Annotated in this window: 50 protein-coding genes (1 of these 50 only partly in view); 27 read left to right on the forward strand and 23 right to left on the reverse strand. The window is 68.1% G+C overall.

Features of this window, described 5'->3' with window-relative positions; all coding sequences use genetic code 11:
• Window positions 1-5 precede the first annotated feature (5 nt).
• Window positions 6-1,478, reverse strand: a complete 1,473-nt coding sequence (locus ACWIDZ_RS10630) for an amidohydrolase family protein (protein ID WP_453989595.1) — start codon at window positions 1,476-1,478, stop codon at window positions 6-8.
• A gap of 257 nt (window positions 1,479-1,735) precedes the next feature.
• On the opposite strand from ACWIDZ_RS10630, the gene rpsD reads away from it, so the two are divergent.
• From rpsD to ACWIDZ_RS10645, 3 genes are all read left to right on the forward strand, one after another.
• The gene (gene rpsD, locus ACWIDZ_RS10635; protein WP_003169687.1) at window positions 1,736-2,353 is read left to right on the forward strand and encodes a 30S ribosomal protein S4; all 618 of its coding nucleotides are present in this window, start codon (window positions 1,736-1,738) and stop codon (window positions 2,351-2,353) included.
• Between the two features lie 161 nt (window positions 2,354-2,514).
• Complete coding sequence (locus ACWIDZ_RS10640; RefSeq protein ID WP_291778166.1) at window positions 2,515-2,907, forward strand: hypothetical protein; 393 nt, start codon at window positions 2,515-2,517, stop codon at window positions 2,905-2,907.
• 113 nt (window positions 2,908-3,020) lie between these two features.
• A complete protein-coding gene (locus ACWIDZ_RS10645; protein WP_453989596.1) occupies window positions 3,021-5,393 on the forward strand; it encodes a bifunctional diguanylate cyclase/phosphodiesterase in 2,373 nt (790 codons plus the stop codon).
• Here ACWIDZ_RS10645 and ACWIDZ_RS10650 read toward each other — a convergent pair.
• Window positions 5,369-6,478: an NADH:flavin oxidoreductase/NADH oxidase gene (locus ACWIDZ_RS10650; RefSeq protein ID WP_453989597.1), complete on the reverse strand. Its 1,110-nt coding sequence runs from the start codon at window positions 6,476-6,478 to the stop codon at window positions 5,369-5,371. The genes ACWIDZ_RS10645 and ACWIDZ_RS10650 overlap by 25 nt on opposite strands.
• 146 nt (window positions 6,479-6,624) lie before the next feature.
• Here ACWIDZ_RS10650 and ACWIDZ_RS10655 point away from each other — a divergent pair, with 146 nt between their 5' ends.
• Complete coding sequence (locus ACWIDZ_RS10655) at window positions 6,625-6,753, forward strand: hypothetical protein (protein WP_003169681.1); 129 nt, start codon at window positions 6,625-6,627, stop codon at window positions 6,751-6,753.
• Window positions 6,753-7,133 carry a hypothetical protein gene (locus ACWIDZ_RS10660; protein WP_453989598.1) on the forward strand — a complete coding sequence of 127 codons (381 nt, stop codon included), beginning with the start codon at window positions 6,753-6,755 and terminating at the stop codon, window positions 7,131-7,133. Before ACWIDZ_RS10655 ends, ACWIDZ_RS10660 begins: the two co-directional genes overlap by 1 nt.
• A 19-nt stretch (window positions 7,134-7,152) precedes the next feature.
• On the opposite strand, the gene ACWIDZ_RS10665 is transcribed toward ACWIDZ_RS10660, so the two are convergent.
• From ACWIDZ_RS10665 to fliI, 3 genes are all read right to left on the reverse strand, one after another.
• Window positions 7,153-8,223, reverse strand: coding sequence for an endo-1,4-beta-xylanase (locus ACWIDZ_RS10665; protein ID WP_453989599.1), 1,071 nt, complete (start codon window positions 8,221-8,223; stop codon window positions 7,153-7,155).
• A 171-nt stretch (window positions 8,224-8,394) separates the two neighbouring features.
• Window positions 8,395-8,802: a flagellar export protein FliJ gene (locus tag ACWIDZ_RS10670; RefSeq protein ID WP_453989600.1), complete on the reverse strand. Its 408-nt coding sequence runs from the start codon at window positions 8,800-8,802 to the stop codon at window positions 8,395-8,397.
• A 16-nt stretch (window positions 8,803-8,818) separates the two neighbouring features.
• Complete coding sequence (fliI, locus tag ACWIDZ_RS10675) at window positions 8,819-10,162, reverse strand: flagellar protein export ATPase FliI (RefSeq protein WP_291778423.1); 1,344 nt, start codon at window positions 10,160-10,162, stop codon at window positions 8,819-8,821.
• 206 nt (window positions 10,163-10,368) lie between these two features.
• Between fliI and ACWIDZ_RS10680 the strand changes: the two genes are divergently transcribed.
• A complete protein-coding gene (locus ACWIDZ_RS10680; RefSeq protein WP_453989601.1) occupies window positions 10,369-11,868 on the forward strand; it encodes a methyl-accepting chemotaxis protein in 1,500 nt (499 codons plus the stop codon).
• A gap of 133 nt (window positions 11,869-12,001) precedes the next feature.
• On the opposite strand, the gene ACWIDZ_RS10685 is transcribed toward ACWIDZ_RS10680, so the two are convergent.
• Window positions 12,002-12,913 (reverse strand): EamA family transporter, encoded by a 912-nt coding sequence (locus ACWIDZ_RS10685; protein WP_453989602.1) that lies wholly within the window; start codon window positions 12,911-12,913, stop codon window positions 12,002-12,004.
• Window positions 12,914-12,998: 85 nt separating this feature from the next.
• Between ACWIDZ_RS10685 and ACWIDZ_RS10690 the strand changes: the two genes are divergently transcribed.
• The 5 genes from ACWIDZ_RS10690 (at window position 12,999) to ACWIDZ_RS10710 (ending at window position 17,453) form a co-directional block, all read left to right on the forward strand.
• Window positions 12,999-13,481, forward strand: a complete 483-nt coding sequence (locus ACWIDZ_RS10690) for an Lrp/AsnC family transcriptional regulator (RefSeq protein WP_453989603.1) — start codon at window positions 12,999-13,001, stop codon at window positions 13,479-13,481.
• 98 nt (window positions 13,482-13,579) lie between these two features.
• Window positions 13,580-14,569: a cysteine synthase A gene (cysK, locus tag ACWIDZ_RS10695; protein WP_453989604.1), complete on the forward strand. Its 990-nt coding sequence runs from the start codon at window positions 13,580-13,582 to the stop codon at window positions 14,567-14,569.
• 56 nt (window positions 14,570-14,625) lie between these two features.
• The gene (locus ACWIDZ_RS10700) at window positions 14,626-15,843 is read left to right on the forward strand and encodes a DUF2336 domain-containing protein (protein ID WP_453989605.1); all 1,218 of its coding nucleotides are present in this window, start codon (window positions 14,626-14,628) and stop codon (window positions 15,841-15,843) included.
• Between the two features lie 165 nt (window positions 15,844-16,008).
• Window positions 16,009-16,431, forward strand: coding sequence for a MucR family transcriptional regulator (locus tag ACWIDZ_RS10705; RefSeq protein ID WP_291778428.1), 423 nt, complete (start codon window positions 16,009-16,011; stop codon window positions 16,429-16,431).
• A gap of 161 nt (window positions 16,432-16,592) precedes the next feature.
• Window positions 16,593-17,453: a WecB/TagA/CpsF family glycosyltransferase gene (locus tag ACWIDZ_RS10710; RefSeq protein WP_453989606.1), complete on the forward strand. Its 861-nt coding sequence runs from the start codon at window positions 16,593-16,595 to the stop codon at window positions 17,451-17,453.
• A 224-nt stretch (window positions 17,454-17,677) separates the two neighbouring features.
• Here the strand turns inward: ACWIDZ_RS10710 and smc are convergent, their stop codons facing one another.
• The 4 genes from smc to ACWIDZ_RS10730 all read right to left on the reverse strand — a co-directional run bounded on the left by smc (window position 17,678) and on the right by ACWIDZ_RS10730 (window position 23,088).
• Window positions 17,678-21,118: a chromosome segregation protein SMC gene (gene smc, locus ACWIDZ_RS10715; RefSeq protein WP_453989607.1), complete on the reverse strand. Its 3,441-nt coding sequence runs from the start codon at window positions 21,116-21,118 to the stop codon at window positions 17,678-17,680.
• A gap of 10 nt (window positions 21,119-21,128) precedes the next feature.
• Window positions 21,129-21,785, reverse strand: a complete 657-nt coding sequence (locus tag ACWIDZ_RS10720; RefSeq protein WP_346487241.1) for a DsbA family protein — start codon at window positions 21,783-21,785, stop codon at window positions 21,129-21,131.
• A 4-nt stretch (window positions 21,786-21,789) separates the two neighbouring features.
• On the reverse strand, window positions 21,790-22,425 hold the full coding sequence (locus tag ACWIDZ_RS10725) for a thioredoxin domain-containing protein (protein WP_453989608.1): 636 nt from the start codon (window positions 22,423-22,425) through the stop codon (window positions 21,790-21,792).
• A 99-nt stretch (window positions 22,426-22,524) separates the two neighbouring features.
• Complete coding sequence (locus ACWIDZ_RS10730; protein ID WP_338578631.1) at window positions 22,525-23,088, reverse strand: DUF721 domain-containing protein; 564 nt, start codon at window positions 23,086-23,088, stop codon at window positions 22,525-22,527.
• 22 nt (window positions 23,089-23,110) lie between these two features.
• On the opposite strand from ACWIDZ_RS10730, the gene mutY reads away from it, so the two are divergent.
• Complete coding sequence (gene mutY / locus ACWIDZ_RS10735; RefSeq protein ID WP_346487242.1) at window positions 23,111-24,154, forward strand: A/G-specific adenine glycosylase; 1,044 nt, start codon at window positions 23,111-23,113, stop codon at window positions 24,152-24,154.
• A gap of 186 nt (window positions 24,155-24,340) precedes the next feature.
• Here mutY and ACWIDZ_RS10740 read toward each other — a convergent pair whose 3' ends face one another.
• The 3 genes from ACWIDZ_RS10740 to ACWIDZ_RS10750 form a co-directional block, all read right to left on the reverse strand.
• Window positions 24,341-26,488 carry an amylo-alpha-1,6-glucosidase gene (locus ACWIDZ_RS10740; protein WP_453989609.1) on the reverse strand — a complete coding sequence of 716 codons (2,148 nt, stop codon included), beginning with the start codon at window positions 26,486-26,488 and terminating at the stop codon, window positions 24,341-24,343.
• Between the two features lie 118 nt (window positions 26,489-26,606).
• Window positions 26,607-27,698, reverse strand: coding sequence for a glycosyltransferase family 4 protein (locus tag ACWIDZ_RS10745; protein ID WP_453989610.1), 1,092 nt, complete (start codon window positions 27,696-27,698; stop codon window positions 26,607-26,609).
• 131 nt (window positions 27,699-27,829) lie between these two features.
• Window positions 27,830-28,909, reverse strand: a complete 1,080-nt coding sequence (locus ACWIDZ_RS10750) for a DNA methyltransferase (protein ID WP_453989611.1) — start codon at window positions 28,907-28,909, stop codon at window positions 27,830-27,832.
• A 313-nt stretch (window positions 28,910-29,222) separates the two neighbouring features.
• On the opposite strand from ACWIDZ_RS10750, the gene murC reads away from it, so the two are divergent.
• The 6 genes from murC (at window position 29,223) to ftsA (ending at window position 35,396) form a co-directional block, all read left to right on the forward strand.
• Window positions 29,223-30,668: a UDP-N-acetylmuramate--L-alanine ligase gene (murC, locus tag ACWIDZ_RS10755; protein WP_453989612.1), complete on the forward strand. Its 1,446-nt coding sequence runs from the start codon at window positions 29,223-29,225 to the stop codon at window positions 30,666-30,668.
• Window positions 30,665-31,087, forward strand: a complete 423-nt coding sequence (locus ACWIDZ_RS10760; RefSeq protein WP_338576319.1) for a GFA family protein — start codon at window positions 30,665-30,667, stop codon at window positions 31,085-31,087. The genes murC and ACWIDZ_RS10760 overlap by 4 nt, the downstream gene beginning before the upstream one ends.
• The gene (gene murB, locus ACWIDZ_RS10765) at window positions 31,084-31,995 is read left to right on the forward strand and encodes a UDP-N-acetylmuramate dehydrogenase (RefSeq protein WP_453989613.1); all 912 of its coding nucleotides are present in this window, start codon (window positions 31,084-31,086) and stop codon (window positions 31,993-31,995) included. The genes ACWIDZ_RS10760 and murB overlap by 4 nt, the downstream gene beginning before the upstream one ends.
• Before the next feature lie 282 nt (window positions 31,996-32,277).
• A complete protein-coding gene (locus ACWIDZ_RS10770) occupies window positions 32,278-33,216 on the forward strand; it encodes a D-alanine--D-alanine ligase (protein WP_291778237.1) in 939 nt (312 codons plus the stop codon).
• Window positions 33,204-34,043 (forward strand): cell division protein FtsQ/DivIB, encoded by an 840-nt coding sequence (locus ACWIDZ_RS10775; RefSeq protein WP_128719659.1) that lies wholly within the window; start codon window positions 33,204-33,206, stop codon window positions 34,041-34,043. Before ACWIDZ_RS10770 ends, ACWIDZ_RS10775 begins: the two co-directional genes overlap by 13 nt.
• A 27-nt stretch (window positions 34,044-34,070) precedes the next feature.
• Window positions 34,071-35,396 carry a cell division protein FtsA gene (gene ftsA / locus ACWIDZ_RS10780; protein ID WP_453989614.1) on the forward strand — a complete coding sequence of 442 codons (1,326 nt, stop codon included), beginning with the start codon at window positions 34,071-34,073 and terminating at the stop codon, window positions 35,394-35,396.
• Window positions 35,397-35,614: 218 nt separating this feature from the next.
• Here ftsA and ACWIDZ_RS10785 read toward each other — a convergent pair whose 3' ends face one another.
• Together ACWIDZ_RS10785 and ACWIDZ_RS10790 are read right to left on the reverse strand one after the other, a co-directional pair.
• Complete coding sequence (locus tag ACWIDZ_RS10785; RefSeq protein WP_453989615.1) at window positions 35,615-38,695, reverse strand: TonB-dependent receptor plug domain-containing protein; 3,081 nt, start codon at window positions 38,693-38,695, stop codon at window positions 35,615-35,617.
• Between the two features lie 146 nt (window positions 38,696-38,841).
• Window positions 38,842-39,189 (reverse strand): hypothetical protein, encoded by a 348-nt coding sequence (locus ACWIDZ_RS10790; protein WP_453989616.1) that lies wholly within the window; start codon window positions 39,187-39,189, stop codon window positions 38,842-38,844.
• On the opposite strand from ACWIDZ_RS10790, the gene ACWIDZ_RS10795 reads away from it, so the two are divergent.
• From ACWIDZ_RS10795 to lpxC, 3 genes are all read left to right on the forward strand, one after another.
• Window positions 39,188-40,993: an alpha/beta hydrolase family protein gene (locus ACWIDZ_RS10795; RefSeq protein WP_312218036.1), complete on the forward strand. Its 1,806-nt coding sequence runs from the start codon at window positions 39,188-39,190 to the stop codon at window positions 40,991-40,993. The genes ACWIDZ_RS10790 and ACWIDZ_RS10795 overlap by 2 nt on opposite strands.
• Window positions 40,994-41,232: 239 nt before the next feature.
• On the forward strand, window positions 41,233-42,828 hold the full coding sequence (gene ftsZ, locus ACWIDZ_RS10800; protein WP_343831015.1) for a cell division protein FtsZ: 1,596 nt from the start codon (window positions 41,233-41,235) through the stop codon (window positions 42,826-42,828).
• 204 nt (window positions 42,829-43,032) lie between these two features.
• Window positions 43,033-43,932, forward strand: a complete 900-nt coding sequence (gene lpxC / locus ACWIDZ_RS10805; protein ID WP_291778250.1) for a UDP-3-O-acyl-N-acetylglucosamine deacetylase — start codon at window positions 43,033-43,035, stop codon at window positions 43,930-43,932.
• Between the two features lie 176 nt (window positions 43,933-44,108).
• On the opposite strand, the gene pgeF is transcribed toward lpxC, so the two are convergent.
• From pgeF to lgt, 4 genes are read right to left on the reverse strand one after another with little or no spacing between them, the layout of a single operon-like run.
• The gene (pgeF, locus tag ACWIDZ_RS10810; protein ID WP_453989617.1) at window positions 44,109-44,879 is read right to left on the reverse strand and encodes a peptidoglycan editing factor PgeF; all 771 of its coding nucleotides are present in this window, start codon (window positions 44,877-44,879) and stop codon (window positions 44,109-44,111) included.
• Window positions 44,876-45,124, reverse strand: coding sequence for a helix-hairpin-helix domain-containing protein (locus ACWIDZ_RS10815; RefSeq protein WP_453989618.1), 249 nt, complete (start codon window positions 45,122-45,124; stop codon window positions 44,876-44,878). Before ACWIDZ_RS10815 ends, pgeF begins: the two co-directional genes overlap by 4 nt.
• 34 nt (window positions 45,125-45,158) lie before the next feature.
• On the reverse strand, window positions 45,159-46,232 hold the full coding sequence (locus ACWIDZ_RS10820; protein WP_453989619.1) for a class I SAM-dependent methyltransferase: 1,074 nt from the start codon (window positions 46,230-46,232) through the stop codon (window positions 45,159-45,161).
• A gap of 7 nt (window positions 46,233-46,239) precedes the next feature.
• On the reverse strand, window positions 46,240-47,112 hold the full coding sequence (gene lgt / locus ACWIDZ_RS10825; protein ID WP_312218029.1) for a prolipoprotein diacylglyceryl transferase: 873 nt from the start codon (window positions 47,110-47,112) through the stop codon (window positions 46,240-46,242).
• A 179-nt stretch (window positions 47,113-47,291) separates the two neighbouring features.
• Here lgt and ACWIDZ_RS10830 point away from each other — a divergent pair, with 179 nt between their 5' ends.
• From ACWIDZ_RS10830 to ACWIDZ_RS10840, 3 genes are all read left to right on the forward strand, one after another.
• Window positions 47,292-47,579: an accessory factor UbiK family protein gene (locus ACWIDZ_RS10830; RefSeq protein ID WP_453989620.1), complete on the forward strand. Its 288-nt coding sequence runs from the start codon at window positions 47,292-47,294 to the stop codon at window positions 47,577-47,579.
• Between the two features lie 79 nt (window positions 47,580-47,658).
• Window positions 47,659-48,162, forward strand: coding sequence for a type III secretion system chaperone family protein (locus ACWIDZ_RS10835; protein ID WP_004370784.1), 504 nt, complete (start codon window positions 47,659-47,661; stop codon window positions 48,160-48,162).
• Window positions 48,162-48,965 (forward strand): pyrroline-5-carboxylate reductase family protein, encoded by an 804-nt coding sequence (locus tag ACWIDZ_RS10840; RefSeq protein ID WP_453989621.1) that lies wholly within the window; start codon window positions 48,162-48,164, stop codon window positions 48,963-48,965. The genes ACWIDZ_RS10835 and ACWIDZ_RS10840 overlap by 1 nt, the downstream gene beginning before the upstream one ends.
• A gap of 12 nt (window positions 48,966-48,977) precedes the next feature.
• On the opposite strand, the gene ACWIDZ_RS10845 is transcribed toward ACWIDZ_RS10840, so the two are convergent.
• The 3 genes from ACWIDZ_RS10845 to ACWIDZ_RS10855 form a co-directional block, all read right to left on the reverse strand.
• Window positions 48,978-49,469 carry a hypothetical protein gene (locus ACWIDZ_RS10845; RefSeq protein WP_346487264.1) on the reverse strand — a complete coding sequence of 164 codons (492 nt, stop codon included), beginning with the start codon at window positions 49,467-49,469 and terminating at the stop codon, window positions 48,978-48,980.
• A 103-nt stretch (window positions 49,470-49,572) separates the two neighbouring features.
• Window positions 49,573-50,931 carry an ATP-binding protein gene (locus ACWIDZ_RS10850; protein WP_312218026.1) on the reverse strand — a complete coding sequence of 453 codons (1,359 nt, stop codon included), beginning with the start codon at window positions 50,929-50,931 and terminating at the stop codon, window positions 49,573-49,575.
• A gap of 23 nt (window positions 50,932-50,954) precedes the next feature.
• Complete coding sequence (locus tag ACWIDZ_RS10855; protein ID WP_291778434.1) at window positions 50,955-51,686, reverse strand: response regulator; 732 nt, start codon at window positions 51,684-51,686, stop codon at window positions 50,955-50,957.
• An 88-nt stretch (window positions 51,687-51,774) separates the two neighbouring features.
• Between ACWIDZ_RS10855 and ACWIDZ_RS10860 the strand changes: the two genes are divergently transcribed.
• Window positions 51,775-52,653, forward strand: coding sequence for a branched-chain amino acid aminotransferase (locus tag ACWIDZ_RS10860; RefSeq protein WP_338576294.1), 879 nt, complete (start codon window positions 51,775-51,777; stop codon window positions 52,651-52,653).
• 6 nt (window positions 52,654-52,659) lie between these two features.
• Here the strand turns inward: ACWIDZ_RS10860 and ACWIDZ_RS10865 are convergent, their stop codons facing one another.
• Window positions 52,660-53,598 (reverse strand): DUF4349 domain-containing protein, encoded by a 939-nt coding sequence (locus ACWIDZ_RS10865; protein ID WP_453989622.1) that lies wholly within the window; start codon window positions 53,596-53,598, stop codon window positions 52,660-52,662.
• Window positions 53,599-53,778: 180 nt separating this feature from the next.
• On the opposite strand from ACWIDZ_RS10865, the gene ACWIDZ_RS10870 reads away from it, so the two are divergent.
• Window positions 53,779-55,050 carry a NupC/NupG family nucleoside CNT transporter gene (locus ACWIDZ_RS10870; RefSeq protein WP_338576292.1) on the forward strand — a complete coding sequence of 424 codons (1,272 nt, stop codon included), beginning with the start codon at window positions 53,779-53,781 and terminating at the stop codon, window positions 55,048-55,050.
• Window positions 55,051-55,084: 34 nt separating this feature from the next.
• On the forward strand, window positions 55,085-55,159 hold the start of the coding sequence (locus tag ACWIDZ_RS10875; RefSeq protein WP_453989623.1) for a glutathione S-transferase family protein. It continues 543 nt past the right edge of the window; the window shows 75 of its 618 coding nt (coding positions 1-75); its start codon is at window positions 55,085-55,087; its stop codon lies off the right edge, out of view.

The following is a 55,159-nucleotide window of genomic DNA, read 5'->3' on the forward strand; positions in this document are numbered from 1 at the left end:
TCCATTTAGTCCGCCTGCTCGGTCATGAGGGCGGCCAGCAGCGCCTCGCCGTCCTCCAGGGCCCTGTTCTTCAGGGCGGCGGGGTCAAGGACCTGACCGTCCAGTATGACTTGACGCAGGCGTCGGGTGTCGCGGATGTCCTGCGACGGGTCGCCCTCCACGATCAGCAGGTCGGCGCGGCGTCCCACGGCGATGCGGCCGATGTCCTCGCGCTGCAGGATGTCCGCTGCGGTTCCGGTCGCCGACGACAACGCCTGGAGGGGACTCAGGCCCGCGCGGGTCATCAGCTCCATTTCCAGATGAAGACCGCCGCCAGGCAGGTTGTAGGCGCCGGCGGGGGTGTCGGAGCCTGCGCCTATGCGGCCGCCCAGTTGGGCCAGACGCACCATCACAGCTGCGCCGATGCGGGCGTCCAGTCTCGCCTTGCCGTTGCTCTCGGCATTGGCGTGGAAATGCTGATGGACGCCGCGCCATTGCTGATCCAGCCCGCCGCGGACCGACCCCTGCGCATCGCCCAACGGCAGATCGGCCAACACCGGATCGGGCGATTGCGTCTCGGCGGTGAAGTGGGAGACGGACAGGGTGGGGACCAGCGCCGTCTGCGCCGTCAGTAATGCGCGGGCCAGCTGATCGATCAGGGCTGGATCGAGAACGTCTGCATCCAGATCGCCGCCCAGACGACGGTAGGCCAGGGCCGCGCCGCTGGCGTGCTCCAGACTGTCCAGGCCCACGGTGGCGGCTTGAAGGAGATCGACCTCCGCGCCTCCGAGACCGCGCGTCGAGGCCATGCCCAGGTCGGCCATGGTCGGCAGGCCCAACGCCCTGGCGCGCTGAACAGCGGCGGCGAAGGCGTCGGGCGGCAACTGTTCGTACAGCTTGACCCAGTCGGCGCCTTCCGCCGCCAGGGCGTCCACGGCGGCGATCGCCTGCTCGGGCGTCTCCGCGATCAGCAGTTCGACGCCTTCCAGCGACGGACCGTCGGCCGGGCGCGCCGGCGACGGCCCGTCCGGCTCCGCCGCGGGGTAGAAGCGCTTGATGATGCTGTTCTCGCCGTCCAGCATCGGCCCGGCCCAGACCAGACGGGTCTGCGGCGCGGGCAGGGCCTTCAGGGTCCGGACCATCGCCAGATCGGTGTTGGCGGACCGCACCGTGGTCACGCCCGAAGCCAGGAACCAGCCATAGTAGTGGGGGCGCGGGTGGGCGTGCAGATCGATCAGGCCCGGCATGATGCTGCCTTCGCCCGCGTCGATGAAAACGGCGCCTGGAGGCGCGGGGCAATCGGCCGCCTTGCCGACGCAGGTGATGACGCCGTCGATCGCCACGACCCGGCCCTGAGGGATCGGCGCCGCGCCCGAGCCGTCGATGATCCGACCGGAGAGCACAAGGGCGTCGGGTCGGTCGGCCTCGCCGGCCTGCGCCGCCGTCGCCGTCAGAACGGCCAGGGCCGTCGCCGCCGTGCGCCAGAGCTTGCTCACCATGTCGTCTCCTCCCGAGCTGTTTCTTATGCTTGGGACAACTGCACGGGCGGAGGCTGCGGGCTCAAGTTTCCTTTCTGTCATGCTGGAGCCAAGGCCGCCGACATTGACTCCCGGCCTCGCCGCCTTCATAAGCCCGGCCTTCTCGCACCGGGTTTCGCCCGAGGCGCGATGTCTATTACGGACGATGCGTGGACCGCCGTTGAGATCGCCGCTCCAATAGGGGAGGGGCCGGGCCGCATCATGATGAAGAGTGACACATGTCCAAGCGCCATAGCGCCAAGTACAAACTCGACCGGGCCATGGGTGAAAACCTGTGGGGTCGCGCCAAGTCTCCCGTCAACAAGCGTTCCTACGGCCCCGGCCAGCACGGCCAGCGCCGCAAGTCCAAGGTCTCTGACTTCGGCCTGCAGCTGAAGGCCAAGCAGAAGCTGAAGGGCTACTACGGCAACATCACCGAGAAGCAATTCGCGGCGACCTACGCCGAAGCCGCCCGCCGCAAGGGCAACACCTCGGAAAACCTGATCGGCCTGCTGGAATCGCGTCTGGACGCCATCGTCTACCGCGCCAAGTTCGTGCCGACCGTCTGGGCCGCCCGTCAGTTCGTCTCGCACGGCCACGTGACCGTGGACGGCAAGAAGGTCGACATCGGTTCGTACCGCGTCAAGCCGGGCCAGGTCATCGAGGTCAAGGAAAAGTCGCGCAACATGGCTCTGGTGCTCGAAGCCCAGCAGTCGAGCGAGCGCGACCTGCCTGACTATCTGGAGCTGGGCGATCGTGGTTTCTCGGTCCGTTACGGCCGCGTGCCGGAACTGTCCGACGTTCCGTACCCGGTGAAGATGGAGCCGAACCTGGTCGTCGAATACTACTCCTCGTAAGTTCGACGGACCTGCCCGATCCGTCGGGCGCGGTTTCAGGATCAAGAAGAGGCTCCGGCTCGCCGGGGCCTCTTTTTTTATCCGACGCAGCGGCGGTTCCCTTTTGGGCCAAACCAAGGCATGTTGCGCCGGCTGTCAGGATCGAGCCGCGGGAGGCTGAAATGAGATATCGGATCGCTTTCTGCGCCGCTGTGGCGCTATCCGTCGTCCTGACCGGCTGCGCCCAGAAGCCGGGCTCGCTGGTGCGGACCGAAGGGATGCCGGGCCAGCTGGAGCCGATCCACGCCGCGGCTTTCACCCGCGACCTGGCCGTGTTCCGCGTCAGCTCCAACGGCTGCACCGACAAGAGCGACGTGAAGCCCTTCATCACCCGGCTCAAGGATTCGGCGGTCATCACCCTGCGTCGCCTGGACGAGGATCGCTGCACCCGTCCGATCAAGGGCGGGGTCCAGGTCGAATGGACCTTCCAGGAACTGGGCCTGCCGCCGGGCGCCAATGTCGTGGTCAACAACCCCTACATGATGGACGGCGCGGCCGTAGCCATCAGCCAGTGAGGGCGAAGGCCGTTAGGGCGGCCTTTTTCAACTTTCCTTTATCCATATCGAAACAGCCAGGGTTAACGCCTGGGAGTTAGAACGGCCGGCTCTTTTCCTCCCCGGCGTCTTCCATGCGTGTCCTGACCTGCCTTACCGACGAGCATCATCTGGGGCTCGTCGCCCTCGCTGCCCTGATTTGCCTGCTGGGCAGCTTCATCACCACAGGACTGTTGAAAAGGGTCAGGGAGAACGCAGGGATGGCTCGTCTGTCCTGGCTCTTCCTGGGCGCCGTCGCGGGCGGGGCGACGATCTGGTGCACCCACTTCGTGGCCATGATCGCCTACCGACCAGGCGTCGAGACGGCCTATGAGCCGCTGTTGACGGGGGTCTCCCTGGCGGTGGCGATTCTGGGCGTCGGCCTGGCGCTGGCGGCCGCCTCCATGCGCCGCCGGTTCTCCGTCGAGGCTGGCGGAATCCTGTTCGGCGCGGCCGTGGCGGCAATGCACTTTGTGGGAATGGCGGCCCTGTCGGTCGAGGGCGTGGTTCATTGGTCGGCCGTCTATCTGGCCGTATCCGTCGCCGGTTCGGTGCTGTTCGGCGCTCTGAGCTTCCATCTGGCGTCGGCCGACGACCGTTACGCTCGGTTGAAGGGCGGAGCGGCCATGGTGCTGGGCATCGTCTGCCTGCACTTCACCGCGATGGCGGCGATGACGGTCATCCCCCTGGCGCCGCTGGACGGCATGCTGACGGGCGAGGACGCGCGTGGCGTGCTGGCGCTGGGCGTGGCCGGGGTGGGCCTGCTGGTTCTGGGCGCCGGGGCCGCCAGCCACGCTCTGGACCGTGAGGCTCTGGCGCAGAACCGTGAACGCCTGCAGTACTTGCTCGAGACCGGCGTGGACGGCATGGCGATCGAGCGGGACGGCGTCATCGTCGCCGTCAACGAAGTGCTGGCGGAACTGACGGGCGCGGATCGCCAGGCCCTGATCGGCTCGGATCTGGAGGCCTGGGTGCAGGACGCCCGCCGTCTCGATGACGGGGCTGTGACCCAGACCGTGTTGATGGCGAAGGGACAGGAGATTCCCGTCGAACTATCGGCCCGTCGCGACCTCACCGCGCGCAGCCGCACCATGATCTACGCCGTACGCGACCTGCGCGCCCGCATGGCCCAGGAGCGCCGCATCGCCCATCTGGCGCGCAACGACAGCCTGACCGGTCTGCCGAACCGCGCCTCCTTCCTGGAGCGTCTGACCCGCCAGAAGCAGACCGCCGCCGAGGGGGAGGCCCTGGCCCTGTTCGCCCTGGACCTGGACCGGTTCAAGGAAGTCAATGATCTGTACGGTCACGCGGTTGGAGACCAGTTGCTGTGCGTCATCGCCGAGCGCATGAAGGGCGTTCTGCGCGAGGGCGAGTTCATCGCGCGCCAGGGCGGCGACGAATTCCTGGCCCTGGCCTCGGTCGCCGACCGCGACGAGGCTCGCGCTGTCGCCGAGCGCCTGCGTCAGGCCGTTGTTCAGACCGTGACCCTCGACCACGCCGACCTGTCCTGCGGCGCCAGCATCGGGGTGGCGCTGTGGCCTGAGGACGCCCACGACGTCTCTACCCTGATCAACAACGCCGACCTGGCCATGTATCGCGCCAAGGCCTCCCTGACCCAGGACGTCTGCTTCTATGAGGCGGACATGGACCAGGCGGTCCGTGCGCGCCGTCGTGTGACTCAGGCCCTGCGTGAGGCGCTCGAGAATGAGCGGTTCGAACTGCACTATCAGGTGCAGGCCTCGGTCAGCACCGGCAAGGCTACCGGCTATGAAGTTCTGCTGCGCTGGAAGGATCACGACGGCCGCTACATCTCGCCGGCCGATTTCATCCCTGTGGCCGAGGAGAACGGCCTGATCCTGCCGATCGGCGAATGGGTGCTGCGCCAGGCCTGCCGTCAGGCCGCCGCCTGGGCCGAGCCGCATCGCATCGCCGTGAACCTGTCGCCGGTCCAGTTGAGCCACGTCGACCTGCCTCGTCTGGTGCACCAGATCCTGCTGGAGACCGGCCTGGCGCCGTCGCGCCTGGAGCTGGAGATCACCGAGACGGCCATGATCACCGACATGGAGCGCACCACCCATGTGCTGCGCCAGCTGAAGGCCCTGGGCGTGAGCATCGCCATGGACGACTTCGGCACGGGCTATTCCTCCCTGTCGACGCTGAAGGCCTTCCCCTTCGACAAGATCAAGCTGGACCGCTCCTTCATGACCGAACTGGACGGCGAGGCGCCGCAGTCGCGGGCCATCATCCGCGCCGTCCTGACCATCGGCGAAAGTCTGTCGATCCCGGTCCTGGCCGAAGGCGTCGAAACCGCAGAGCAGTTGGCCTTCCTGCGCGCCCAAGGCTGCAATGAGGTGCAGGGCTACCTGCTGGGTCGGCCTCAGCCCGAGGCCGACGCCTTGTTGAACGGCGTGGTCAGGATCGCGGCGACGGAAACCGCCGAGCCTCAGGCCGAGCGCGCGGCGGCGTAGCCCGGCCAGTGCGTCGCGTCCGCCCGTTCGTACTGGACCGGCAGGGCCTCTTCCGCGCCCAGGGCGACGGCGGCGTGATGGCCCCAGTTCGGATCGTCCAGAACCGCGCGGGCGACGGCGATCAGGTCGGCCTTGCCTTCGGTCAGCACTGCTTCGGCCTGTTGCGGCGTGACGATCATGCCCACGGCCATGACGTTGGCCTCGGGGACCGCCGCCTTGACCGCCTCGGCGAAGGGAAGCTGATAGCCCGGCTGGTCGCCGGGGATGCGCGCGGTCGCGACGTTGCCGCCGCTGGTCAGGTGCAGGTAGTCATAGTCCATCTCGTGCAGGGCCTGACCGAAGACGGCCGCCTCGGCCGGGGTAATGCCGCCCTCGGTCCAGTCCGAACCGTTGAAGCGGACGCCCAGGGCCTTGGTCCGGGGCCAGGCGTCGCGCAGGGCCTGGGCGACGCGCAGCGGGAAGCGCATCCGGTTCTCCAGCGAGCCGCCGTATTCGTCCGTCCGTTCGTTCGACAACGGCGAGAGGAACTGGGTCAGCAGGTAGCCGTGGGCGGCGTGCAGCTCGACCAGGTCGAACCCGGCGCGGTCGGCGCGCTCGGCCGCATCGACGAAGGCGGCGACCACGCGGTCCATGCCCGTTTGATCCAATGCGGTCGGCGTGTGCCAGTCGTCGCGATAGGGCTGGGCCGAGGCGGAGAAGGTCTCCCACGCCTTGTCCGCCGGCGCCGGGCCGCCCCGGTCGATCCACGGCGGATTGGTCGAGGCCTTGCGTCCGGCGTGGGCCAGCTGAATCCCGATCGGCGTGTCCGAATAGGTGCGGATGTCGCGGATGATCCGGGCGAAGGCGGCTTCCTGCTCGTCGTTCCATAGGCCGGTGTCCGCCCAGGAGATGCGGCCCGCGGCCTCGACGCCCGTGGCTTCGATCACTGCCAGTCCGGCGCCGGACAGGGCCAGTCTGGCCACATGCTGGGCGTGCCAGGGCTGAGGGACGCCGTCCACGGCCGAATACTGGCACATGGGGGCGATGACGATGCGGTTCTTCAGCGTCAGCGGCCCGACGGCGCGCGGGGTGAACAGCAGGCTCATACGTGAATCTCTCGATGAACCCCGGGGAGGCGGGGCACAGTAGCTATGACTGTGGCGGTTGGGTTCAAGGCCTCCCTTTCCGATTATTCACGTGATCCCCAACCGCGAGACTGGCAGTTTGCCGCCAACCAACAAGGGGAACACCTATGCGTCGTCTCATCATCGCCCTCGCCGTCGCCGCGGTCGCCGCGCCCATGCTGTCGGGCTGCATCATCATCGCCACCGAGAAGCCGACCACCCGCGTCATCCACTCGGCCCCCGCCGAGGCGAACTGATGCGCCTGGCCGTCGTCGCCGCCGTCGCCCTGCTGCCGCTGCTGGGCGGTTGCGTCATCTATTCCAACGAGGGCGGAGAGAAGGTCTCGATCGTCACGGACCAGAGCGCGGCTCGGGACGAGCCGTTGGAAGCCGTCCGCAAGGTCGATTTCGACGGCCAGCGCCTGAACGTCGTCGTCGGCTCCAACGGCTGCACCGAGGCGTCCAGCTTCGAGGTGCGGATCAAGGACGGCGACCCCGCCGAACTGACCCTGGCCCGCCGTTCGCCTGACCTGTGCAAGGCCCTGGTCCCCGAGGGAAAGTCGGTCAGCTGGACCTATGACGAGCTGGGCCTGGAGCGCGGCCAGCCCGTGCGCGTGCTGAATCCGATCAGCCTGTAGGCCCGGCCCTGGAGAGGCGTCAGGCGCCGAACGCGCCTGACAGCACGCCGAACAGCGGGTTCGGCCGCCCTTCGTCGTTGAACAGCAGCGGACTGTCCTTGCCGTCGTCGTTCTCGGCGCGGCGCAGCCAGGAGTCGCTGTCGCGCACGCCCCAGACGGTGAAGGCGAACCGCTGGGCGGGGGGCAGGTCCATGAAGGCTTCCGCCAGTTCGGCCACGCGCGCCGTCTGCTGTTCGCGTCGCTGGGCGCCGGGACGCAGGTCGGGCATCCGGCCGCCGCGTTTCAGCGAGGCGTCCAGTTCGGAGACGTGGATGGGCAGGCCGAACTGGCGGGCCTCGTTCATGAAGCCGGCGATCCGGCCGTCGGGGATCTCGATGTCGAGGTGGGACTGGATGCCGATGCCCTGAACCGGGGCGCCCGCCTTCAGCAGCCGCTCGACCAGACGCAGGAAGGCGGCGCCCTTCTTGGGCGTGTTTTCCAGGTTGTAGTCGTTCAGGAACAGGGTCGCCTCGGGCGCGGCGATGCGGGCCTGTTCGAAGGCGCGGATGATATAGGCGTCGACGCCGCCCAGGCCCTGGCTCCACAAGCAGTCGCGATAGCCGCTGCCGTCATCCTCGACCGGTTCGTTGACCACGTCCCAGCCGACGATCTGGCTGCGCCAGCGCCCGGCGACCTCGGCGATATAGCGGTCGTGTTCGGCGATGAAGCGCGCCCGGTCGTCGACGATGGCGGTGAACCACGGATGATCCTGCGCATACCAGATCAGGGCGTGGCCGAAGAGGCGGACGCCCAGATCACGCGCGAAATAGGCGATGCGGTCCGGCGCGTCGAAGCGCAGGGAGCCGTCCTTCTGGAGGATGTATTCCATCTTCATCTCCCACTCGGGCGTGAGCTGGGAGAAGTGGGTGGAGACCAGACGGAACCAGTCCTGATCGGACAATTGGCCCGACATGGCGACGGTCCCGACAGGGAAGGACGCGATGGACTTCAGCGGGCGGATGGGACCGGTCGGCGACGGAACAGGCGCCTCGCCCGCGCCGCAGGACGCGAGCGCGAGGGTCGAAGTCAGCAGGGCGCGGCGGTCGATCACAGCGCTTCTCCCTCCCCTTCATGGGGAGGGTGGTCGCGAAGCGACCGGGTGGGGAGGGCCTGGTGATCCTGGCCTCGGCGCTTGAAGAGCCACGTCGCCCCCACCCGGCCTCGGCCTGACGGCCTCAGCCACCCTCCCCATGAAGGGGAGGGAGAGGCGCCGCTGCTGCTTTCAGCCACGGCGGCGCAGGCCCATTTCGTCATAGGCGGCGGCCTCGCGCTTGGCGGCGGCCATCAGCTTGTTCAGCCGGGTGGTCTCGGCGACGTGCTCGAACTTCTTCAGCTCCTCGAAGGCGCCGGTCAGGGCGTCGCGGGCGCCTTCTTCCTCGGCGGCGACGGCGGCGACCTCGGCCTCGGCGTCGGCGCGGCGCTGCTTCCAGCCGTTGAGATAGGCCTGCAGCATCATGCCTGACGACGGGTCGTGCCGCGCATTCTCACGCTCGACCTCGGCCTCGGCGTCCAGCACGGCGACACGCATTTCGGCCTCGGCCTTGCGGGCGCTGATTTCGGCCAGACGCTTCTGCAGCGTCTCGACCTCATAGTTGGAGATGCGGATCAGGGATTGGGCCCAGGCCGTCATGCGTCGTCTCCCGCGATCATTGGTCCACCATGCCTTGGTTCAGGATGGTTTCAAGTCTGTCGAAACTGTCGGCCAGGCGCGTCACGTCGTCCTTGTCCTGGGTCAAGAAGCCTTCCAGGGCCGGGTTCAGGGCGATGGCGCGGTCGACGATGGGGTCGGCCCCGGTGCGATAGGCGCCGATGCGGATCAGCTCTTCCATGTTGGAATAGGCGCTCAGGCACTGGCGCGCGCGGCGGTTCAGTTCGCGCTCGGGCGGGGACTGGTTGCCGGGCATGGTGCGGCTGACGGACTTCAGCACGTCGATGGCGGGGAAGCGGCCGCGCTCGGCGATCTTGCGGTCCATGACGATGTGGCCGTCCAGAATCCCGCGCACGGCGTCGGCGATCGGCTCGTCATGGTCGCCGCCGTCCACCAGCACGGTGAACAGGGCGGTGATCGGTCCCGCCTCGGTACCGTCCGGCCGGATCGGCCCCGGCCCGGCGCGCTCCAGCAGCTTGGGCAGTTCGGTGAAGACGGTGGGGGTGTAGCCCTTGGTCGTCGGCGGTTCGCCCGCCGCCAGGCCGATCTCGCGCTGGGCCATGGCGAAGCGGGTGACGCTGTCCATCAGGCACAGCACCTCCAGCCCCTGATCGCGGAAGAACTCGGCCACGGCCATGGTCATATAGGCGGCCTGACGCCGTTTCAGCGCCGGCTCGTCGCTGGTGGCGACTACGACGACGGCGCGCTTCAGCCCCTCTTCGCCCAGGGTCTCCTCGATGAACTCGCGAACCTCGCGGCCCCGCTCGCCGATCAGGCCGACCACCACGACGTCGCAGGTCGCCTGTCGCGCCAGCATGGACAGCAGCACCGACTTGCCCACGCCCGAACCGGCGAAGATGCCCAGGCGCTGCCCTCGGCTGGTGGTGGTGAAAACGTCCATCGCCCGAACGCCCAGATCCAGCCGCTCGCCCACCCGGCCGCGCGAATGGGCGGGCGGCGGCGGGGCGCGCAAGGGATAGGGGACGAGGCCCGGCGTCAACGGCCCCAGGCCGTCGATCGGTTCGCCGAAGGAATCGATGATGCGGCCCAGCCAGGCGGTGGTGGGGCGCACGCTGGCGGCTGTGTCGATGATCCTGATGTCGGCGCCGGGCGCCACGCCCTCGACCGGGCCGAAGGGCATCAGCAGGGCCTTGGCCTCGCGAAAGCCGACGACCTCGGCGGGCAGGGGCGGCTGGCCGCGCCGCTCGATCTCGGCCCGCGCCCCGACGGCCAGACGCGACAGGCCGCCGCGCGACTCGATCAGCAGGCCGCTGACGCCCGCCACCTTGCCGGTGACGACCAAAGGGTCGATCGCTTCGACGGCGGCGACGAGATTGCGCAAAGAAAGCCCCTGGACCGCAGGCGCGATGGGGCGATCCCAGGCGCGCGGCCGATGGGCGGACACTGCTGCATCATGGTTAATGAGCGATGAAGCCGGCCTGACGTTACAACCTATGCGCGCGAGAAAGGAAAAAGAAAGCTTCCGGCCGTAGACTTCCCTCAGACGTGCCTAGGGTCATCACCGCAATCAGAAGGGGAGCGGGTCGGATGTTCAGCAGAAATCGTCGGCGAAAACAGGCTGCGGATCTGGAGCGGCTTGAGGAACTGGACCGCCTGATGGCGGCGATCGGGCGGTCCCAGGCCGTGATCGAATTCAATCTGGACGGGACGATTCTCGGCGCCAACGACAATCTGCTTCAGACCATGGGCTACGCCTTGGACGAGATTCAGGGACGGCATCACCGGATGTTCATGGACCCCGATGAGGCGTCGACGCCCGACTACAGCGCCTTCTGGCGGGAACTGAACGAGGGCCGCTTCGTCGCCCGCAAGTTCCGCCGCATCGCCAAGGGCGGGCGGGAGGTCTGGCTCGAAGCCTCCTACAATCCCGTGCTGGACGAAGCCGGTCGGCCGCTGAAGGTGGTCAAGCTGGCGGTCGACATCACCGAGGCCGAACAGGCCTCGCAACGGGCGGAGCAGGCCCGCCTGGCGGCCGAGGGGGCGCAGGCTCGCCTTGTCGGCGCCCTGGCCGAACAGCTCTCCCGCCTTTCGGATGGCGATCTCCTGGCGGCCATCGAGCAGGAGATGGAAGGCGCCCACCAGGCGGTGAAGTCGGACTTCAACGGCGCCGTCGCCAGCCTGCGCACGGCGCTGGGGCAGGTGCTGGCGGCCGTGGCCACGCTGCGCGGCGGTTCCGACGAAATCAGCCAGGCCTCGGATGACCTGTCGCGCCGCACCGAACAGCAGGCCGCTTCGCTGGAGGAGACGGCGGCGGCCCTGGATCAGATCACCGTCACCGTGCAGCGGGCGGCCGAAGGCGCGCGCCAGGCGGCGACGGTCGCGTCCAAGGCTCACGCAGAGGCGGATCGGTCGAGCGACGTCATGCGCCGGGCCGTCGCCGCCATGGACGGCATCAGCCGCCGCTCGGCCGAGATCAGCGACATCGTCGGCGTGATCGACGAGATCGCCTTCCAGACCAACCTGCTGGCGCTGAACGCGGGGGTCGAGGCGGCGCGGGCGGGCGACAGCGGACGCGGCTTCGCCGTGGTCGCCTCGGAGGTGCGGGCCCTGGCCCAGCGCTCGGCCGAGGCCGCCAAGGAGATCAAGACCCTGATCGCCGCCTCGGGCGCCGAGGTGGCGCAAGGCGTGGAGCTGGTCGCCGAGACGGGCCGCGCCCTGACGACGATCGCGGAACAGGTCAATGAGATGGACGGCCTGGTCGCCGAGATCGCCGCCTCGGCCCAGGAGCAGGCCTCGGGCCTGGGGCAGGTCAATCAGGCGGTGAACCAGATGGACCAGGTGACGCAGCAGAACGCGGCCATGGTCGAGCAGACCACGGCGGCGGCCGCCAATCTCAAGACCGAGGCCGAACACCTGGCTGAACTTGTGGGGCGTTTCCGCACGGGCGCGGACGAGGGCGGGGCGCGCGAGCTGAAAGGTCGGGAGATGCCCGGCCGCGGCGGCCCGCCTCCGGCGCTGGAGGCCCAGCGCGCGCGCCTGCGCGCCGTGGCCAACGGTCCGGCGGTGGAGGAATGGACCGAGTTCTAGGCCCTAGAACAGCAGCTTCACCGCCGCTCGCATCAGCAGGGCCAGCACTGCGCCGAAGACCAGGCAGGCGATCAGGTTGGGAATCGGCCGTTGCAGCCGGGACAGCAGGAACTTCATCGAAACGCGTCTGTGGTCAGGCGGGGGCGGCGGGGTCCTGCAGCGGCTGAGCCTCGTCCGAGGGCGAGGTCAGCACCGCGCCGACCGAGGCGGTGATGATGGCGGCGATGGCCAGCCATTGCAGGGTGCTGAGATGCTCGCCCAGCACGAACAGCCCGGCCAGGGCGCCGATGGCCGGATCGCCGCTGACGGCCACGCCGAAGGTGCGCTTGGGAATGTGGCGCAGGGCGATCATGTCCAGCGTATAGGGCAGGGCGCTGGACACCAGGGCCACGACCAGGCCGAGCGCCAGGATCTTCGGATCGAACAGGGCCAGTCCTGCGCCGGCGAGGCCGAACGGCACGACCGTCACGGCCGCCATCGACATGCCCACGGCGACGGTCGCGCCGCTGGGCAGGTGGCTGACCCGCTTGCCGAAGACGATGTAGCCCGCCCAGAAGAGGCCCGCCGCCGCCGCATAGGCGCACCCGACGGGGTCCAGCGTCGCCACGGCGCCGTCGAGCGGCAGCAGCAGGCTCAGGCCCAGCACCGCAAAGCCCACCCAGACGAAATGGATCAGGCGGCGCGAGTTGAACAGGGCGACCGACAGCGGCCCCATGAACTCGATGGCCAGGGCCACGCCCAGCGGAATGGTGTTCAGCGCCATGTAGAAGCTGAGGTTCATCAACCCCATGACCCCGCCGTAGACCGCCAGGGCCCGCAGGTCGTTGCGGGTGAAGGCGGTGCGCCACGGCCGGAAGATCGCCAGCAGCACCAGGGCCGACAGGCCGACGCGCAGCGCTGCTGTCCCCGCCGGCCCGACCATCGGATACAGCGTCTTGGCGAAGGAGGTGCCGGCCGAAAGGGACACCATCCCGCCGACCAGGGCGAGATAGGGCAGGATAGCCGCGAGGCGCGGCGTGCGAAGGGCGAGCGTCAGGGAGGACATGGCGCGGAACCTAGCCAAAACCCGCCTGCGTTTCTCGCTGATTTCACCTGCCATGACGCAAGAAACAGGCGTATGATGCCTGATAATGCAAGAAAACGCCGACCTCGATTCCTTCGACCGTCGCCTGCTGGCCCTGGTCCGGCGCGACAATCTCCAACCCGCGCGTCTGTTGGCGGAAAAGGTCGGCCTGTCGGAATCGGCGGTGTCGCGGCGGTTGCGGCGGCTGCGCGACGACGGCGTCATCATCGCCGACGTCGCCGTGGTCGACCCGGCGCGCCTGGCGCGGACCCTGACCATGCACGTCCTGGTCGAGATGGAGCGCGAGGGCACTGCCGTTCTGGACGCCTTGATCGACAAGCTGACCGCACGGCCCGAGGTTCAGGCCGCCTGGTATGTGACGGGCGACACCGACCTGATTCTCTATGTCGTGGTGCCGACGATGGAGGCCTATGAGGTCTTCACCCGCGAGATGCTGAACGACGACGCCCGCGTGAGGGCTTTCAAGACCCTGATCTCGATCCGCGAAGTCCTGCCCTTCGACCCCGCCCGCCGCGCCCTGGCGCGATGAGTTCTGCTAAAGCCTGCGTCAGAATTCCTGCGCGGGTCTGCTTTGTTCGCGGCGTATAAGACTTATCTGTTGAGCCGACACCCGCACGGAGACCTCCTATGTCCGACGCTTCCAACGCCGCCTATGACGCCAGCCGCCACAAGAAGGCGGGGCGGGGCCGGGTCTATGACAGCATCGTCGACACCATCGGCGACACCCCCCTGGTGCGGCTGCCCAATCTGACGGCGGCGCTGAAGCCCAAGGCCACGGTGCTGGCCAAGCTGGAGTTCTTCAACCCGATCGCCTCGGTCAAGGACCGCATCGGCGTGGCCATGGTCGAGGCGCTGGAGCAACTGGGCAAGATCAAGCCGGGCGCGACCCTGATCGAGCCGACCAGCGGCAACACCGGCATCGCCCTGGCCTTCGTGGCGGCGTCCAAGGGCTACAAGCTGATCCTGGTCATGCCCGAGAGCATGTCGATCGAGCGGCGCAAGATGCTGGCCCTGCTGGGCGCGCGCCTGGAGCTGACGCCGGCCGAAAAGGGCATGAAGGGCGCCATCGCCCGCGCCGAGGAGCTGCTGACGGAAATCCCCGGCTCGGTCAGCCCGGCCCAGTTCGAGAACCTGGCCAATCCCGCTATCCACGAGGCCACGACGGCCGAGGAGATCTGGAACGATACGGCCGGGGCCGTCGACGTGGTCGTGTCCGGCGTCGGCACCGGCGGCACCATCACCGGCGTCGGCCATGCGTTGAAGGCGAAGAAGCCATCGGTGAAGATGATCGCGGTCGAGCCGACCGCCTCGCCCGTCCTGTCGGGCGGCGCGCCCGGCCCGCACAAGATTCAGGGCATCGGCGCGGGCTTCATCCCCGCCGTGGTCGACCGCGCGGTCATCGACGGCGTGGAGCAGGTCGCCAATGAGGAGGCCTTCGACATGGCCCGCCGCGTCGCGCGCGAGGACGGCGTACCTGTCGGCATCAGCTCGGGCGCAGCCCTGGCGGCGGCCTTCCGCCTGGCGGCGCAGGATGAATATGCCGGTCAGACCATCGTGACCATCATCCCCAGCTTCGCCGAGCGCTATCTGTCCACGGCCCTGTTCGAGGGACTGTGAAGCCGCTTGGGGCGCGACTGCACTGCTGGTTAACCGCTGACGCCTAGGGTGTCGTCATGGGCGACACCCAGGCCAGTTTGAACGAGACGAGCACGCCGCGCGGGCGCACGGCGCGGCAGGTGCTGCTGCGTCGGCTGGCCGATGTCGTCAGCCTGCCCGCCAGCCGGATCAACGCCTTCGAGCGGGCGGTGGTCGGCGATCTTCTGGTCGACGTGCTGCGTCCGGCGACGCTGGAGGAGCGGCGGCGCGTGGCCTTGCGGCTGGCCCCTCTCGGCGAATTGCCGGACGCCCTGAAACGCCTGCTGTTGCGCGACGAACCGCCGGTGGCGGCGCCGTTGCTGGAAGACTGCGCCGCCCTGTCGGACGCCGATCTGATCGGCTGCGCGCGGGACGCCACGATCCGGCACCGGCTGATGATGGCCGCCCGGCGCGACCTGTCGGAGGCTGTGACCGACACCCTGTTGAGCTGGGGCGAGGAGCCGGTCATCGCCGCCGTCCTGGCCAACCCCTCCGCCCGCCTGACCCAGACCAGCCTCGAGGGCGTGATCGCTCTCAGCCGTTCGTCGCGTGCGCTCTGCACGGCTCTGCTGAAGCGGCCGGAGCTGCGCCCCTCGGGGGCCTATGTGATGTTCTGGTGGTGCGGGCCGGACGACCGACGCGTCATCCTGCAGCGTTTCGCCGTCTCGCGCGACGTCATGCAGACCAGCGTCGAGGACGTCTTCGCCCTGGCGGCCGAGGAGGGCTGGGCCGACCCGGTGGCGCGCAAGGCGCTTCAATTCATTGAAAGACGTCAGCGAAATCGCGCGGCGATAGAGAAGAGCCCCTATGCTGACCTTGAGGCCGCCGTCGCTGCGGCGGCCGCCCACGGCCTGTCGCGCGACCTGGTCGGCGAGATCGGCCATCTTTCCGGGGTGAAGCCGCTGACGGCGGCCAAGATCATGGGCGATCCCGGCGGAGAGCCCGTGGCTATACTCTGCAAGGCGGCGGGACTGACGCGTTCTAGTCTTCAGACCCTGTGGCGATCCATGCGTCGACCCGAGACGACGGCGGACGGCGCCGTGCATCCGGACTGGAGCCGGGTGCAGCTGACCTATGAAATGCTGGCCGTCGATCGCGCCCAGACAGTGCTGCGTTACTGGAACTGGTCCCTGTCATCCGCTCTGACGCCGACCCTGCTGCGCGCCATTCGCGATGGTGAAGACCAGATGATCGACGAATACTCGGCGCCCGAGCGCGCGGCGGCGCTCGCCTTGGCGGATAACTTTGGTCGTTGAAATGGCCGTTCCTGATCTATGCTGAATTCGAGATCACACTTCGCTTCTTGAGCGAGAAATCGCCTCCGCATTGCTTTCAATACAAAACATAAGTATGAAACCGCTCGACGGCGGGTCGATTCAGATCAGTCGATTGAAAATGGGGCATGCAAGAGGCTGATGCAGATGGAAGAAAAACCCGAACTGCTCGAGATGACCGCTGACATCGTGTCGGCCTATGTCAGCAACAATTCCGTTTCGGCTGACGCCGTGCCGGGTCTGATCGCGCAGGTTCACGCGGCTCTTTCGGGCGTTTCGGTCGCTCCGGTCGAGCCCGAGCCCGAGCCCCAGGAACCGGCGGTGCCGGTTCGCAAGTCGATCACGCCGGACTTCCTGATCTGCCTGGAGGACGGTCGCAAGTTCAAGTCGCTGAAGCGTCACCTGCGCACCAAATACAACATGAGCCCCGAAGAATACCGCGCCAAGTGGGGTCTGCCGAAAGACTATCCCATGGTCGCCCCGAACTACGCCAAGGCGCGTTCGGAACTGGCCAAGCAGATGGGTCTGGGCCAGGGCGGCCGTAAGCCGGCCCGCGCCACGCGTAAGTAACCCGCTTACGCATCCGAGAGATGCAACGCCCGCTCTTCGATCGAAGGGCGGGCGTTTTGCTGTCAGACGCACAGCCTGGGACAGGGGCGTGACCTGAGGCGCGACGGCGGTTAACCCTGTCCGCACACCTGCCGTTGAAACGGCCGCGCTAGACAGACGGCATGTACCACGCGCCTTCCGGTTTCGATCCTTCCGGCCCTCCGCCCGATCGGCGGCGACGCATCCGCGCGACGTTTCGCCAGACGCGCCGTCCAGACGAGCGGATCACCCTGCTGGGCGAGCCGATCGATCTGGTTCGGCCCGAAGAGGTGCTGCTGCATCTGGAGCGCAGCGTGGACGCGGGCGTGCAGAGCGTCGTCGCCAACCACAATCTGCACAGCCTCTACCTGATCCGGCGTACGCCGGGGATGCGGCGCCTGTATGAGGCGGCTGATCTGATCGAACTGGACTCGACGCCGCTGATCCATTTCGCGCGTCTGCTGGGCCATCCCGCGCGGCCGCAGCACCGCTGCACCTATCTGGACTGGCGCGACCATTTCTGGAGCCTGGCCGACCGCAAGGGCTGGCGCGTCCTCTATGTCGGCGGCGCTGACGGCGTGGCGGAAGAGGCGGCGCGGCGACTGGCGACCCGCTATCCGGGCGCGATGGTGAAGGGGCTCAGCGGCTATTTCGACGCGACGCCCGGGTCCTTGGGCAATACGGCGGTTCTGGCGGCGGTCAGGGATTTCGCCCCGCACGTGCTGTTCGTCGGCATGGGGATGCCGCGCCAGGAGCTGTGGATCGCGGACAATCTGGCGTCTCTGCCGGCGGTTCCGATCCTGCCGGTCGGCGCCGCCTTCGACTATGAGGCCGGGGTTCAGAAGGCTGCGCCGCGCTGGATGGGACGGCTGGGCGTCGAATGGCTGTTCCGCCTGTTCGCCGATCCGAAACGGCTGTTTGCGCGCTACTGCATCGAGCCCTGGTTCCTGATTGGACCGGCGTTGGGCGACGTGCGCGCGGCCATGCGGCGCAGGAAGCGCTGAACCGCGCCCCTTGTCAGCCATCGCAATGGCCCTGGTTGAGGCGTTGTATTCTCGAGGCCTTTTCTTGGCTGGACCGGATCGACCGGCCGTCCTCTAGCCAGCCCGCATACTCCTGAGCGCGCCGAGCACGGCGCCGGCTGACAAGGAGACGACCGCGCCGATTTCAGACGATTCAGACGAATTGGACTCTGTTTTTTCCGTCCACGTCGACCCCGCGCCTCGGATCACGCCGTGACGATCTCTTCGGCCTGTTGCAGGTCGACGCTGACCAGTTGGCTCATGCCGCGCTCGGGCATGGTGACGCCGTAGAGGCGGTCCATCCGGCTCATGGTCACCGGATTGTGGGTGATGACGATGAAGCGGGTGTCGGTGCGGCTGCGCATCTCGTGCAGCATCCGGCAGAAGCGGTCGACGTTGGCGTCGTCCAGCGGCGCGTCCACCTCGTCCAACACGCAGACCGGCGCCGGATTGGCCAGGAAGACGCCGAAGATCAGCGCCGCCGCCGTCAGGGCCTGCTCGCCGCCGCTCATCAGGCTCATGACCGACAGCCGCTTGCCGGGCGGACAGGCGTAGATCTCCAGCCCCGCCTCCAGCGGATCGTCGCTCTCGACCAGCTTCAGCTCGGCCTGGCCGCCGCCGAACAGGGCCTCGAACAGGGTCTTGAAGTTGGTGTTGATGACATCGAAGGCGGCGATCAGCCGCTCGCGCCCCTCGGCGTTCAGTTCATCAATGCCGTCGCGCAGCTTGGCGATCGCCTGGGTCAGGTCGATGCGCTCGGTCTTCATGGCGCTGAGCCGGTCGCCGTATTCGGCCGCCTCTTCCTCGGCGCGCAAGTTGACGGCGCCCAGCGCCTCGCGCTCGCGCTCAAGACCGTAGAGCAGGCTTTCGGCCCCCGCCGCGTCCGGCGGGCGGGCGATGGCGTCGTCGGTCAGCTTCCGGCCCAGCTCCTCGGGCGACATCTGCGCCGTCTCGCGGATGTTGGCGGCGCTCTCGGCCAGCTTCTCGGCGGCGGCCTCGGCGCGGGCGGACAGGCCCGCCCTGCTTTCGCGGGCCTGAGAGGCGCTCGTTTCGGCGGCGCGGGCGGCGCGGTCAGCCTCCTGCGCGCCCGCCTCGGCCACGGCGACGGCGTCGGTCGCGGCCTGCTTGCGCTTCTCGGCCTCGGCCAGGGAGTCCATCAGGGCGTTGCGCTGCTCGGCGAAACCGGCGGGCGCGGCTTCGGCCTTGGTCAGGGCGACTTGCGCCTTCTCCGCATCGCGCTCCAGCGTCTTGAGGCGGGCGGCGCTGTCGCCGGATCGCGTGGCCCAACCCTCGCGGGCGCGGCTCAGACTGCCCAGCCGCTGTTCGCGCATGGCGCGGTCGCGGGCCTCCTCGTCGCGGATCGAGCGGGCCGCCTGCGCCGCCAGCCGGGCGCGTTCGGCCCCGCCGCGCGCCTCGGTCAGTTCCTGCCGCAGGCCGACCACCACGTCGGAGGACGACTCCACCGAACTGGCTTCGGCGAAGGCGGTTTCAGCCTCCTGCACCTCGGCATCCAGCCGGGCGACGGTCTCGTCCAGCGACTGGGCGCGGGCCTCCTTGCGGGCCTGATCGCGCATCAGGGATTCCAGCCGGTCGCGGGCGGAGACCACCTGTTTGTCCAGGGTGAAGGGGCGCAGGCGCGCGGACTTCACTGCTTCCTCGGCGGCGCGGAAGGCTTCGCCCGCCGCCTTCAGCGCGCCTTGCGCCGTCTCCAGTGCGGGCTTGCCGAGGTCGATCTCGGCTTCCAGTTCTGACAGGCGGGTGCGCTGGGCCAGACGCACGGCGGCGGGGCGGGGCGCCTCGGCCCGGCTGACGAAGCCGTCCCAGCGATAGAGGTCGCCCTCCACCGTCGTCAGGCGCGCGCCGCGCGGCAGGGCGCGGGCCAGTTCGGCGATCCGCTCACGCGGGGCCACGCCGCAGAAGGCCAGACGCGCCGCCAGCTGGTCCGGCGCCGTCACATGGGCGGACAGGGGCTCGACCCCTTGCGGCCAGTCCGGCGGCGCAGCGTCTGCGCCTGCCCAGTGCGCCGGGGCGCGGGCGTCCAGCGCGGCGTCCAGATCATCGCCCAGCGCCGCCGCCAGCGCCGCCTCATAGCCCTTGGCCGCCGACACCTTGTCCAGCGCCGGAGGGTGCTCGCGCTTGCCCGTGACCAGCAGTTGCGCCAGCCCGCGCGCCTCGGTCTGCAGGCGGCCCAGCCGGTCCTCGGCGGCGCGGGCGGCGGTGCGCGCCTCCTGCTCGGCGCGGGCGATGTCGCTGCGTTTGGCCTCGGCGGCGTCGACAGCCTCGCGCGCGGCGGCGAGGTCGGCCTGCGCCGTCTCCAGCGCCGTGCGCGCCGTCTCGATCTCCGGCGTTTCCAGCGGGCCGAGCGCCTCGCGTTCGCACCTAGCCTGTTCGTGCTGGCCTTTCACCCGCGCGAGCCGGGCCTCGGCGTCGCGCTTCCTCGCGCTTTCGGCGTTGGCGCGGGCCTCGACGGCGGCCAGCGTCCCGGCCAGCCGCTCGACCTCGGCGTCGGCGGCCTTGCGGGCGTCCTCGGCCTCCAGCAGGGCGCGTTCCAGTTCGGGGCCGCGCTCGGGAGCGGCGGCGATCTCGGCCTTCAGCTTTTCCAGTTCGCGGTCCAGCCGTTCCAGCTCGCGCCCGGCGTCGGCGGCCATGCCGTCCTCGCGCACGCGGTCGGCCTCGATGCGGGCGACTTCGGCCTTCAGGCGGTCGACCTCGGCGCGGGCGGCCTGTTCGGCCATGTCCAGCCGGTCGCGCTCGATGATGGCGCGGTTCAAAAGGGCGGTGGCGACCGCGTCTTCCTCGCGCGCGGGCTTCAGCCCTTCCTGAGCGTTCAGGGCCGCCGTCTGGGCCGCCGCCGCCGCTGTGGTGGTCTCGGCCACCAGCCGGTCGGCCTCGCGCAGTTCGGCCGCCGCCGTCTCGGCCGCCGTTTTCGCATCCGTCCAGCGGACGTAGAGCAACGCGGCCTGAAGCGCGCGGATCTCGGCCGATATCTTCTTGTATTTCTCCGCCTGACGCGCCTCGCGTTTCAGCCGGTTCAGCGTCGACTCCAGCTCCTTGCCGATGTCGTCCAGTCGGTCGAGGTTGGTCTCGGCCGCCTTGAGCCGCAACTCCGCCTCATGGCGGCGAGTGTGCAGGCCCGCCACGCCCCCGGCTTCTTCGAGGATGCGGCGGCGGTTCTGGGGCTTGGCGGCGATCAGCTCCGAGATCTGGCCCTGGCGCACCAGGGCCGGGCTGTTGGCGCCGGTCGAGGCGTCGGCGAACAGCAACTGAACGTCGCGCGCCCGCACCTCCTTGCCGTTAATGCGATAGGTCGAGCCGCGCCCGCGCTCGATGCGGCGCGAGACTTCCAGCATGGGGCTGTCGGTGAAGGGCTGGGGCGCGCGCTTCTGGGCGTTGTCGATGGTCAGCTGGACTTCGGCGTGGTTGCGTGGCGGACGGCCCGCGGCGCCGGCGAAGATCACATCCTCCATGCCCTGGCCGCGCATGGCCTTGGCCGAGTTGGCGCCCATGACCCAGCGCAGGCTTTCCAGCACGTTCGACTTGCCGCAGCCGTTCGGCCCGACGATGCCGGTCAGCCCGGCCTCGATCTGCACCTCGGCCGGGTCGACGAAGGATTTGAAGCCGACGAGCCGGAGGCGCTGGAACTGCATCGCGTCCCGATCAGCGCGTCCGGATCAGCGGGTCGATGGCCGCCGACAGGGCCTCCAGCGAATGGTCGCTGACCCGCTTGCCGTTGACGAAGAAGGAGGGCGTGCCGGTCACCCCGGCCGCCACGGCGCCCTCGACCTCGGCCTGAAGGGCCTGGCTGGTCGCGGGGTCCTTCATGCAGGCTTCGATCTGTTCCTGGCTGCGGCCGCTGGCGGCGACGGCTGCGGCGAACCAGTCGCGGGCGTCGCCCTTTTCGAAGGCGGCGGCCTGACCGCTCATCAGGCTGTGGGCGACATCGAAGAAGCGGTTCGGCGCGGCGCAGCGCGCTATGCCCGCCGCCGTCGCCGCGATCTGGGCCGGCGCCGTGGGCATGTCGCGGAACACCAGCCGCACCTTGCCGGTGTCGATGTAGCGCGCCTTGAACTGCGGCAGGGTCTCATTGGTCCAGGCGGCGCAGTGGTTGCAGGTGAAGGAGGCGTATTCGATCACCGTCACCGGGGCGTCGGCCCGACCCAGCACGCGGTCGGCGGCCGTGACCGCGGGGACAGCCGCCGTCGTGGAGGCGCGCGTTACGGCCGGATCGAGCGCGGCCGAAGGGCTGGCGACGGCGGCGGTCGCCAGGGCGGCTGCGCCCAACAGGGCGTTGAGAGTCAGGCGCGGCCGCAGCATCGGCTTACTTCGCCAGTTCGGCGTCGATGACCTCGGACAGGCCCGACAGCGAGCTGTCCGCCACCTTGACGCCGTTGACGAGGAAGTAGGGGGTGCCGGTCACGCCGGCGCTGATGCCGGCCTGGATGCGCTTCTCCATCGCCTCGATGGCGCCCTTGTCGCGGATGCAGTCGTTGATCTGCTGCTCGCTGAGGCCCGCCGCCTGACCGGCGCGGAACAGGGTGGTGCGGGGTTGGACGCCCGCCATCCATTCCTTCTGGCTGGCCATGATGTCCTCGACGACGTCGAAATACTTATCCGGTCCGGCGCAGCGGGCGATCAGGAAGCCAGCGACGGCGATGTCCTGCGGCGGCGTCGGGAACTCGCGGAAGACGTAGCGGACCTTCTTGTTGTCGACGTACTTCGTCTTGAATTCAGGCCAGACTTCCTCGTTCCACACGGCGCAGTGGCCGCAGGTGACCGAGGCGTATTCAACGACGGTGACCTTGGCGCCTTCATCGGCGCCCAGCGCCATGTCGCCCTCGGCGGCGGCGCCGGAAGCTCCGCCCGAACAACCCGCCAGCACGGCCATGGAGGCCAGGGCCGCGGCGGACAGCGCCGCACGGCGGCTCATGGCGGCGTATTTGAAGGTCGGGGCCATCGGATGGTCCTTGTCAGAAATGAGATTCAGAAACGTCGCGCGATTCGCGCGCCCAGGCGAAATCGTCTGAATGTCGAGAACGCCGATGGCGAAGGTTTGTCAACGCCCCTCGTCGCGCGGCGGCTGCGACAGCACGGCGCGGCCCAGCTTGCCAAGGGCCGCCTTCAGCCCCTCAGGCGCCGCCTCGACCGAGGCGTTCAGCGCCGCTTCCGTGGCGGCGGGCAGGGGCGGCAGGACCGCGCGGCCGCGCGGGCGGGGCTTGGCGCCCGAGGCGGGCAGGGGTTTCACCGGCCCCTGGGCGATGCGCAGCTTCTCGACCGAGCCCGCCCCGAGAAACAGGTTCACCCGCTGGATGATGTCCGCCGACTGATGCTGGACCAGCAGGGCGGCGGGGCCCGCGACACGCAACTCCAGCGTCCCGCCGGCGTTGCCGCGTCCCTTGGTCAGCTTCTGCGGGCGGGTGACGCGCGCCAGCCGTTCGCCCACGATCTCGACCCAGCGCGGCTCCAGCGCCGAGGCGCCGCGTCCGAACTGGGCGTCCAGCTTCTTGATCAACGGCGCCAGCGACCGGCCCGCAGGGGGCGGCGGGCGCAGGGCCGGGCGCGTGCGCCTCTGCGCCAGAATCTGGCGCGCTTCAGCTTCGGTAGGCAGGGTGCGGCGCATTCGTTCTATATAGCCTGAACTCATGGTCGACGTCCCCTCCCTCCGCACCGCCCTGCTCGATTGGTATGACGCCCATGCGCGCCGCCTGCCGTGGCGCGCGCCGCCGGGGGCCAGGGCGAAGACCGACCCCTATCGCGTCTGGCTGTCCGAGGTGATGCTGCAGCAGACCACGGTGCCGCACGCGACGCCCTATTTCGAACGGTTCACCACGCGCTGGCCGACGGTGAAGGATCTGGCGGCGGCGGAGGACGCCGAGCTGATGGCCGCCTGGGCGGGGCTGGGCTACTACGCCAGGGCGCGCAACCTGCTGGCCTGCGCCCGCGCGGTGACGGCCGAGCACGGCGGGGCCTTCCCGCAGACCGAGGTCGAGCTGCTGGCCTTGCCGGGAGTGGGCGCCTATACCGCTGCGGCCGTGGCCGCCATCGCCTTCGACCAGCCCGCCAACGTCGTCGACGGCAATGTCGAGCGGGTGATGAGCCGCCTGTTCGCGGTCGAGACTCCGCTGCCCGCCGCCCGGCCCGAACTGCGGCGGCTGGCGGGCCTGTTCGTCGACGCGCACAGGCCGGGGGACTGGGCGCAGGCCTTGATGGACCTCGGCTCGGGGGTCTGTCGGCCCAAGTCGCCGCTATGCGAGCGATGTCCGCTGACCTTCGGCTGCGAGGCGCTGAAGACGGGGACGCCTGAACGCTATCCCCTGAAGGCGAAGAAGGCCGAACGGCCGCATCGACGCGGCCACGCCTATGTGCTGACGGATGGCGCGGGGCGCGTCGCCCTGGTGCGGCGGCCGGACAAGGGTCTGCTGGGGGGGATGGCCGGCCTGCCGACGTCGGACTGGGGCGCGACGCCGGCTTTCGCCCCGCCGACTGAAGGCGACTGGCGCGCGGCCGGGGCGGTCGAGCACGTCTTCACCCACTTCAGCCTGACGCTGGAGGTGCATGTGGCCGAAGGAGAGGGCGGGGACTTTCTCTGGACGCCGGAGGATGAGGCGGCGAAGGCCCTGCCGACCGTGTTCAGGAAGGCGCTGGAGCGGGCTTTAGGAACCCTCTCCCGGCGGGAGAGGGCTTGAGCGCACGGCGGCGCAGCCGTCGTCCTGGCGCGAAAGGGTGAGGGGTTTGTTCCATCATTCGGCCGAAGGCCGCCGTCTCGCCGTATTCTACGGCCTTCGGCCGACTTCACCCGTGAACCCTCACCCTTTCGCCTGTTCCAATCGTTGCGCTCTTGGAGGCTCAAGCCCTCTCCCATCGGGAGAGGGTCAGCCGGTAGCTCGTAAATTCACCGTCCCGCTGCGCTCGCGCGGCATCACCACCACATGGCCGCTCAGGCGCTGGAAGTGCAGGTCGATCACCCCCTCGCCGACCTTCAGGCGCGTGATCGACAGCCGGTCCAGCCCGGCGGGCAGGGCGGGATTGTTGACCTCGACCAGGCCCTCGGCGGCGTCGATGCTCAGGCCCAGCACCGACTGCATCATCAGGAAGACCGAACTCGCCGCCCAGGCCTGGGGCAGGCAGGCGACCGGATAGGCGATGGGCGGCTCGCCCGTCTCGCGCACGAAGCCGCAGAACAGTTCGGGCAGGCGCATCTGGAAATGGGCGGCCGAGCCGTAGATCTCGCCCAGCAGCATGGCCACCGCCCGCCGCTCGCCGTAGCGGGCCATGCCCGCCGCCGCCAGGGCCGTGTCGTGCGGCCAGACCGAGCCGTTGTGATAGCTCATCGGGTTGAAACGAGCCTGTCCCTTGGCCAAGGTTCGCAAGCCCCAGCCGGAACGGAACTCGGCCGTCAGCATTCGCCGGGTCACTTGTCGCGCCCGTTCGTGCGAAGGCAGGCCGGTGAACAGCAGATGCCCGGCGTTGGAGGCGATGGCGCGGCATTGCTCCCCGTCGCCGTCCAGGGCGATGGCGTAGAAGCCCTCGTCCTCCATCCAATAGCGGTCCTCGACCAGGGCGCGCAGCGCCTCGGCCCGGTTCGCCCATTCGAGAGCGCGACCGTCGCCGAGTACGGCGCCCATCTCGGCCAGCGCCTTCCAGGCGGCGAAGGCGTAGCCCTGGACCTCCAGCAGGGCGATCGGCCCCTTGGGAAAGCGGCCGTCGGCGTGGAAGATGGAGTCCTCGGAATCCTTCCAGCCCTGGTTCGACAGGCCGGTGTCCGCCGCACGGGCGTAGTCGATCAGGCCGTCGCCGTTGCTGTCGCCATAGTCTCTCATCCAGCCCGCCGCGGCGATCAGATGGGGCCACAGGGCGCGCACCGTCTCATAGTCGTTGGTGCGCTTGGCGTAGGCGCCGGCCAGGGCGATGAACAGGCAGGTGGTGTCGACGCCCCCGTAGTAGAGACCGAACGGCACCTCGCCCAGCACGCTCATCTCGCCGCCGCGCGTCTCGTGCATGATCTTGCCGGGGGCGGAGTCCATGAAGGCGTTGGTCTCGGTCGCCTGACGCGAGGCCAGATAGGTCAGCACCCCCTTGGCCAGGCCGGGGTCGATCCACAGCATCTGCCAGGCGGTGATGATGCCGTCGCGCCCGAACGGGGTCGAGAACCAGGGCGTCCCCGCATAGGGATAGGGGCCGGTCGGCAGGTCTGTGACCAGAAGGGCGATGTCGGCCCGCGACTGTCGCAGCCAGTCGTTGAAGCCCTGGTTGCGCCCGCCCTCGACGATGGCGCCCCGGCGCAGCCGTCGCCGCATGGCCAGCCGCGCCAGGATGGCGTGCCAGCGCCAGCGCGTCTCGTCCGGTTGTTCGCAGGCGTCCAGGCCGCATTCGATGAACAGGTCCAGGCTGCGCCCGCGCGGCAGGCTGAACATGAACTCGGCCCGATTGGCGCTGAGGCGGGCGGGCGGCTCCGAGAAGGCCAGACAACTGGTCCGTCCCACGCCGTCCAGGCCGGTGTAGCTGAAGGTCACGCGCCGTCCGTCGATCACCGGCGGATGGATTTCACCGTGTTGGGACCGCACCGTGCCGCGCACCTGGAAGATGTCGGCGAAGTCGGCGTCGAACTCGAACGTCAGCGGCAGCAGGATGTCTTCGACGCCGTGGTTGACCATCCGCACCCGCTCGAACAGGCGCCGGTTCCAAAGGAAGCGTCGTCGCTCCAGGTGCAGCACTCCCGCCGGGGCCGAGCGCCCGCCCATCGGCGGCAGGGGCCGGTTGGTGGAATGGCAGGTGAAGAAGACGTTGTCCTTGGTCACGCCCGAACTGAGCCGTGACGGCCGCGCGCGCCCGACCGTCAGGACGAAGCGGGACAGCAGCCGCGTGTCCCGCTCGAACAGGCCGTCTGCGCCCGCCTTCACGTCCCCCCAGTGATCGGCGACGAGGAAGGCGTCGCCGTCCTTCAGCGCCATCAGGGTCTCGAGACCGTCCTGATCATTGGTGTCGGCGGCCGTGGCCTGGACAGAATAGGCGTCGTCCATAAGCGTCTCCGCTTGCGGTTCGTCCCCCTGATGAAGTCACAAGCGAACGGCCGGGGAGGCGGTTCAGTTCAGATGAAAACGGCGTTCGTCGTCAGGCTCGGCTGATCAGGCGGAGAGGTCAGGCCAGGGCGGCGAAGCTGCGTTCTTCCTCGATGCTCCGCATCGGCGCCGCGAACGGCCGCTGCGCCAGAAGATCGGCGTAGACGTCCAGATACCGCCGCGCCATGGCCGTGGCGGAGAAGCGCAGGTCGAACCGCGCCCGGATCGCCTCCCGGTCCAGCCGATGCGCCCGGGCGGCCGCGGCGACCGCCTCCTCCATGGTCGAGACCAGGAAGCCGGTGGCGCCGTCCTCGATGATCTCGGGCGTCGAGCCGCAGGCGAAGGCCACGACGGGCGTGCCGCAGGCCATGGCCTCGATCATCACCAGGCCGAACGGCTCGGGCCAGTCGATGGGGAACAGCAGGGCCTCGGCGCCGCCCAGGAAGGCGGACTTTTCCGCATCGCCGATCTCGCCGACGAACTCGACCAGGGGATTGCCCTGCACCAGCGGCTCGATCACCGTCTCCCAATAGACGCGGTCGGCGGCGTCGACCTTGGCTGCGATCTTCAGCGGCTTGTTCAGCCGGGCGGCGATCTCGATGGCGCGGTCCGGGCGCTTCTCTGGCGAGATGCGGCCCAGGAAGGCCAGATAGCCCTGCGACCGGGGCGAGAAGCGATAGAGGTCGCCCGGCATGCCGTGGTGCACGGTCGCGCGCCAGTTGGCGTGGGGCAGGGGGCGGCGTTGATCGTCCGAGATCGACACCAGGCCGAACTCCGACCAGCGGTCATAGACGGGCGCCAGATCCTTCAGGTCGAGCCGTCCGTGCAGGGTCGTCACCGTCTTGTCCGCCCAACCCTCGAAGAAGGGAAAATGGACCATGTCGGTGTGGAAATGGATGACGTCGAAACGGTCGGCGCGGTCCAGCACCTCGGCCAGCTGGCTCATATGCGCCGCCAGATCCGACTTCAGCGGGGCGGGGTCCAGGCGCATGGCCTGGTCGCGAACCGGAACCAGGCGGGCGCGGGTGCGCGCATCGGCGCTGGCGAACAGGGTGACGTCGTGGCCGAGATCGACAAGGGCGTCGGTCAGATGGGCGACCACGCGCTCCGTGCCGCCGTAAAGACGGGGCGGCACGGCCTCATACAAGGGCGTGACTTGGGCGATTTTCATGGCGGGCTCCTGCGTCGCGTCGATACGCGGCGCTGCAACCTCAATCCGCCCAGGTTCGCCTGGGTTCCAGCGTTGCTGGAACGATATTCTTCAATCCCGCCTGTGAGTTAGGAGCGAACGGAATTCGCCCTTTACTGCATCCCGGCCCGGATCTCGGCGCGCAGGGCGTCGATGGGGCGCAGGCCCGTATCCGTCTTGAAGCGCCAGTAGGTCCAGCCGTTGCACGCCGGGGCGTTTTCCAGCAGGGCGCCCAGCTTGTGGATCGAGCCGGTCAGGGCGCCGGACACCAGCGAACCGTCCGCCCGCACCCGCGCCTCGCGCTCGCCCTTGGGGCAATACAGCTTGTCGCCCGGCGCCAGCAGCCCGGCCTCGACCAGGGCGCCGAACGGCACCTTGGGTTCGGCCTTCTTGGAGCCGGTGACGACCAGGTCTTCCGGCGCGGCGGGGATGACGGCCTCGATGCGTTTCTCAGCCAGTTTGGCGTAGGTCTCGTCGCGCTCGATGCCGATGAAGTGACGGCCCAGACGTTTGGCCGCCGCGCCCGTCGTGCCGGTGCCGAAGAAGGGGTCCAGCACCACGTCGCCGACGCGGCTGGCCGACAGCAGCACGCGGTGCAGCAGGGCCTCGGGCTTCTGGGTCGGGTGGGCCTTGGCGCCGTCCTCGTCCTTCAGCCGCTCATTGCCGGTGCACAGGGCCAGGGTCCAGTCCGAACGCATCTGGGTGTCTTCGTTGAAGGCCTTCAGCGCGTCGTAGTTGAAGGTGTAGCGCTTCTGCTCACGCGACTTGGCGGCCCAGATCAGCGTCTCATGGGCGTTGGTGAAGCGCGTGCCCTTGAAGTTCGGCATCGGGTTCGACTTGCGCCAGATGATGTCGTTCAGCACCCAGAAGCCCAGGTCCTGCATCGCCGCGCCCAGGCGGAAGATGTTGTGATAGCTGCCGATGACCCAGAGGCTGCCCTCGTCCTTCAGCACGCGGCGGCACTCGCCCAGCCAGGCGCGGGTGAAGGCGTCATAGGCGGCGAAGCTGTCGAACTTGTCCCATTCGTCGTCGACCGCATCGACCTTGGAGTTGTCGGGACGCAGCAGGTCGCCGCCCAGCTGCAGGTTATAGGGCGGGTCGGCGAAGACCATGTCCACCGACTTGTCCGGCAGGCCCTTAAGCACCTCGATGCAGTCGCCACGCAGGATGACGTCGTTCTTCAACTCGGACATGGATAAGCGGCCCCGGACAGATGAGGGGCTTATGGTGAATCCTTACGGTTAAGGCGGAGTAACCAAACTTAAGATGGACCCTCTCCCGGCGGGAGAGGGCTTGAGCTTCGGAGAGCCGAAGGCGATCCGCCAAGCGAAAGGGAGAGGGGCTTGTCCTGTCCGTCGGCGTAAGCCGTTGCATTTCGTCGGCAGCGGCGAACCCTCACCCTTTCGCCTTAGCCAATCGCTACGCTCTTGGAGGCTCGAGCCCTCTCCCACCCGGAGAGGGAAGAAGGGTATGCAAATCACATACTGTCTGGGCTATGAGGCGAATATGATCCGTCGTCTTCGCCCCGTTCCGTTCGCCCTCGGGCCTGTCCACTTCGTCGGCATCGGCGGCATCGGCATGAGCGGCATCGCCGAGATCATGCTGAAGATCGGCTATCAGGTGCAGGGTTCGGACGCCAAGGCCAGCGCCAATACCGAGCGGCTCGAAAAGCTGGGCGCCCGCATCTACATCGGCCACGACGCCGCCCATGTGACCGAGGGCGTTTCGGCGGTGGTCTATTCCACGGCGGTCAAGCCGACGAACCCCGAACTGATGGTGGCGCGCGAACGCCGCATCCCTCTGGTGCGTCGGGCTGAAATGCTGGCCGAGCTGATGCGGCTGCAGTTTTCGATCGGCGTCGGCGGCACCCACGGCAAGACGACGACGACTTCGATGGTGGCGGCCCTGCTGGACGCCGGGTCGCTGGACCCGACGGTGGTCAACGGCGGCATCATCAACGCCTATGGCACCAACGCCAAGGTCGGCGACGGCGACTGGATGGTGGTCGAGGCGGATGAGAGCGACGGCTCCTTCCTGCGCCTCAAATGCACCGTGGCGATCATCACCAACATCGACCCGGAGCATCTGGACCACTACGGCGACTTCGATGCGGTGAAGAAGGCCTTCTGCGACTTCATCAAGGACATTCCCTTCTACGGCTTCGGCGTGGTCTGTCTGGATCACCCCGAGGTGCAGAAGCTGGCGGCCCAGATCGATAACCGCCGTCTGGTCACCTACGGCCTCAATCCACAGGCCATGGTCCGCGCCGACAATGTGCGGATGGACCCGGACGGCTCGCGCTTCGACGTGGTGATCCAGCGTCAGGGCATGGATGCTCTGGAAGAGCCTGCGCGCATCGAGAACCTGCATCTGCCGATGGCGGGCTGGCACAATGTCTCCAACGCCCTGGCCGCCATCGCCGTGGCGCGCGAGATCGGGGTGGACGACGACGCCATCCGCGCCGGTCTGGCCGGGTTCGGCGGGGTCAAGCGCCGCTTCACCACCACGGGCGTGGCCCACGGCGTGCGCGTCATCGACGACTATGGCCACCACCCGGTCGAGATCGCCGCCGTGCTGAAGGCCGCCCGTCAGGTGGTCCACAACGCCGACAATCCCGGCCGCGTCATCGCCGTGGTCCAGCCGCACCGCTACACCCGACTGCGCGATCTGATGCAGGACTTCTCGACCTGTTTCTCGGACGCGGACAGCGTGCTGGTCGCCGATGTCTATCCGGCGGGCGAACAGCCGATCGAAGGCGTCGACAAGCACGCCCTGGTCGAGGGGGTCCGCCGCTATGGCCACCGCCACGTCGCGGCGCTGGAGAACGCCGCCGCCCTGCCGCGCGTCATCCGCGAAGAGTCGAAACCGGGCGATCTGGTCGTCCTGCTGGGCGCGGGCGACATCACCAGCTGGGCCTACGCCCTGCCGGCGCAGTTGGAGGCGTTGGGTTGAGCGAGTTCGCTCTCACCGGAGGATGCCATTGCGGCCAGGCCCGCTACGTCCTGTCGGCGGCGCCCGAGCGTGCGGAGCTTTGCCATTGTCGGGATTGCCAGAAGGCGGTCGGCGCCGTGTTCGGCGCCTTTGCCGATGTGAAGCGCGAGGCCTTCCGCTGGCTGACGCAATCGCCCGCGACCTATGCGTCTTCGCCCAGCGTGCAGCGTGGGTTTTGCCAGACCTGCGGGGCCTCCCTGACCTATGACGCCGCAGACGGCGACACGATCGGTGTATCCTTGGGCAGCCTCGACGCCCCCGATCGCGTGCCGGCGACCGGACACTGCGGCGTCCAGTCGAAGCTCGCATGGCTGACCCTCAACGACGGCCTGCCGCAGCGGCGGACAGGCGAGGCCTTTCCGGGGCAGGACCACGAATGACTGACTGGCGCGATAATCTCCCCGCCGTGCGCGGCAAGCTGCTGCTGAACGAGCCGCTGGGCCCCTACACCTGGTTCCGCGTGGGCGGGGCGGCGGACGCCCTGTTCATTCCGGCGGACGCCGACGATCTGGCCGACTTTCTGAAGGCCCTGCCCCAGGACGTACCCGTCACCGTGATCGGCGTCGGCTCGAACCTGATCGTGCGCGACGGTGGGGTCGAGGGGGTGGTGATCCGTCTGGCCGGCCGCGCCTGGGGGCAGGTGACGACCGACGGCGTCACAGTCACTGCGGGCGCAGGCGCGCTGGACAGCATGGTGGCGCGCGCCTCGGCCAAGGCGGGCATCGCCGGGCTGGAGTTCTATGCGGGCATCCCCGGCTCGATCGGCGGCGCCCTGACGATGAACGCGGGCTGCTACGGCGCTGAGACGAAAGACGTGCTGGTCTCGGCCTGGGGCCTGAACCGCAAGGGCGAGCGGGTCGAGCTGGCCCTGGCCGATTTCGGCTACACGTATCGCCATTCCAACGCCCCGGCCGACATCATCTGGATCGAGGCGACCTGGCGCGGGACGCCCGACGCGCCCGAGGCCGTCGCCGCCCGTATTCAGGAAATCACTGAACGCCGCGAGAAGACTCAGCCGATCCGCGAGAAGACCGGCGGCTCGACCTTCAAGAACCCGGACGGCCATTCCTCATGGAAGCTGGTCGATGAGGCGGGCTGGCGCGGCAAGCTGCACGCCGTTACCGGGGGCGGCGCCAAGTTCAGCGAACTGCACTCCAACTTCATGATCAACCCCGGCGAGGCGACCGCCGCCGACATTGAGGGGCTGGGTGAAGCCGTCCGCGCCGACGTGCTGGAAAAGACAGGCGTACAGTTGAACTGGGAAATCAAACGGATAGGGCGGAAGTAACCCTCTCCCGGCGGGAGAGGGGCAGCGCGCCGCTTCTCCCTCCCCTTCATGGGGAGGGTGGCTGAGGCCGTCAGGCCGAAGCCGGGTGGGGGCGACAGGGCTATTCCAGCGCCGAGTCCCGTATCGCCCGGCTCTCCCCACCCGGTCTCCGCTTCGCTGCGACCACCCTCCCCATGAAGGGGAGGGAGAAGTTCTTGCGAATTTCCTTCCACGACCCCGTATCGTTTCCAACCGGTTAACCGTATTCAGGGCATAGGGGCGGGCTAGTCTTCGGATGTGGTCATGCGTGCGCCCCTGAACACCCTCCATGTCGCTGTCCTGATGGGCGGCCTGTCTTCGGAACGCGAGGTCTCGCTGTCCTCTGGGCGCGGCTGCGCGGACGCCCTGGAAGGGCAGGCGGCCAAGGTCACGCGCGTCGACGCCGGGCGCGATCTGGCCCAGGTGCTGACGGCGTTGAAGCCGGACGTCGTCTTCAACGCCCTGCACGGCAAATGGGGCGAGGACGGCTGCGTCCAGGGCATCCTCGAGACGCTGAAGCTGCCCTATACCCATTCCGGCGTGCTGGCCTCGGCCCTGGCGATGGACAAGGACAAGTCCAAGGCCGTTCTGCACGCGGCGGGCGTCATCGTGCCGGGCGGCGGCCTGTTCGACCGGCATGAGGTGGCGTCGCGCCACGTCATCGACCCGCCCTATGTGGTCAAGCCGAACGCCGAAGGGTCCTCCGTCGGCGTCTTCCTGGTGCGCGAGGGCGCCAACCGTCCGGTCGCCGAGGTCGGCGCCGAAGACTGGGCCTATGGCGACCAGGTGATGGTCGAACCCTTCATCCCCGGCAAGGAGCTGGCGGTCGCCGTCGTGGGCGAGGCGTCCGGCCCGCGCGCCCTGACCATCACCGACATCACCCCGACCAAGGGCTTCTACGACTACGAGGCCAAATACGCGCCCGGCGGCTCGCGCCACGTGCTACCCGCCGAGCTGCCGCCGCACGTCTTTGACAAGGCTTTACGTCAGGCCGAGCTGGCCCACGCGGCCATGGGGTGCCGAGGGGTCTCCCGCGCCGACTTCCGTTATGACGATGTTAACGACGTTCTCGTTCTGTTGGAGGTGAACACCCAGCCCGGCATGACCCCGACCTCGCTCGTCCCCGAGCAGGCGGCCTTTGTCGGTATGGATTATCGCGAACTGGTTCGTTGGATGGTGGAGGACGCCTCATGCCCGCGGTAGTGCGCGGCGGTCGGCGACAGTCTTCGGGCAAGGGCGGGGCGCGCGGCGCTCCGTCCGGCCGCGCGGCCGAGATCGGCCGTCTGGACATGTCGCCGCGCGTCGTGGCGGCGACCCTGGTGGTCGGCGTCGGCATACTGGCGGCCGTGCTGGCCACGGGCGCACGGGCCGAGCGTATCTCGACGGCTGTCTCCGAACGCTTTGACTCGGTCACGACAGGCATGGGTCTGAAGGTGCGTCAGGTCCACGTCACCGGCGCCTCGCCCGAGGCCGCCGCCGCCGTGCGCGCCGCCGTCGGCGTCCATGCCGACCAGCCCATCGTCAGCCTCGATCTGGCCGCCGTGCGCGAACGTGTGCAGTCGGTCGGCTGGGTCAAGGAGGCGCGCGTGGTGCGCCTGCTGCCCGACACCCTGATCGTCGACGTCAAGGAACACGACCGTCTCGCCGTCTGGCAGGTGGGCGGCAAGGCGCACGTCATCGACGCGCAAGGGATCGTCATTCCCGGCGCCGACGCGGGCCGCTATCCCCGACTGCCGCTGGTGGTGGGAAAGGGCGCGGATCAGGCCGCCTCCGACGTCCTGCCCCTGCTGGCCCAGCGCCCGCGTCTGATGGCCAAGGTGGACGCCCTGGTCCGCGTGGACGAACGCCGCTGGGATCTGCGCCTCAAGGACGGCGCCCTGATCCAGCTGCCCGCCGTGGATCAGGAATCCGCCCTCATCCGCCTCGACGCCCTGGACCAGCGCGAACGCCTGCTGGACCTGGGCTTCGCCCGCATCGACCTTCGCACGCCGGAGGAAGTGGCCGTTCGCCCTTCCGAAGGCGCCGCTTGACCCTCTGACCCCTTAGGACACGACCCCATGGTTGGACGCAGCCGAGACATGAAGCCGGAACAGGGCAGGGGCGCGCCGCGCGCGCCGGTCGTGGCCGCGCTCGATCTCGGCCAGGCCAAGGTCGCCTGCTTCATCATGAAGCCCGACGGCGTGCGCCACGCCGACCGCACCATCCGCGTCGCCGGCGCCGGCCACGTCCAGTCGCGCGGCGTCAAGGGCGGGGCCATCGTCAACATGGACGAGACGGCCCAGGCCATCGGCCACGCCGTCGAACGCGCCGAGCGCGCGGCGGGCGCTCCTGTCTCCGGCGTCGTCGTCACCACGGCCATCGGCCAGATGGCCAGCCACCGGGTGCAGGCGCGCGTCTCGCTCGGCTCACACCCGATTAGCGACGCGGATCTGGCCCGCGCCATCGGCATGGCCCTGGCGCAGATCCGCCTGCCCAACCGTCGTCCGATCCACGTCCTGCCCATCGCCTGGTCGGTGGACGGGGCGCGCGGCGTCCACGACCCGCGCTCGATGCGCGGCGGCTCGCTGGGGCTGGACCTGCTGGTCGTCTCCATGTCCGAGGGGTCGTTCAACGCCCTCAGCCACTGCCTCGAACTGGCCCACCTGGACCTGCAGGGCGTGGCCGCCGCGCCGGTCGTTTCCTCCCTCGCCGCGCTGGAAGAGGATGAGATGGAGCTGGGCGCCCTGTGCATCGACATGGGCGGCGGTTCGACCTCGGCGGCGGTCTGGGGCGGTCGCTCCCTGCTGCATATCGAAAGCCTGAACGTCGGCGGCGACCATGTGACCGCCGACATCGCCCGCGGCCTGTCGACCTCGCGCGTCGGCGCCGAACGACTGAAGACCCTCCACGGCTCGGCCATGGCTTCGGCCAATGAAGACCGCGAAATGCTGGAAGCTCCGCCGCGCGGCGAGGACGCCTCGGCCGGTCCGGTCATCGTCCCGCGCGCCATGCTCAAGACCGTCATCGCCCCGCGCGTCGAAGAGACGCTGGAGCTGCTGCGCGACCGCCTGAAGCACGCCGGCATGGGCCTGGAGCCCGGCGCAGGCCTGGTCCTGACCGGCGGCGCCAGCCAGTTGAACGGCGTGCGCGAACTGGCCGTGCGCGTCTTCGACCGCCCGGTGCGCCTGGGTCGCCCGCAGCGCGCCCCTCACCTGGCCGACGCCGCCGCCGGCCCGGCCTTCTGCTCGGCCGCCGGGGTGCTGCTGCGCGCCGCCTACGGCCCGCGCGAGGCGGTTTCCGCCCGCAAGCTGATGTCCCGCCAGATCACGGCGGCGGATGCGCCCAGGGTGCATCGCGGCGGCATGGTGGCGCGGGCGGCGGGGTGGCTGCGGGATAATCTGTAGACGCATCCGAAGCGTCATCGTTTCGAATGCAACTGCTTTGCGGCTATTGGCGGGGTTGCTTAAAAATCGCGTCATCCTCGCTAGAAGGGCGCGGATGACGGATGGAAACGAAGCTATCCGCTTCGCCAGCATCCAATGTGAATTCAGTCAAGAAAAAGAGCGGTGGGATGAACCCACCGCTCCGTTTCCAGTGCTGCTCAGCCTTCAGGCTGTCTCAATCACCAGGAGTGGGAGATCGAGAAGTAGGCCCGGCGACCCAGGAAGTCGTATTGCGACGTGCGCGGGATGTTGCCGGTCCGCGTCACGCCGGCGCTGGACGAAACTGCGTCGGGGGTGGCGTCGAACACGTTTTGGACGCCGACTTGCACGGTCCATTTGTCGAACCGGCGGCGAACCGACAGGTCGTGGGTCTGGTAGAAGCCCACTTCGCGGGGGATGAACACCGTTTCATTGAACCATGTGCTGGTCTCCGAGGTGTACAGGTGCTGGTTCGACGTTTCCGGGACGAAGTTGGCGGCCCAGAAGAAGGTCCAGTCGTTTCTGTCAAACCGGGCGTTCATGTTGGCGACCCATTCGGGGTTGCCGATACGATCTTTCAGGATCGTCGGCGTCGAGGCCGTCCGCAACTGAGATTCCCAGTTGAGGATATAGCTGGCGCGAGCATTCACGGTCAGGTCGCCGAAGCTGAAATCGCGGGTGTAGCGTGCCGTCAGGTCCAGCCCTTCGTTGGCCTGCCGCGAGATGTTCACATAGCTGTCGTTGATCGTGAGGATTTCGTACGGCCGTTCCGGGTCTGTGCCAGGAGCACGGGTGAACAGATCACAGAGCGGCTCGTTCGGGAAGTTTTCCGAAGCATAGCAGCCTGCCACGATGGAAGCTGCACCGAACTGAGCGACCTGATCCTGCACCTCGATGTTGAAGTAGTCGAGGGCGACGTTCAGCTTCACGAACGACGGCGTCCAGATGAGGCCGATGCTGTAGGTGTCAGCCGTTTCGGCGTTGAGGACGCCCTGACCGCCGCCCACCGTCACCTCGGCCGACGAGGTCGGTACGGTGGGGAAGGTGTCCGGCAGGGGGCCTTCACCGGGACGACCAGCGGCGCAGTTGGCCTGGATCGTCGGGTTGCTCGACAAGCTCCAGTTTCGGCAGGGGTCGGAAGTCTGAGCGAAACCGTAGTTCGTCAGGTTGCCCAGGAAAAGTTCATACAGGGCCGGAGCGCGGAACGAGGTGCCCGTAGCGGCGCGGATGCGCCATTCCGGGGTTAGCGACCAGTTCAGGCCGACCTTGTAAGTCGTTTGGTCGCCGTAGGTGTCATAATCCGAATAACGGCCGGAAAGGTTGAAGGACAGGCTGTTGACGAGCGGCAGGTCGCGCAGAACCGGAATCTCGAATTCCGCGAACAGCTCCTTGATGGTGTCTTTGCCGACGGTCTCGACTGCCGAGGATGAACCCCAGAAATTGCCCGAACGCTCTTGCGGGCCGGGTTGGTCGTCGATCTTCTCTTCGCGATATTGGAAGCCCAGCGCGGCGCCGACGGGGCCAGCGGGCAGGTCGAACAGGTCACCCGAGATCACGCCTTCAATATAGGCGTGGGTGTAAACCGTGTTGCCGACCTCATAACCTAGGAGGAAGTCGCGATCTTCCGGACGCAGCTGGCCGTCGCCGACCACGGCGGGCGAGAAGAAGTCGACGCCGCCGGTCGGACAGGCCGTAGCGGTGGTCAGCAGGGCGACGTTACAACCGGACGCGGCGGTGGCGGCCAGAACGCGGTCATTATAGATGAAGTTGCCGCCGTAATCGGCGTCTGATCGGCTGTATTGGGCGGTCAGGTCCCAGTCCCAGCCACGACCGATGGCCAGAGAACCACGAATGCCCATGACGCCGCGGATGTAGTCCACCTGCTGATCGGCACGGGAGTTGATCAGCAGGGTGGGCTCGATGTGAGTGATCGGCAGGTTGCCGCCCAGAAGGGGATCGAACATCACAGCCGGGAAGGGATTGCGCGGGTGGGCGGCGGGAATGACGCCCCACCACTGACGCCAGTTTTCCTGCGAGGATTCACGGCGGTTCCACAGCAGTTCGCCGTAGATTTCGGTGTTCGGGGTCAGGTCATAGCCGCCCGTCAGGACGAGGCTGGTCCGTTTGACGGGGGAAATCGCCGTGCGACTGGCGTAGCGGTCGCTGTGGGTGGCGATGCCGGAAAGGCCGGCATAGCTGCGTAACAGTTCATTGTAGGCATCGGCGTCCGGCGCTTGCCACGGCGCGTCGCCTTGAGTGGCGGGCAGCCAGCAGGCGTCGCCGTGACCAACCATGAACACGCGCACATGACGCCAGCCGTTCATATCGCAGCCCAGTGGGCCGCCGCCGGCGATGGCGTTGGGGTCGGGAGCATAGTCCGAAGCGCCCCAACCGCCGCCGGCGAAGTAGAGCGAGACCAGTTCCGCCCCTGTGCTATTGCAGACATAGGTGCCCGTGTCCGGATCGATCGGGTCGGCCCGGAACAGATGGTTGGAGTCGTAGAAGTTATAGGCTTGAGGGCAGCTGAAGGTGTCGCGGTCCCCGAAGAGCAGCGGCCTGCGCTCGTAATAGTCGGCGCTGACGGAGAGGTATCCGCGATCGAACACCCAGCCCTGGCTGGCGCTGATGTTGTATTCTTCACCGCCCGATTCGAAGGGCTGGTTGGCCTGAATGTTGATCGCGCCGCCATCCAGATTCTGGCGGGTGATGATGTTGACCACGCCGGCGATGGCGTCGGAACCGTAGATCGAAGACGCGCCGTCGGTGAGGATTTCAACTCGCTCGATCATCGAGGCGGGAATAACGTTCAGGTCGGTGGGGCCGACCTGGCCGCGGGCGCCGGCGGGGCCAGCGCGACGACCGTTCAGCAGGATCAAGGTGCGGTTGGCGCCCAGGCCGCGCAGCGACAGAGTGTTGACGCCAGGGCCGCCGACGGTAACGAAGCCTGTGAAGGCGTTATTGATCTGACCGGCGGTGCCCGCGATGGTCGAACCTTGCAGGATTTCCGTAGTGTCGATCAGGCCTTCGAGCGTGGCTTCTTCGGAAGTAATGATCTGCACCGGCGATGAGCTGGTGAATTCATTGCGCCGGATGCGCGAGCCGGTGACCACGACGTCGCTGACCTTGGTCGAATCGGTTTCTTCGGCCCTGGTCGAAGCGGTGTCTTCAGTCTGGTTGGTTTGCTGGCTGCTAGACTCTTGAGCCCAGGCGGTTGCCGGAGCGATAGCCAAGGCTCCGGCGATGAAGGTCGAGGCCAGAAGCCTGTTTCGATTGATGCGCATGTGGCGCCCCCCCAACGTGATTTCATACTGCTGAATCGGCTGAACCGATCTCCCGCCATGATAGCGGATCGAAGCTTATCCTTACGGGACATCAGCGTAATGCCAACACAATAATGACTAAATTGGGGGAGGGTGCGCCGGGTGTGTCATATTTTGGACACGGCTTGGCGGCGCAGGCGTTGTGCCTTGCCTACTTGCGCGACGCGAGAGTTTTGCGACACCATGAAGTCAAATCGAACGGCGATGGGTGAGATAAAAATGAGTAAAATTAAGCTTATAGCGCTTGGTGCGCTTGGATTGACCGCCGTGGCGGGGCTGGGCATGGCGCCTGCCCATGCGGCGGCTGAGGCGGTGGCGGCGCCTGAAGCTAGCGCATTTGCTCGACGACCCGCGATCAGCAGCGTCTCCGTATCGCCTGATGGCCGCCACATTGTGGCGGTGATCTCGCCCGACGGTAAACGCCGGGTCATGGCGGTGTGGAAGACCGCTGACATGAAGGCGGCTCCCCATATCGTCGGCTCGGACGCCCGGTCGGAGATCATCGGCGCCCAGTTCATCAAGAACGACCGACTGTTCGTGACGACGCAGCAACTCACTGACTTCAGCCTGAGCGGTCAGGCCGAGCGGTCGTACGCAACGCGGACGCAAGTGTTGGACCTGGAGGGCTCGCCGGTTCGGATGTCGCTGAAGTTCGACGGCCTGACCGACGAGCAACAGCAGTTCGTCGGGGTGGGCGGTCTGGTGAGCGGCCTGCCGCAAGACCCGCAGTCCATCCTGGTGCGCGACCCCATGCGCGGCGATACCTATTCGCTCAACCTCTATACGGGTCGGGCCGAACGGCGTGAGCGGGGATCGGATCGTTTCAGCAGTCCGCAGGCCGATCTGAACGGCGACATCCGGGCGCGCCAGCAGTTCGATTTCGACAACGGCGCCGCCTATATCGCTCAGTGGATCAAGGACCCGAGCGGCGGTTGGGCGGAGCATTTCCGCTGGTACGCGCGCGATCGCAAGCCGATCTCGATCGCCGGGTTTTCGAACGATCCCAACATCGTCTTCGTCAGCAATGTCGAGGGCCGGGATCATGAAGCCATTTTTGAATACGATGTGACGCAGAGAAAGCTGGGCGAGGTCGCCTTCGCCCACCCCTTCTTCGACGCGGGCGGGGTGGTGCGGTCGCGTGCGCCGCAGGATTTCGGCGAGGTTCTGGGGTTCAGCTATCAAGGCGAGCGTGGTCGCACCTATTGGGTCGATCCGCAGATGGAGGCGGCGTTCGAGCAGATCCGCACGGTTCTGGGCGTGCAGGACACGGCTGTGGAATGGAAGGACATCGCTTCTGGTCAGGTCGCGCGGATCAACGTGGGAGACGGCGCCGACATCGACGTGGTGTCCGTGTCCGACGACCGCACCAAATTCATCATCCGCAAGTCCGGCGGGTCGACGCCGCCCGAATACTATGTGGTTCAGGACGGAGGCGTGGTGTTATTGGGCCGCGCCAACCCTGAGCTGAAGGACGCCAAGCTGGGGCCGGTCAGCCTGATCCAGTACGCGGCGCGCGACGGCCTGACGATTCCGGGCATTCTGACCAAGCCGGATCCGGAGGTGTTCGGGCCGGGCCCCTATCCGGCGATCATCACGCCGCACGGCGGTCCGTGGTCACGCGACAATCTGGACTGGGATCCGACGGGCTGGACGCAGTATTTCGCCACGCGCGGCTATGCGGTGCTGCAACCCCAGTTCCGTGGCTCGGAAGGGTGGGGCCAGGCCCTGTGGCGCGCCGGCGACAGCGAGTGGGGCCGCAAGATGCAAGACGATAACGACGACGGCGCCCGCTACCTGATCGAACAGGGCGTCGCGGCTCCGGATCGGATCGCCATGCATGGCTACTCCTATGGCGGCTATGCCTCGATGATGGCGGCGGTGCGGCCCAACGGCCTGTATCAATGCGCCATCGCCGGGGCGGGGCCGGCCACCATCGACCTGTTCAAGAAGGGCACCTACAACAGCCGCTTCCTGCGCGAATTCCAGCATCCGACGGCGAACGGCGAGGACCCGCTGCGTCGTATCGGCGAGGTGTCGATCCCGATCTATCTGTACACCGGAGATCGCGACACGCGGGTGATCCCGGCGGAATCCCGAGCCTTTGCTGCGGCGCTTGAGCGCCTGGGCAAGCCGGTGGAACTGCGCATCCTGCCGGACATGGAGCACACCATGAACACCTGGACGCCCGAGAACACCGAATTGATCCTGACGTCGATCGAGGACTTTCTTAAGACCTCGTGCGGGCCTGGCGGTCTGTAGCGTCACGCGAGCCGATCAGCTGATCTTGACCTAGGGCGGGCTTCGGTCCGCCCCTTTTTCTTGGTCAAGGCTCTGGCAAAGCTTTCAAATTTCTATGTCATCGACTCCGACTCAGTCTAGTTGAGGTAACCCTTCGTTAACGCAGACGGGGTTTTCCTTAACGCGCTCATAACCAATGCGATTCGGCGGGGAGTTCGCATCGGGGACGAAGGGCAGGGTCCTTAGGTCGGAATTACACAATGTCTCTCTCGCTGGTCAGGCCGGAAGCCACGGAACTGAAGCCTCGCATCGTCGTCTTCGGCGTCGGCGGAGCGGGCGGCAACGCCGTCAACAACATGATCGACTCCGGCCTTGAGGGGGTGGAGTTCGTCGTCGCCAACACCGACGCCCAGCACCTGAGCTTCGCCAAGACCGACCGTCGCATCCAGCTGGGCGAGACAATCACGCAAGGGCTGGGCGCGGGCGCCCACCCCGAAGTCGGCATGAACGCCGCCGAGGAAAGCGCGGACGAGATCCACGCGCACCTGGAAGGCGCGCACATGGTCTTCATCACCTGCGGCATGGGCGGCGGCACCGGCACCGGCGCGGCGCCGGTCATCGCCAAATGCGCGCGTGATCGCGGCATCCTGACCGTCGGCGTGGTGACCAAGCCCTTCACCTTCGAGGGCCGTCACCGGATGCGCCTGGCCGACGCCGGCGTGGCCGAGCTGCAGCGTTACGTCGACACCCTGATCGTCATCCCGAACCAGAACCTGTTCCGCGTCGCCAACGAACGCACCACCTTCTCCGACGCCTTCGGCATGGCGGACCAGGTGCTGCACTCGGGCGTGCGCTCGATCACCGACCTGATGATCCTGCCGGGCCTGATCAACCTCGACTTCGCCGACGTCCGCGCCGTGATGAGCGAGATGGGCAAGGCCATGATGGGCACGGGCGAGGCCACGGGCGACGACCGCGCCCTGCTGGCGGCCCAGAACGCCATCGCCAACCCGTTGCTAGACGAGACCAGCCTGAAGGGCGCCAAGGCCGTGCTGGTGAACATCACCGGCGGCATGGACATGACCCTGCTGGAGGTCGACGAGGCCGCCAACGCCATCGCCGGCGAAGTGGACGGCGACGCCAACATCATCTTCGGCGCCGCCTTCGATCCGGCGCTGGACGGCAAGATCCGCGTCTCGGTCGTCGCCACCGGCATGGACGAGGCCGTCATCCAGCAGATCGAGCCGCAGGGCCAGGCCTTCGGCGGTCGCCCGGGCGGTCTGTCGGCCGCTGCGCCGCGTCAGCCGGAAGTCCGCATCGACCCGGTGCGTGAAGCCGCGTCGCAGCCGGCGCCGACTCCGACCTATGAAGCCCCGGCCGCACGCGCGCCCGAGCCGAAGATCGAGGCCAAGCCCGAACCGGTCATCCACGACGCGCCGCGCAACCTGGAGCCGATCGTCGATCCTTGGGTCGAGGAATATGAGCAGGGTGCCGGCCGCGCCCAGCCTGCGGCGTCTTCGGAGCAGGGCGATCTCTATTTCGACCGCGCCCCGCAGCGTCAGCAGCCTGCGCCGCAACAACCGGCCCAGCGCCCGGCCGCCCGTCATGAAGAGCCCGCCGAGGAGCCCTTCTACGACGAGCGCGATCATCGTCGCAGCGGCTGGAGCCTGTTCGGCCGCAAGCGTCAGCAGCCTCAACAGCAGCAATCCTATGCCCCGCCGCCGTCGTCGAACCGCACGACCCAGCAACTGCGTCAGACGCAGTCGATGCAGCCTCAGCAGCAGGATCCGCAGGTGGGCCAGTCCGAGGATGACGACCTGGAGATCCCTTCCTTTCTCCGCCGTCTCGCGAACTGATCGGCCCAGAAAGCCTTGATACTGAAACGCCCCGGAGCCGACCTCCGGGGCGTTTTTGCGTGTGGGCGCAAGGCGTCGAGCTGTCGCCGAACCGAAACAATCCGAAACTCGACTTTCATTTCGGGCTTGAGCCCTGAGGCGTAAACGACAGGCGAGGCGAAGACCGTCCCGTTTGGGGCGGGTCGCGCAACAGAGAGTATCCGAGTGACGGTCCGCAACGACCAGTACGAACAGACCATCGTCGCCCCGGCCATCTGCGCCGGCGTTGGCGTGCACACCGGCCGCCGCGTGCGTCTGGTCGTGCGCCCGGCTGCGCCCGGCCACGGCATTGTCTTCGTGCGTACCGACGTGACCGACCGCGACAACCGCATCCCCGTCTCGGGCGAGGCGGTTGTGGACGCGCGCCTGAACACCATGATCGAGAACGCGGCGGGCGTGCGCCTGTCGACGATCGAGCACCTGATGGCCGCGCTGGCCGCCCTGGGCGTTTCCAACGCCGTGATCGAGGTGGACGGGCCGGAACTGCCGATCCTGGACGGCTCGGCGCTGCAGTTCGTGCAACTGCTGGACCGCGCGGGCTTCCGTCGTCAGGAAGCGCCCCAGACCTTTATCGAGATCCTGAAGCCGATCCGGGTGGAGGAGGGCGACAAGTCCGCCGTCCTTCTGCCTTGCGACCGCTATGAGATGCGCTTCGAGATCGACTTCCCCACGCCGGTCATCGGCAATCAGGTAGTGGACTTCGTCGTCGACGAGGCGACCTTCCGCTCGGACATCATGGCGGCCCGCACCTTCGGCTTCGCCCATGAGGTCGAGGCCCTGCGTCAGGCCGGGCTGGCTCGCGGCGGTTCGCTGGAGAACGCCGTGGTGATCGACGGCGACCAGATCCTGAACCCCGGCGGCCTGCGCATGGAGCGCGAGTTCGTGCGCCACAAGGCGCTGGACGCCATCGGCGACCTGTACGTCCTCGGCGCGCCTCTGCTGGGCCGCTATGAAGGCGTCAAGGCGGGCCACGCCCTGAACAACAAACTGGTCCGCGCCCTGCTGGCCCAGCCGGATGCGTGGCGCGAGACGGTTCGCGTGCCCGATATGGCGATGGCGGGCTGACATCTTCCTTCTCCCCTTGAGGGAGAAGGTGGCAGGCGGAGCCTGACGGATGAGGGGTGACGACGCCCTGGCATCCAGATTGTCGCGTCGCCGTCCTCGCTAATTTTTAGATGCCGCGCTGACACCCCTCATCCGAGCGCCTCCGGCGCCCACCTTCTCCCACAAGGGGAGAAGGGTCAGCTTAGTGTAATCGCGCTGATCAACCGTCCGAAGTCCGGTTCGCCCGCCAGATAGGCGCGGCGGTTGGAGTAGAAACGCGCCGCATCCGCGCGCGTGTCGTCGCCGGTCCAGGCGGCCTCGCCGACGCCCGCCTGCTCCAGCCGCCACAGGACGAAGCCGGGCAGGTCGAACTGGCGTTTGTCGTCGGCCGCGCCGGGGGCGAAGAAGCGTTCGCTGCCGGGATCGTGGTGGGCGAATCGGTCCTGATAGTCGGCGCCGACCTCATAGGAGCCTTGGGCGATGCACGGGCCGACGACGGCGACGATGCGCGACGGCTCGGCGCCCAGGGCTTGCATGGCTGTGACGGTCGAGTGGATGACGCCGCCCAGCGCGCCCTTCCAGCCCGCGTGGGCGGCGCCGATGACGCCCGCCTCGGCGTCGGCGAACAACACCGGCGCGCAGTCGGCGGTCAGGACGCTCAGCACCGGCCCCTTTACGCCCGAGACCACGGCGTCGCCCTCGGGGCGTTCTCCGGCCCAGCCGCTTTCGGCCACGCGGGCGACGGCGGAGTGGACCTGATAGCAGCCGCACAGGTCGTCGGCGCCGCCGCCCATCCATTCGGCGACGCGGCGGCGGTTCTCGGCGACGCGGGCCGGGTCGTCCTTGGAGCCGACTCCTGCGTTCAATCCGGCGTAGAGGCCGTCCGATACGCCGCCCGCGCGCGTGAAGAAGCCGTGGCGAACCCCGGCCCTGGTCAGCAGCGGATGGGTGATCGGGTTCAGGCTCATGCGGCGGCTTCCAGTTCGGTGCTGGCGGCGGCGATGGCGGCCTGAACGGCCTTGCGGGCCTGGGGGCTGTTCTTCCAGCAGATCGAGCCGACGCTGGCGGCGGCGCCCGCGCAGACGACGGCTGCATCCGCCTGGGCCAGACGGGCGAAGCCGCCGACGCCCAGTTCTTCCAGCCGCTGGATCACCTTGGGGCCGACGCCCTTGGTCGCCAGCAGGATCTGGCGCTCGCGGTCGGTGAAGGTCATGGGCGCATCAGCCTCCATCATCCGGCGGGCTGCGTCAGAAGCCCGGTAGGGCCAGCGAACGCGGCGAGAAGATCGCCGCCGCCTTGAACAGTTCGCCCATCTGATCCGGCGCGGTCAGGCGGTCCAGCTGGCGCTGGATGACCGGGGCGGCTTCGGGGCGTCCCTGCATCAACCGCTGGGCGCGGGCTTCGATCCCCAACGCCTTGAGGAAAGCGCCCTGACCGACGCAGCCGGTGACGTCGGCGCCGCCGCGCACGGCGGCTTCCAGCACCAGGGGGAAGTCGGCCCATTGCGTCAGGTCGGCCTCGCCCGGCGTGGACAAGGGATCGACCTTCTGGTGGCGTCGCAGGGCCTGGAGCGTGTCGCCCGCCTCGGGTTTGCTGCGGCCGTAGTCGATGAGCAGGGCGGCGCCCGAAGCGGCGCGGATCAGGCTGGCCAGATCGCGGCCGAAGGCGGCCTGCTGTTCGGAAATCTCGATGATCTGGCCCGGTTTGACGTCGAAGCCCGGCGTCTCGAAGCCGTCGGCGATGGCGGTCAGGCCGAAGGTCAGCTCATTGTCATCGGTGACGCCGATGCGGCGCTCGGCCCAGCCGCCTTCGGTCTTGATGAACTGGCGCGCGGGCAGGCAGTCCAGCACCTCATTGGCGATCAGGATGACCGGGGCGTCGGTCTCGATCTGGTGCAGGGCGCTGAGCCAGCGCGGGTGCGCGTCAGCGTCGGACAGTCGCCGGGCCTGTTCGGCGCGCAGGGGGGCGCTGGGTTCGATCAGGATCAGGTCGACCGCCTGCAGGAAGCCGGGAACCAGCCGCGCGGCGCGCAGCACATCGGACATCAGGGTGCCGTCGCCGGGGCCGACCTCGACCAACCGCACCCGCTCGGGCGCACCCAGACGGGTCCAGGTCTCGACCGCCCACAGGCCGATCAGTTCGCCGAACATCTGGCTGACCATGGGGGCGGTGATGAAGTCGCCCCGCTCGCCCAGCGCGGGGCGCGTAGCGTAATAGCCGCCCTTGGGGTCGTGCAGGCAGCGGGTGACGTAATCCGCCACCGTCATCGGCCCGGTCAGCACGATCTCGCGGACCAGGCGCTCCTTGAGCGTCTCCGCCATGATGGTCTTACGCCTCCGTGACGGCCGGCTTCTTCAGCGCACGCCAGATCAGCCAGGCGCCGACCAGCATCATCGGGATCGACAGGATCATGCCCATGGTCAGGCCCAGCGGCAGGTTCTCCAGCCCGGCGTCGGGCTGGCGCACGTTCTCCAACGCGGCGCGGCAGACGCCGTAGCCCAGCAGGAACAGGCCGGTGACGAAGCCGGGGCGCTTGAACATCCGCCACTTCCAGATCGCCAGCGACAGGACGATGAACAGCAGCAGCCCTTCCAGGCCCGCCTCATACAGCTGGCTGGGATGGCGCGGCTCGTTGCCGGCAGGGCAGAAGCCGTACATCTGCTGGATGCGTTCGTTGCAGAAGCGGATGGCCCAGGGAACCGTCGTCTCGCGGCCCCACAGCTCGCCGTTGATGAAGTTGGCGATGCGGCCGAAGAACAGGCCGAGCGGCGCGACCGGGGCGATCAGGTCGCCCAGGCTGAGCGGGTTTACCTGCTGGCGCCGGGCGTAAAGGGCGATGGCGATGACCACGCCCAGGAAGCCGCCGTGGAAGCTCATGCCGCCGGTCCACAGCTGCAACAGCTCCAGCCGTTCGCCCCAGCTGTCGCCGGTGAAGAGTTGAGCGAACATCGCCGGCTTGTAGAAGAGGGCGTAGCCGAACCGCCCGCCCAGGATGACGCCCAGCGTGATCCACAGCACCAGGTCGTCCAGCTGCTGTCCGCCGACGGGCGACCGGCCCGGCGCCCACAGCCGCTCGGTCTTGGCCAGGCGTGAGGCGTACCACCAGCCCAGGACGATGCCGGCCACATAGGCCAGGGCGTACCAGCGGATGGGCAGGGGGCCGAGATGGATCAGGACGGGGTCGAATTCGGGAAAGGGCACGGGGCCTCCGTCTGCGCCTTCAGAAGTTGACCATCGTCTAGCAAGCGGGACTGCATTCGTCGCGCGCTTTTCCCGCGAAGCAGTCTATAGGCCGCAGGCAGGTAAGGTTTGGTTTACCCAAATCAATGCACCGTTAACCACGTTCGGACCGATGGTCCGGGAGTTCTCAAGAGGCCGCCATGCAGACGCGCAATCCCCTCCTTGATGAGTTCGCCAAGCTGACCACCGGCGCCATGGGCCTGGCCCAGGCCGCGGGCGAAGAGGCCAAGGCCGCCTGGCGCGCCCAGGCCGACCGCTTCGTCGCCGAAATGGATCTGGTGCGCCGCGACGAGTTCGACGTGCTGAAGGACGAGATCGCCGCCCTGCGCGCCGAGATCGCGACGCTGAAGGCCGCTGCGCCCGCTTCGAAGAAGGCCGCCAAGGGATCGTCCACAGACGCCGCTTCAAGCCCGGATTCAGCCGGTTGAGCCGAATCTGCGAACACGCCTACCGTCTTCAAGGGCGCTCATCTGAGTCGCCGTCGTCGCTGAAGAAGTTGAACGCCTGATGGATGCTGTGAGGCCCGAAGAGGTCGACCTGCCCTTTGATCCGCTGGATGTGGTCGAACACGTCCTGACGGCGGAGAACCTGCCGTTCGACCGCACGGACGAGGGCGACCTGGCCTTCGCCCTGGCCGGCGACTGGAAGGACTATGAGCTGTGGTTCGCCTGGCGGCCGGAGGGCGACTGCCTTCAACTGTGCCTGGCGCTGGACCTGCGGGTGGCCAAGACGCGCCGCGCGGCGGCCTATGAACTGGTCTCCATGATCAATCAGCGCACCTGGCTGGGCCATTTCGAGATCTGGCCGGACGAGGGCGAGATCGTCTTCCGTCACGCCCTGGCCTTGCCGCACACCGAGCGCCCGACCCTGGCCCAGGCCGCCTCCATGATCGACGCGGCGGTCGAGGCGGCGGACCGTTACTATCCGGCCTTCGACTTCATGGTGCGCGGCTCCAAGAAGCCGAAGGAGGCGATCGACGCCTGCCTGTTCGAGACCGTGGGCAACGCCTGATGTCGGGCAATGGACGTCCGGTCGTGCTTCAGGGCGTCGGGCGCCTGGGCTCGGCCATTCTGGAAGGCTGGCTGGCGACGGGCGCCGTCGATCCGGCCGATCTGATCATCCTGACGCCGTCCAAAAAGCCGGTCGCCGAGGCGGCGCGGGCCAGGGGCGCACGGATCAATCCGCCGCTGGAGGAACTGGCGAACGCTCGAGCCTTCGTCATCGGCGTCAAACCCGCCAAATGGCTGGAGGCCGCGCAGGCGGTGCTGCCGCATCTGGCGGCGGACGCCGTGATCGTCTCGGTCATGGCCGGGGTGCGCGGCGAGACGATCTCTGACGGCTACGACGGCCGCCCCGTCGTGCGCGTCATGCCGACGACCGGCGTGGCTCAGGCGCGCGGGGTGGCGACGCTGTGGTCGGCCGACACGAACGCCCTGAAGGTCGGGCAGTCGCTGTTCGAACCGATCGCCGAGACGGTTTTGCTGGATGACGAGGCTCTGATGCACGCGGCGACGGCGGTGTCCGGCTGCGGCCCGGCCTATTTCTTCGCCTTCACCCGCGCCCTGGCCGAGGCTGGAGAAGCGGAAGGGCTGTCGCCCGAGGCGGCGGCGCGTCTGGCGCGCGCCACCCTGCGGTCCGCAGCGGCGGGCGTGGAGGGCGACGAGGCGTTGAACGCTCTGATCGACCGCGTGGCCTCGCCCGGCGGCGTGACCCAGGCGGGTCTGGTCGCCCTCAATGAAAACGGCGCCCTCGACCGTTCTGTCGAGAGCGCCGTGAAGGCGGCGGTCGCCAAGTCCAGCGAACTCAGCGGCTGATCGTCAAGCGCCTCAGCGTTTGACGAAACGTCCTTCGGCCAGGTTGCGGGCCAGGCGGTCATAGGCGCGCTGGGCGTCGGTCCAGGTGGTGGAACCGCGCGCATCGGCCAGGGTCGGGGTGTAGTAGTCGAACTTGACCGGCTGGACCTCGCCCGAGGCCATGGTCACCGAGCCTTCCACCGCCGCGCCGCCGATCGACAGGCTGCGCATGCCGTCCAGACCGGGCTTGTCGCCCAGTTGCTGCATGGTCGGGCGATTGGGCTTCAGGTCTGTGATGACCAGTTCCACGCGAGCGCCATCCAGGGCGTGACGATCCGTCAGCACGCGCTCGACCGTGCGGGTCAGGTCGCTGACCTGTTGCTGGACGTCGCGGTCGCCCAGTTCCTGGGCGGTCTTGGCGAAGTCGGGGCTGACCGTCACGACGACGGCCGAAGGCTGAGCTGCTGCGGCGCCGGAAACGGCGAGGGCGGCGGCGAGCGGCGCAAGGAAAGCAATACGACGCATATTCGGACTCCTGATTCCAGGCCCCCCTGGAACAGGAGACAAGATGGCGATGATTTTACGGTTCCGCTAGGGGCGAGGGCCAAAGTTCCCGCGCGAAATCGGTCTAGGCGGCGCGGCGATCGGCCGGCAGCCGGATGGACGCCTTCAGCCCGCCCAGGTCGCTGCGGCCCAGGGTGATGTCTCCGCCGTGGCTGCGCGCCACGTCGCGCGCCACGGCCAGACCCAGGCCCACCCCCTTGCGGTTCTGGTTGCGCGAGGCGTCCAGGCGAGAGAAGGGACGGAAGGCCTCCTCGTGCATGTCGTCGGGGATGCCGGGGCCGTCGTCCTCGACCAGAATCTCAAGACCGCCGGAGGGCAGGGGACGGGCCGACAGCCGCACCTTTTCACCGTGCGACGCGGCGTTGCCGACCAGGTTGTTGATCGCCCGACGGAAGGCCAGGGGCCGGGCCAGCATGTTCAGGTCGTCGGGCGCCTCGACCTCGGCCACGGCGCCCGAGCGGCGAGCGTCCTCGGCGGCGCGGCGCAGCATTTCCGGCACGGAGATCGTCTGAGCCGCTTCGCCCGCCTCGCCGCGCGCGAAGGCCAGGTATTCGTCGATCATGTGCTCCATCTCGTCCAGGTCGCCCTTCATTGCCTCGGCGCGCTTGAAGGGCGGGGCCAGGGCCAGTTCGAGACGCAGACGGGTCAGGGGGGTGCGCAGGTCATGGCTGACGGAGGCCAGCAGGGCGGTGCGCTGGTCGATATGGCGCTGGATGCGCGAACGCATGTCCAGAAAGGCGCTGGCGGCGGCCCGCACCTCGCGCGCGCCGTGCGGCTTGAAGCGCGGCACGCTCTCGCCCCGGCCAAAGGCTTCGGCGGCGTGAGCCAGGCGCTCGATGGCGCGGACCTGGTTGCGGATGAACAGCACCGCCACGCCCAGCAGCAGGACGGTGGCGATCATCAGCCACAGGACGAAGATATGGGCCTGGGTCGCCACGGCCCGTTCGCGCGGGGCGATGATGCGCAGGACGCCGTCGGCTTCCTGTACGCGGATGTCGACATAGGCGGGATACCGGGTGGTGTCGAACCAGAAGGGCTGATCCAGCCGCGAAGCCAGGGCCTTCTCCAGCGTCCGGTCGACCAGGCCCAGGGCCCCGCGCCGCTCTTCGTCGGGCAGGGAGGCGGCGGGTTGGAAGGCGATGGACAGTTGCATCGACCGTTCGGCGCGCTCGGAGATCAGCGCCAGGTTCCGGGCCGAGGGATCGTCCCGATAGCTCTCGGCCGCCCAGGCCACGTCGCCCGCCAGACCCTCGGACAGGCGCGCCGTCACCGCCTGCCAGTGGGCGTCGAAGAAGGCCCAGGTCACCGCCGCCTGCATGATCAGCACCGGCAGGACGATGATCAGCAGCGACCGGCCCCAGAGCGAGGTCGGCAGCCGACGCTTGATCCACCGCGTCCAGACGTTGAACGGCATCAGCCGCATGGAGGGCGTTCCGTTTCCTGTCGTCAGTCCGGCGCCAGCATATAGCCGACGCCGCGCACGGTCTGGAGATAGCGCGGATTCTTGGGGTCCGCCTCCAGCTTGCGGCGCAGGCGCGTCACCTGCACGTCCACGGCTCGGCCGGTGATGTCGGCCGTGTCCGGCGACAGGGTCATGCGCTCGACGGGCGAATGGGCGTGGATGGCCAGGGTCTTCAGCAACTGCGCCTCCGCCTCGGTCAGGCGCTGGGGTTCGCCGTCGCGCGTCAACTCCAGCCGCTCCATGTCGAAGACGGCGGGGCCCATGCGGATCTCCTTGGGCGTCATCAGCTTGCCGCCGGTGCGGCGCAGGATGGCCTCGATCCGCAACGCCAGCTCACGCGGGTCGAAGGGTTTGGACATATAGTCGTCGGCGCCGCGCGACAGACCCTCGATCCGGTCGTCCGGGTCGCCCTTGGCCGTCAGCAGCAGCACGGGCGTCTTGGACAGGGCCGCCTGGCTGCGGATCCAGGTCGTCAGGTCGAACCCGCTCTCGCCCGGCATCATGACGTCCAGAACGATCAGATCGAACTCGATCAGCTCGACCAGCCGACGCGCCGCGCCCGCGTGGGCGGCGCCGGTGACGCGATAGCCCTCGCGGCTCAGGAACTCCTTGAGCAGTTCGCGGATGCGGTCGTCGTCGTCGACGACCAGGACGTGCCGCCCGCTGCCGGCGGGGGCGACTGGGCCTGAGCGGCCGTTGGCGCGAGGCTCGATCATGCTCATTGCGACTCTCCTCGCGATGCGCCGTTGACGCTGGCGCGCGACAGGCGTCTAACCGATTTCGTTGCGCGGGAGACGTTCTTCAATGGCCTTCGTTCCTTTCGACGATCGTGACGGCTGGATCTGGTTTGACGGCGAGTTCGTCCCCTGGCGGGAGGCGAAAACGCACGTTCTGACCCATGGCCTTCACTACGGCTCGTCGGTGTTCGAGGGTGAGCGTATGTATGGCGGTGAAATCTTCAAGCTGACAGCCCATAGCCAGCGCCTGAAGCGTTCGGCCGAACTGCTCGACTTCGAGATTCCCTATAGCGTGGCCGAGATCGACGCCGCCTGCAAGGAAACCTGCGCGCGCAACGGCCTGATCGACTGCTATATCCGCCCTGTCGCCTATCTGGGCGCCGAGCAGCTGAGCGTTTCGGCCAGGAACAGCAAGGTCCACCTGGCCATCGCCGCCTGGGAATGGCCCAGCTATTTCGACCCCGAGGTCAAGAAGAAGGGCATCGCCCTGGAGTGGGCCAAATGGCGCCGCCCCGACCCGTCCACGGCGCCGTCCACGGCCAAGGCGGCAGGTCTCTACATGATCTGCACCATGTCCAAGACGGCCGCCGAGAAGCGCGGCTACGCCGACGCCCTGATGCTGGACTGGCGCGGCTATGTGGCCGAGGCGACCGGCGCCAACGTCTTCTTCGTCAAGGACGGCGCCCTGCACACGCCGCGCGTCGACCACATCCTGGACGGCATCACCCGCCAGACGGTGATCGAAATGGCCCAGGCGCGCGGGACCGAGGTCGTGGTGCGCGACATCCTGCCGGAAGAGCTGGCCGGCTTCTCCGAGTGCTTCCTGACCGGCTCGGCCGCCGAAGTCACCCCGGTGGGGCAGGTCGGCGACTATCGCTTCACGCCGGGCGAACTGTCGCTGGGTCTGATGGACGACTACGGCAAGCTGGTGCGCGGCCAGCTCTGACCCCGATCAGGCGGAGGGGCTTGCCTCCGCCTCTTTCGTGAGCGCTGCCTGAGCCGCGGCCTTGCGGGCGCGCACCTGCCTGCGCCAACGCCAAATCAGCCAGAGCAGCGGCGCGCCCAGCAGCAGGACAGGCAGCGCGCCAGCCACGAACAGGATCACACCGCCCAGAGAAGACATGAAGGCATAGGTCGCCGAGTTCATGGCGTCGGACACAGGCCGCAGGGCGCTGTCGGGCGCCAGGCGCCCTGCGGCGCGATAATAGACGTCCAAGCGTGACGTCTGGACCCGTGTGCGCATGACCTCCAGCGTTGATCGGGCGGCGTCCAGTTCTCCCTGAACCCGCGCCAATTCACGTTCGACCTGCAGCAACTGTTCCAGCGTGCCGCTGCGGGTCGACAGCAACTGCTGCAGCCGATCACGCAGGGTGGTCAGCGCCTTCAGCCTGGCCTCTGTGTCGATCAACTGCCGTGTCAGGTCTTCGCTCTCGACCGCTTGATCGATCACGCTTCCGCCCGCGCCCTTGGCCTCCTGTTCCAGTCCTGCGCGGAAGCGGGCGACGTAGGCAGGGGAGGCGCGCATTTCGAGTCGCGCCGACAGCGAGTCTCGCCCCACGCGGTTCGATTGTGCGCCGAGAACCTGACATTGCGTCGGCCCGGCGCTGATGCAGGCCTGCTCGTGGCGGAACATCAGGCGAGGCGCCGCCTCGGTAGGGAGTTCGAGCCCGAATCGATAGGCGTAAGCGATGCTGGGCGCGCTCGTGTCGTCGCCTGTTCGAGCAGAGCGTGGAGCGTCTGCTGCGGCGTCAGGCCCTGCGGCCGCCGCGCCGCCGGGGGGAGCCATCAACTCGACATCGACCGCTTCGTCGACATAGTTGTCTAGAGCTGGGCCGCACCCGGCCAGGGCTGCTCCGCCGACCATCAGCGCCGCCATCAGTTCCTTGCGCATGCCCTGCCTCCCCATTGGTGCGTAACGCTGATAGGGGAGGAGCATAACGGCGAAGTTTGGGCTGACGGAAGGCTTTGCCGCGTCCGAACGTCGCGCGAGCTCTTGACCAGCGGGCCGCAGGGTGCGTTCAAGCAAAACCACAAACGTCGGCCGCGCGCCGGGGCCGGAGCCGCTTATTTCATGTTCAGCCTCCTGAACCTCCAGAGCCTGTTCGGGCTGGTCGTCATCGTCGCCCTCTGCTGGGCGATCTCCGAGAACCGCCGCGCCTTTCCGTGGCGGCTGGCGATCGGCGCAGTGCTGGTGCAGGCGGCGCTGGTGCTGGCGACCTTCGCCATACCCGGCTCGCAGGTGGTGCTGGACGGCATCAACAATGCGGTGAAGGGGCTGGAGCTGGCGACCGAAGAGGGCACCAGGTTCGTCTTCGGCTTCCTGGCGGGCGGGGACCAGCCCTACGCCGTGGCCAATGAGGGCGCGCTGTTCACCTTCGCCTTCAACGTGCTGCCGTTGATCCTGGTGATCTCGGCCCTGTCGGCCCTGTTGTGGCACTGGAAGATCCTGAAGTGGATCACCCTCGGCTTCGGCTTCCTGTTTCAGCGGACCATGGGGCTGGGCGGCGCCTCGGCGCTGGCGGTGGCGGCCAACGTCTTCCTGGGCATGATCGAAAGCCCCATCGTCATCCGCGCCTATCTGGACAAGCTGACCCGTTCGGAAGTCTTCCTGATGATGGTGGTGGGCCTGGCCACCGTCGCCGGTTCGACCATGGTGGCCTATGCGACCATTCTGTCGCCGGTCCTGTCCAATGCTGCGGGGCACGTGCTGGTGGCCTCGATCGTCTCGGCGCCGGCCGGCGTCATGCTGGCCCGCGTCATCATCCCTGAAAAGCCCGGCGAGGGCGGAGCCGTGGCCGACTACAACTCGGCCCTGAAATACGACAGTTCCGTCGACGCCATCGTCAAGGGCACGTCCGACGGCCTGATGGTGGTGCTGAACATCTCGGCCGTGCTGATCGTCTTCGTGGCCCTGGTGGCCCTGGCCAACATTATCCTGGGCGGCTTCGTCATCGCCGGCGAACCGCTGACGGTCGAGCGCATCCTGGGCGTGCTGTTCGCGCCCGTGGCCTGGCTGACCGGCGTGGAATGGGCCGACGCCCACAAGGCGGGCTGGCTGCTGGGGGTCAAGCTGACCCTGACCGAGTTCGTCGCCTTCATCGAACTGGGCAAGGTTCCGGCCGCCGAGATGAGCGAGCGCACCCGGATGCTGATGACCTATGCCCTGTGCGGTTTCGCCAACATCGGCTCGGTCGGGATCACCGTCACCGGTCTGTCGGTGCTGATGCCCGAGCGGCGCGAAGAGGTGCTGGGGCTGGTGTGGAAGGCGCTGTTCGCCGGCTTCCTGGCGACCCTGATGACCGCCTGCATCGTCGGGGCCTTGCCCGCCGCCGTCTTCGCCTAGTAGCGTCGCGCAGGGCAGCCGAAGGGACCCTTTGATGAAGCTCTATGAAAGCCGCCGCGCGCCCAATCCGCGGCGCGTCCGCTGGGTCATGGCGGAAATGGGCGTGACC

The organism is Brevundimonas sp. NPDC055311, from assembly GCF_053645695.1.

Coding starts and splice junctions, on each gene's coding strand:
- ACWIDZ_RS10855 (WP_291778434.1), bottom strand. CDS start 51,686: ATGATCGAGCCTCGCGCCAACGGCCGCTCAGGCCCAGTCGCCCCCGCC.
- ACWIDZ_RS10640 (WP_291778166.1), top strand. CDS start 2,515: ATGAGATATCGGATCGCTTTCTGCGCCGCTGTGGCGCTATCCGTCGTC.
- ACWIDZ_RS10770 (WP_291778237.1), top strand. CDS start 32,278: ATGCGTGCGCCCCTGAACACCCTCCATGTCGCTGTCCTGATGGGCGGC.
- ACWIDZ_RS10740 (WP_453989609.1), bottom strand. CDS start 26,488: ATGGACGACGCCTATTCTGTCCAGGCCACGGCCGCCGACACCAATGAT.
- ACWIDZ_RS10685 (WP_453989602.1), bottom strand. CDS start 12,913: ATGTCCTCCCTGACGCTCGCCCTTCGCACGCCGCGCCTCGCGGCTATC.
- ACWIDZ_RS10830 (WP_453989620.1), top strand. CDS start 47,292: ATGCAGACGCGCAATCCCCTCCTTGATGAGTTCGCCAAGCTGACCACC.
- ACWIDZ_RS10750 (WP_453989611.1), bottom strand. CDS start 28,909: ATGTCCGAGTTGAAGAACGACGTCATCCTGCGTGGCGACTGCATCGAG.
- ACWIDZ_RS10680 (WP_453989601.1), top strand. CDS start 10,369: ATGTTCAGCAGAAATCGTCGGCGAAAACAGGCTGCGGATCTGGAGCGG.
- mutY (WP_346487242.1), top strand. CDS start 23,111: ATGGTCGACGTCCCCTCCCTCCGCACCGCCCTGCTCGATTGGTATGAC.
- ACWIDZ_RS10705 (WP_291778428.1), top strand. CDS start 16,009: ATGGAAGAAAAACCCGAACTGCTCGAGATGACCGCTGACATCGTGTCG.
- ACWIDZ_RS10700 (WP_453989605.1), top strand. CDS start 14,626: ATGGGCGACACCCAGGCCAGTTTGAACGAGACGAGCACGCCGCGCGGG.
- ACWIDZ_RS10660 (WP_453989598.1), top strand. CDS start 6,753: ATGCGCCTGGCCGTCGTCGCCGCCGTCGCCCTGCTGCCGCTGCTGGGC.
- ACWIDZ_RS10725 (WP_453989608.1), bottom strand. CDS start 22,425: ATGGCCCCGACCTTCAAATACGCCGCCATGAGCCGCCGTGCGGCGCTG.
- ACWIDZ_RS10785 (WP_453989615.1), bottom strand. CDS start 38,695: ATGCGCATCAATCGAAACAGGCTTCTGGCCTCGACCTTCATCGCCGGA.
- ACWIDZ_RS10860 (WP_338576294.1), top strand. CDS start 51,775: ATGGCCTTCGTTCCTTTCGACGATCGTGACGGCTGGATCTGGTTTGAC.
- murB (WP_453989613.1), top strand. CDS start 31,084: ATGACTGACTGGCGCGATAATCTCCCCGCCGTGCGCGGCAAGCTGCTG.
- ACWIDZ_RS10820 (WP_453989619.1), bottom strand. CDS start 46,232: ATGGCGGAGACGCTCAAGGAGCGCCTGGTCCGCGAGATCGTGCTGACC.
- ACWIDZ_RS10845 (WP_346487264.1), bottom strand. CDS start 49,469: ATGCGTCGTATTGCTTTCCTTGCGCCGCTCGCCGCCGCCCTCGCCGTT.
- ACWIDZ_RS10720 (WP_346487241.1), bottom strand. CDS start 21,785: ATGCTGCGGCCGCGCCTGACTCTCAACGCCCTGTTGGGCGCAGCCGCC.
- ACWIDZ_RS10850 (WP_312218026.1), bottom strand. CDS start 50,931: ATGCGGCTGATGCCGTTCAACGTCTGGACGCGGTGGATCAAGCGTCGG.
- murC (WP_453989612.1), top strand. CDS start 29,223: ATGATCCGTCGTCTTCGCCCCGTTCCGTTCGCCCTCGGGCCTGTCCAC.
- ACWIDZ_RS10730 (WP_338578631.1), bottom strand. CDS start 23,088: ATGCGCCGCACCCTGCCTACCGAAGCTGAAGCGCGCCAGATTCTGGCG.
- ACWIDZ_RS10690 (WP_453989603.1), top strand. CDS start 12,999: ATGCAAGAAAACGCCGACCTCGATTCCTTCGACCGTCGCCTGCTGGCC.
- ftsA (WP_453989614.1), top strand. CDS start 34,071: ATGGTTGGACGCAGCCGAGACATGAAGCCGGAACAGGGCAGGGGCGCG.
- ACWIDZ_RS10775 (WP_128719659.1), top strand. CDS start 33,204: ATGCCCGCGGTAGTGCGCGGCGGTCGGCGACAGTCTTCGGGCAAGGGC.
- ACWIDZ_RS10650 (WP_453989597.1), bottom strand. CDS start 6,478: ATGAGCCTGCTGTTCACCCCGCGCGCCGTCGGGCCGCTGACGCTGAAG.
- rpsD (WP_003169687.1), top strand. CDS start 1,736: ATGTCCAAGCGCCATAGCGCCAAGTACAAACTCGACCGGGCCATGGGT.
- ACWIDZ_RS10630 (WP_453989595.1), bottom strand. CDS start 1,478: ATGGTGAGCAAGCTCTGGCGCACGGCGGCGACGGCCCTGGCCGTTCTG.
- ACWIDZ_RS10655 (WP_003169681.1), top strand. CDS start 6,625: ATGCGTCGTCTCATCATCGCCCTCGCCGTCGCCGCGGTCGCCGCGCCC.
- ACWIDZ_RS10835 (WP_004370784.1), top strand. CDS start 47,659: ATGGATGCTGTGAGGCCCGAAGAGGTCGACCTGCCCTTTGATCCGCTG.
- ACWIDZ_RS10710 (WP_453989606.1), top strand. CDS start 16,593: ATGTACCACGCGCCTTCCGGTTTCGATCCTTCCGGCCCTCCGCCCGAT.
- ACWIDZ_RS10815 (WP_453989618.1), bottom strand. CDS start 45,124: ATGACCTTCACCGACCGCGAGCGCCAGATCCTGCTGGCGACCAAGGGC.
- pgeF (WP_453989617.1), bottom strand. CDS start 44,879: ATGAGCCTGAACCCGATCACCCATCCGCTGCTGACCAGGGCCGGGGTT.
- ftsZ (WP_343831015.1), top strand. CDS start 41,233: ATGTCTCTCTCGCTGGTCAGGCCGGAAGCCACGGAACTGAAGCCTCGC.
- ACWIDZ_RS10795 (WP_312218036.1), top strand. CDS start 39,188: ATGAAGGCGGCTCCCCATATCGTCGGCTCGGACGCCCGGTCGGAGATC.
- ACWIDZ_RS10870 (WP_338576292.1), top strand. CDS start 53,779: ATGTTCAGCCTCCTGAACCTCCAGAGCCTGTTCGGGCTGGTCGTCATC.
- ACWIDZ_RS10745 (WP_453989610.1), bottom strand. CDS start 27,698: ATGAAAATCGCCCAAGTCACGCCCTTGTATGAGGCCGTGCCGCCCCGT.
- ACWIDZ_RS10865 (WP_453989622.1), bottom strand. CDS start 53,598: ATGCGCAAGGAACTGATGGCGGCGCTGATGGTCGGCGGAGCAGCCCTG.
- ACWIDZ_RS10840 (WP_453989621.1), top strand. CDS start 48,162: ATGTCGGGCAATGGACGTCCGGTCGTGCTTCAGGGCGTCGGGCGCCTG.
- ACWIDZ_RS10790 (WP_453989616.1), bottom strand. CDS start 39,189: ATGTCAGCGGTCTTCCACACCGCCATGACCCGGCGTTTACCGTCGGGC.
- ACWIDZ_RS10645 (WP_453989596.1), top strand. CDS start 3,021: ATGCGTGTCCTGACCTGCCTTACCGACGAGCATCATCTGGGGCTCGTC.
- ACWIDZ_RS10670 (WP_453989600.1), bottom strand. CDS start 8,802: ATGACGGCCTGGGCCCAATCCCTGATCCGCATCTCCAACTATGAGGTC.
- smc (WP_453989607.1), bottom strand. CDS start 21,118: ATGCAGTTCCAGCGCCTCCGGCTCGTCGGCTTCAAATCCTTCGTCGAC.
- cysK (WP_453989604.1), top strand. CDS start 13,580: ATGTCCGACGCTTCCAACGCCGCCTATGACGCCAGCCGCCACAAGAAG.